Origin of the sequence: Streptomyces sp. cg36, from assembly GCF_041080675.1 — a bacterium.
GTDB lineage: Bacteria > Actinomycetota > Actinomycetes > Streptomycetales > Streptomycetaceae > Streptomyces.
The window spans coordinates 1470526-1526676 of record NZ_CP163520.1 but is presented as its reverse complement, the minus strand read 5'-3'; the positions used below and the strand labels follow the sequence as shown (position 1 = coordinate 1526676).

52 protein-coding genes and 1 tRNA gene (2 of these 53 cut by a window edge) are annotated in these 56151 nt (G+C 72.6%); 25 read left to right on the top strand and 28 right to left on the bottom strand.

The genetic code is table 11. The annotated features are described in order from the left end of the window. Positions 1 to 1854, top strand: partial view of a putative Ig domain-containing protein gene (locus tag AB5J87_RS06800; protein ID WP_369375052.1) — the 3' portion only. 144 nt of this gene lie to the left of the window's left edge; only the last 1854 of its 1998 coding nucleotides appear in the window; the start codon falls outside the window, past its left edge; the stop codon is at positions 1852 to 1854. 88 nt (positions 1855 to 1942) lie between these two features. Here the strand turns inward: AB5J87_RS06800 and AB5J87_RS06795 are convergent, their stop codons facing one another. From AB5J87_RS06795 to AB5J87_RS06785, 3 genes are read right to left on the bottom strand one after another with little or no spacing between them, the layout of a single operon-like run. Next, the gene (locus tag AB5J87_RS06795) at positions 1943 to 2602 is read right to left on the bottom strand and encodes a class I SAM-dependent methyltransferase (protein ID WP_369375050.1); all 660 of its coding nucleotides are present in this window, start codon (positions 2600 to 2602) and stop codon (positions 1943 to 1945) included. Next, the gene (locus AB5J87_RS06790) at positions 2599 to 3273 is read right to left on the bottom strand and encodes a DUF2064 domain-containing protein (protein ID WP_369375048.1); all 675 of its coding nucleotides are present in this window, start codon (positions 3271 to 3273) and stop codon (positions 2599 to 2601) included. The genes AB5J87_RS06795 and AB5J87_RS06790 overlap by 4 nt, the downstream gene beginning before the upstream one ends. Continuing rightward, positions 3270 to 3980 (bottom strand): glycosyltransferase family 2 protein, encoded by a 711-nt coding sequence (locus AB5J87_RS06785; protein ID WP_369375046.1) that lies wholly within the window; start codon positions 3978 to 3980, stop codon positions 3270 to 3272. Before AB5J87_RS06785 ends, AB5J87_RS06790 begins: the two co-directional genes overlap by 4 nt. A gap of 124 nt (positions 3981 to 4104) precedes the next feature. Between AB5J87_RS06785 and AB5J87_RS06780 the strand changes: the two genes are divergently transcribed. Both AB5J87_RS06780 and AB5J87_RS06775 read left to right on the top strand, forming a co-directional pair. Beyond that, complete coding sequence (locus AB5J87_RS06780) at positions 4105 to 4827, top strand: response regulator transcription factor (RefSeq protein WP_369375044.1); 723 nt, start codon at positions 4105 to 4107, stop codon at positions 4825 to 4827. A 1-nt stretch (position 4828) separates the two neighbouring features. Beyond that, entirely contained in the window at positions 4829 to 5941 is a 1113-nt protein-coding gene (locus AB5J87_RS06775; protein ID WP_369375042.1) for a sensor histidine kinase, read from the top strand. Between the two features lie 92 nt (positions 5942 to 6033). Here AB5J87_RS06775 and AB5J87_RS06770 read toward each other — a convergent pair whose 3' ends face one another. Then, positions 6034 to 7065, bottom strand: coding sequence for an NAD-dependent epimerase/dehydratase family protein (locus tag AB5J87_RS06770; RefSeq protein WP_369375040.1), 1032 nt, complete (start codon positions 7063 to 7065; stop codon positions 6034 to 6036). 78 nt (positions 7066 to 7143) lie between these two features. Between AB5J87_RS06770 and AB5J87_RS06765 the strand changes: the two genes are divergently transcribed. Further along, positions 7144 to 7455, top strand: coding sequence for a 4a-hydroxytetrahydrobiopterin dehydratase (locus AB5J87_RS06765; protein ID WP_369375038.1), 312 nt, complete (start codon positions 7144 to 7146; stop codon positions 7453 to 7455). A gap of 36 nt (positions 7456 to 7491) precedes the next feature. On the opposite strand, the gene AB5J87_RS06760 is transcribed toward AB5J87_RS06765, so the two are convergent. Together AB5J87_RS06760 and AB5J87_RS06755 are read right to left on the bottom strand one after the other, a co-directional pair. Then, the gene (locus AB5J87_RS06760; protein ID WP_369375036.1) at positions 7492 to 8370 is read right to left on the bottom strand and encodes a sigma-70 family RNA polymerase sigma factor; all 879 of its coding nucleotides are present in this window, start codon (positions 8368 to 8370) and stop codon (positions 7492 to 7494) included. A gap of 189 nt (positions 8371 to 8559) precedes the next feature. After that, entirely contained in the window at positions 8560 to 9429 is an 870-nt protein-coding gene (locus AB5J87_RS06755) for an NmrA family NAD(P)-binding protein (protein ID WP_369375034.1), read from the bottom strand. A gap of 95 nt (positions 9430 to 9524) precedes the next feature. Between AB5J87_RS06755 and AB5J87_RS06750 the strand changes: the two genes are divergently transcribed. Next, entirely contained in the window at positions 9525 to 10511 is a 987-nt protein-coding gene (locus AB5J87_RS06750; protein ID WP_369375032.1) for an AraC family transcriptional regulator, read from the top strand. After that, positions 10508 to 11443, top strand: coding sequence for a trans-aconitate 2-methyltransferase (locus AB5J87_RS06745; RefSeq protein WP_369375030.1), 936 nt, complete (start codon positions 10508 to 10510; stop codon positions 11441 to 11443). The genes AB5J87_RS06750 and AB5J87_RS06745 overlap by 4 nt, the downstream gene beginning before the upstream one ends. A gap of 133 nt (positions 11444 to 11576) precedes the next feature. Here the strand turns inward: AB5J87_RS06745 and AB5J87_RS06740 are convergent, their stop codons facing one another. Together AB5J87_RS06740 and AB5J87_RS06735 are read right to left on the bottom strand one after the other, a co-directional pair. Then, entirely contained in the window at positions 11577 to 12038 is a 462-nt protein-coding gene (locus AB5J87_RS06740) for an RICIN domain-containing protein (RefSeq protein WP_369375028.1), read from the bottom strand. Between the two features lie 125 nt (positions 12039 to 12163). Then, complete coding sequence (locus AB5J87_RS06735; RefSeq protein WP_369375026.1) at positions 12164 to 13006, bottom strand: aldo/keto reductase; 843 nt, start codon at positions 13004 to 13006, stop codon at positions 12164 to 12166. Between the two features lie 416 nt (positions 13007 to 13422). On the opposite strand from AB5J87_RS06735, the gene AB5J87_RS06730 reads away from it, so the two are divergent. After that, positions 13423 to 14436, top strand: coding sequence for a chitinase (locus AB5J87_RS06730; protein WP_369375024.1), 1014 nt, complete (start codon positions 13423 to 13425; stop codon positions 14434 to 14436). A 14-nt stretch (positions 14437 to 14450) separates the two neighbouring features. Then, the gene (locus AB5J87_RS06725; RefSeq protein ID WP_369375022.1) at positions 14451 to 15725 is read left to right on the top strand and encodes a glycosyl hydrolase family 8; all 1275 of its coding nucleotides are present in this window, start codon (positions 14451 to 14453) and stop codon (positions 15723 to 15725) included. Positions 15726 to 15788: 63 nt separating this feature from the next. Here AB5J87_RS06725 and AB5J87_RS06720 read toward each other — a convergent pair whose 3' ends face one another. After that, positions 15789 to 17588 carry a long-chain fatty acid--CoA ligase gene (locus AB5J87_RS06720; RefSeq protein ID WP_369375020.1) on the bottom strand — a complete coding sequence of 600 codons (1800 nt, stop codon included), beginning with the start codon at positions 17586 to 17588 and terminating at the stop codon, positions 15789 to 15791. A gap of 240 nt (positions 17589 to 17828) precedes the next feature. Beyond that, entirely contained in the window at positions 17829 to 19313 is a 1485-nt protein-coding gene (locus AB5J87_RS06715; RefSeq protein WP_369375018.1) for an MFS transporter, read from the bottom strand. A gap of 116 nt (positions 19314 to 19429) precedes the next feature. On the opposite strand from AB5J87_RS06715, the gene AB5J87_RS06710 reads away from it, so the two are divergent. Next, complete coding sequence (locus AB5J87_RS06710) at positions 19430 to 20425, top strand: Lrp/AsnC family transcriptional regulator (RefSeq protein WP_369375016.1); 996 nt, start codon at positions 19430 to 19432, stop codon at positions 20423 to 20425. A 103-nt stretch (positions 20426 to 20528) separates the two neighbouring features. Here AB5J87_RS06710 and AB5J87_RS06705 read toward each other — a convergent pair whose 3' ends face one another. Next, a complete protein-coding gene (locus AB5J87_RS06705) occupies positions 20529 to 21413 on the bottom strand; it encodes a LysR substrate-binding domain-containing protein (protein ID WP_369375013.1) in 885 nt (294 codons plus the stop codon). A gap of 360 nt (positions 21414 to 21773) precedes the next feature. Here AB5J87_RS06705 and AB5J87_RS06700 point away from each other — a divergent pair, with 360 nt between their 5' ends. Continuing rightward, positions 21774 to 22832 carry a bile acid:sodium symporter family protein gene (locus tag AB5J87_RS06700; RefSeq protein ID WP_369383379.1) on the top strand — a complete coding sequence of 353 codons (1059 nt, stop codon included), beginning with the start codon at positions 21774 to 21776 and terminating at the stop codon, positions 22830 to 22832. Here AB5J87_RS06700 and AB5J87_RS06695 read toward each other — a convergent pair. Further along, positions 22816 to 23748, bottom strand: a complete 933-nt coding sequence (locus tag AB5J87_RS06695) for a zinc-binding alcohol dehydrogenase family protein (protein WP_369375011.1) — start codon at positions 23746 to 23748, stop codon at positions 22816 to 22818. The genes AB5J87_RS06700 and AB5J87_RS06695 overlap by 17 nt on opposite strands. Before the next feature lie 169 nt (positions 23749 to 23917). Between AB5J87_RS06695 and AB5J87_RS06690 the strand changes: the two genes are divergently transcribed. Both AB5J87_RS06690 and AB5J87_RS06685 read left to right on the top strand, forming a co-directional pair. After that, a complete protein-coding gene (locus AB5J87_RS06690; RefSeq protein ID WP_369375009.1) occupies positions 23918 to 24385 on the top strand; it encodes a MarR family winged helix-turn-helix transcriptional regulator in 468 nt (155 codons plus the stop codon). 116 nt (positions 24386 to 24501) lie between these two features. Then, a complete protein-coding gene (locus tag AB5J87_RS06685) occupies positions 24502 to 25038 on the top strand; it encodes an isochorismatase family protein (RefSeq protein ID WP_369375007.1) in 537 nt (178 codons plus the stop codon). A 3-nt stretch (positions 25039 to 25041) separates the two neighbouring features. On the opposite strand, the gene fdhD is transcribed toward AB5J87_RS06685, so the two are convergent. After that, positions 25042 to 25890 (bottom strand): formate dehydrogenase accessory sulfurtransferase FdhD, encoded by an 849-nt coding sequence (gene fdhD / locus AB5J87_RS06680; RefSeq protein ID WP_369375005.1) that lies wholly within the window; start codon positions 25888 to 25890, stop codon positions 25042 to 25044. A gap of 334 nt (positions 25891 to 26224) precedes the next feature. Here fdhD and AB5J87_RS06675 point away from each other — a divergent pair, with 334 nt between their 5' ends. Further along, complete coding sequence (locus tag AB5J87_RS06675) at positions 26225 to 27163, top strand: beta-ketoacyl-ACP synthase III (RefSeq protein WP_369383375.1); 939 nt, start codon at positions 26225 to 26227, stop codon at positions 27161 to 27163. A 32-nt stretch (positions 27164 to 27195) separates the two neighbouring features. Here the strand turns inward: AB5J87_RS06675 and AB5J87_RS06670 are convergent, their stop codons facing one another. Beyond that, a complete protein-coding gene (locus tag AB5J87_RS06670) occupies positions 27196 to 28653 on the bottom strand; it encodes a low temperature requirement protein A (protein ID WP_369375003.1) in 1458 nt (485 codons plus the stop codon). 475 nt (positions 28654 to 29128) lie between these two features. Here AB5J87_RS06670 and AB5J87_RS06665 point away from each other — a divergent pair, with 475 nt between their 5' ends. Then, positions 29129 to 30664 (top strand): aldehyde dehydrogenase family protein, encoded by a 1536-nt coding sequence (locus AB5J87_RS06665; RefSeq protein ID WP_369375001.1) that lies wholly within the window; start codon positions 29129 to 29131, stop codon positions 30662 to 30664. Between the two features lie 88 nt (positions 30665 to 30752). On the opposite strand, the gene AB5J87_RS06660 is transcribed toward AB5J87_RS06665, so the two are convergent. Together AB5J87_RS06660 and AB5J87_RS06655 are read right to left on the bottom strand one after the other, a co-directional pair. Next, complete coding sequence (locus AB5J87_RS06660) at positions 30753 to 31211, bottom strand: peroxiredoxin (protein WP_369374999.1); 459 nt, start codon at positions 31209 to 31211, stop codon at positions 30753 to 30755. Positions 31212 to 31298: 87 nt separating this feature from the next. After that, the gene (locus tag AB5J87_RS06655) at positions 31299 to 32573 is read right to left on the bottom strand and encodes a DUF2254 domain-containing protein (RefSeq protein WP_369383373.1); all 1275 of its coding nucleotides are present in this window, start codon (positions 32571 to 32573) and stop codon (positions 31299 to 31301) included. Between the two features lie 313 nt (positions 32574 to 32886). Here AB5J87_RS06655 and AB5J87_RS06650 point away from each other — a divergent pair. Continuing rightward, positions 32887 to 32974: transfer RNA gene (locus AB5J87_RS06650), tRNA-Leu, on the top strand. 539 nt (positions 32975 to 33513) lie between these two features. Here the strand turns inward: AB5J87_RS06650 and AB5J87_RS06645 are convergent. From AB5J87_RS06645 to AB5J87_RS06590, 12 genes are all read right to left on the bottom strand, one after another. Then, a complete protein-coding gene (locus AB5J87_RS06645) occupies positions 33514 to 33996 on the bottom strand; it encodes an RICIN domain-containing protein (RefSeq protein WP_369374997.1) in 483 nt (160 codons plus the stop codon). A gap of 528 nt (positions 33997 to 34524) precedes the next feature. Further along, a complete protein-coding gene (locus AB5J87_RS06640; RefSeq protein ID WP_369374995.1) occupies positions 34525 to 35019 on the bottom strand; it encodes a hypothetical protein in 495 nt (164 codons plus the stop codon). A gap of 183 nt (positions 35020 to 35202) precedes the next feature. Next, on the bottom strand, positions 35203 to 35436 hold the full coding sequence (locus AB5J87_RS06635) for a DUF397 domain-containing protein (protein WP_369374993.1): 234 nt from the start codon (positions 35434 to 35436) through the stop codon (positions 35203 to 35205). 92 nt (positions 35437 to 35528) lie between these two features. Further along, on the bottom strand, positions 35529 to 35837 hold the full coding sequence (locus tag AB5J87_RS06630) for a hypothetical protein (protein ID WP_369374991.1): 309 nt from the start codon (positions 35835 to 35837) through the stop codon (positions 35529 to 35531). A gap of 62 nt (positions 35838 to 35899) precedes the next feature. Next, positions 35900 to 36733 carry a helix-turn-helix domain-containing protein gene (locus AB5J87_RS06625; protein ID WP_369374989.1) on the bottom strand — a complete coding sequence of 278 codons (834 nt, stop codon included), beginning with the start codon at positions 36731 to 36733 and terminating at the stop codon, positions 35900 to 35902. Next, positions 36723 to 37247, bottom strand: a complete 525-nt coding sequence (locus tag AB5J87_RS06620; RefSeq protein ID WP_369374987.1) for a DUF6879 family protein — start codon at positions 37245 to 37247, stop codon at positions 36723 to 36725. The genes AB5J87_RS06625 and AB5J87_RS06620 overlap by 11 nt, the downstream gene beginning before the upstream one ends. Continuing rightward, positions 37231 to 37440 (bottom strand): hypothetical protein, encoded by a 210-nt coding sequence (locus AB5J87_RS06615; protein ID WP_344375784.1) that lies wholly within the window; start codon positions 37438 to 37440, stop codon positions 37231 to 37233. Before AB5J87_RS06615 ends, AB5J87_RS06620 begins: the two co-directional genes overlap by 17 nt. Positions 37441 to 37843: 403 nt before the next feature. Beyond that, the gene (locus AB5J87_RS06610; protein ID WP_369374984.1) at positions 37844 to 38530 is read right to left on the bottom strand and encodes a 4'-phosphopantetheinyl transferase superfamily protein; all 687 of its coding nucleotides are present in this window, start codon (positions 38528 to 38530) and stop codon (positions 37844 to 37846) included. 5 nt (positions 38531 to 38535) lie between these two features. Beyond that, positions 38536 to 39795 carry a 2-oxo acid dehydrogenase subunit E2 gene (locus tag AB5J87_RS06605; protein ID WP_369374982.1) on the bottom strand — a complete coding sequence of 420 codons (1260 nt, stop codon included), beginning with the start codon at positions 39793 to 39795 and terminating at the stop codon, positions 38536 to 38538. Continuing rightward, entirely contained in the window at positions 39792 to 40886 is a 1095-nt protein-coding gene (locus tag AB5J87_RS06600) for an alpha-ketoacid dehydrogenase subunit beta (RefSeq protein ID WP_369374980.1), read from the bottom strand. The genes AB5J87_RS06605 and AB5J87_RS06600 overlap by 4 nt, the downstream gene beginning before the upstream one ends. Continuing rightward, on the bottom strand, positions 40883 to 41815 hold the full coding sequence (locus tag AB5J87_RS06595) for a thiamine pyrophosphate-dependent dehydrogenase E1 component subunit alpha (RefSeq protein WP_369374978.1): 933 nt from the start codon (positions 41813 to 41815) through the stop codon (positions 40883 to 40885). Before AB5J87_RS06595 ends, AB5J87_RS06600 begins: the two co-directional genes overlap by 4 nt. Further along, positions 41815 to 42042, bottom strand: coding sequence for an acyl carrier protein (locus AB5J87_RS06590; protein WP_369374976.1), 228 nt, complete (start codon positions 42040 to 42042; stop codon positions 41815 to 41817). The genes AB5J87_RS06595 and AB5J87_RS06590 overlap by 1 nt, the downstream gene beginning before the upstream one ends. A 255-nt stretch (positions 42043 to 42297) precedes the next feature. Here AB5J87_RS06590 and AB5J87_RS06585 point away from each other — a divergent pair, with 255 nt between their 5' ends. The 10 genes from AB5J87_RS06585 to AB5J87_RS06540 all read left to right on the top strand — a co-directional run. Further along, positions 42298 to 42627 carry a LysR family transcriptional regulator gene (locus AB5J87_RS06585; protein WP_369374974.1) on the top strand — a complete coding sequence of 110 codons (330 nt, stop codon included), beginning with the start codon at positions 42298 to 42300 and terminating at the stop codon, positions 42625 to 42627. 227 nt (positions 42628 to 42854) lie between these two features. Then, positions 42855 to 46094: an amino acid adenylation domain-containing protein gene (locus AB5J87_RS06580; RefSeq protein ID WP_369374972.1), complete on the top strand. Its 3240-nt coding sequence runs from the start codon at positions 42855 to 42857 to the stop codon at positions 46092 to 46094. After that, on the top strand, positions 46091 to 46840 hold the full coding sequence (locus AB5J87_RS06575; protein ID WP_369374970.1) for an alpha/beta fold hydrolase: 750 nt from the start codon (positions 46091 to 46093) through the stop codon (positions 46838 to 46840). Before AB5J87_RS06580 ends, AB5J87_RS06575 begins: the two co-directional genes overlap by 4 nt. A gap of 12 nt (positions 46841 to 46852) precedes the next feature. Continuing rightward, on the top strand, positions 46853 to 48841 hold the full coding sequence (locus tag AB5J87_RS06570) for an anthranilate synthase family protein (RefSeq protein WP_369374968.1): 1989 nt from the start codon (positions 46853 to 46855) through the stop codon (positions 48839 to 48841). A 44-nt stretch (positions 48842 to 48885) separates the two neighbouring features. Further along, positions 48886 to 50058: a 3-deoxy-7-phosphoheptulonate synthase gene (locus AB5J87_RS06565; protein WP_369383372.1), complete on the top strand. Its 1173-nt coding sequence runs from the start codon at positions 48886 to 48888 to the stop codon at positions 50056 to 50058. 16 nt (positions 50059 to 50074) lie between these two features. Beyond that, on the top strand, positions 50075 to 50755 hold the full coding sequence (locus AB5J87_RS06560; RefSeq protein WP_369374966.1) for an isochorismatase family protein: 681 nt from the start codon (positions 50075 to 50077) through the stop codon (positions 50753 to 50755). After that, positions 50752 to 52071, top strand: a complete 1320-nt coding sequence (locus tag AB5J87_RS06555; RefSeq protein ID WP_369374964.1) for a peptide ligase PGM1-related protein — start codon at positions 50752 to 50754, stop codon at positions 52069 to 52071. The genes AB5J87_RS06560 and AB5J87_RS06555 overlap by 4 nt, the downstream gene beginning before the upstream one ends. Positions 52072 to 52121: 50 nt before the next feature. Next, entirely contained in the window at positions 52122 to 53312 is a 1191-nt protein-coding gene (locus AB5J87_RS06550) for an MFS transporter (RefSeq protein WP_369374962.1), read from the top strand. A gap of 171 nt (positions 53313 to 53483) precedes the next feature. Next, positions 53484 to 55196, top strand: coding sequence for a cytochrome bc complex cytochrome b subunit (locus tag AB5J87_RS06545; protein ID WP_369374959.1), 1713 nt, complete (start codon positions 53484 to 53486; stop codon positions 55194 to 55196). Between the two features lie 180 nt (positions 55197 to 55376). Beyond that, positions 55377 to 56151 carry the 5' end (the start) of a phosphocholine-specific phospholipase C gene (locus AB5J87_RS06540; RefSeq protein WP_369374957.1) on the top strand. 1283 nt of this gene lie beyond the right edge of the window, so the window shows 775 of its 2058 coding nt (coding positions 1-775); its start codon is at positions 55377 to 55379; its stop codon lies off the right edge, out of view.

Sequence of the window (56151 nt, the reverse complement as noted above, 5' to 3'; positions counted from 1 at the left end):
ACCGCCGCCGCCCCCACCGAGCGGCTGTGCGCCCAGGCCACCCAGCCGGGCCGGATGTCCTGCCTGGCGCTGGCCCGCACCGACGTGAAGCACCACCTCGGCCTGCTGCCGGACGCCGCACCCTCCGGCTACGGCCCCTCCGACCTGCAGAGCGCCTACGCCCTCCCGTCCGGCGGCTCCGGCGCCACCGTGGCGATCGTCGACGCCTACGACGACCCCAACGCCGAGTCCGACCTGGCCACCTACCGCTCGCAGTACGGCCTCCCGGCGTGCACCACCGCCAACGGCTGCTTCAAGAAGGTCGACCAGAACGGCGGCACCAGCTACCCGACGCCCGACTCCGGCTGGGCCGGTGAGATCTCCCTCGACGTCGACATGGTCAGCGCCGTCTGCCCGTCCTGCCACATCCTGCTCGTCGAGGCCGCCCAGCCCTCCATGGACGACCTGGGCGCGGCCGTGAACCGCGCGGTCACCATGGGCGCCAAGTACGTCTCCAACAGCTACGGCGGCGGCGAGGACGCCACCGACCCGACCTCCGACTCCTCGTACTTCAACCACCCCGGCGTCGCCATCACCGTCTCCTCCGGCGACAGCGGCTACGGCGTCGAGTACCCGGCCGCCTCCCAGTACGTGACCTCGGTCGGCGGCACCTCGCTCAGCCGCGCCGGCAACGCGCGCGGCTGGTCCGAGTCGGTCTGGGGCTCCAGCTCCGGCGGCGAGGGCGCGGGCTCCGGCTGCTCCGCCTACGACCCGAAGCCGTCCTGGCAGCACGACACCGGCTGCGCCAAGCGCACGGTCGCGGACGTCTCCGCCGTCGCCGACCCGGCCACCGGCCTCGCGGTCTACGACAGCTACCAGGCCAGCGGCTGGAACGTGTACGGCGGCACCAGCGCCTCCTCGCCGATCATCGCGGGCGTCTACGCGCTGGCGGGCACCCCGGCGGCCGGCAGCTACCCGGGCTCCTACCCGTACGCCCACACCGCCTCGCTCAACGACGTGACCTCCGGCGCCAACGGCTCCTGCGGCACCTACCTCTGCAAGGCGGGCACCGGCTACGACGGCCCGACCGGCCTCGGCACCCCCAACGGCACCGCCGCGTTCACCGGCGGCACCAGCCAGGGCAACACCGTCACCGTGACCAACCCCGGCAACCAGAGCACCCAGATCAACACCGCGGTCTCGCTCCAGATCAGGGCCACCGACTCCGACTCCGGCCAGAGCCTGACCTACAGCGCCACCGGCCTTCCGGCGGGGCTGTCCATCAACTCCTCGACCGGTCTGATCTCCGGCACCCCGACGGCCGCCGGCACCTCCAACGTGACCGTCACCGCCCGGGACACCACCGCAGCCACCGGCAGCACCTCCTTCAGCTGGACCGTCACCCAGCCCGGCGGCGGCTGCCAGCCCGCGCAGCTGCTCGGCAACCCCGGCTTCGAGACCGGCTCGGCCGCGCCCTGGTCCGCCACGGCCGGCGTGATCGACAGCAGCTCCGGCGAGGCCGCGCACTCCGGCTCCTGGAAGGCATGGCTGGACGGCTACGGCACGACCCACACCGACTCGCTCTCGCAGACGGTGGCCATCCCGCAGGGCTGCCACGCCACGCTGACCTACTACCTGCACATTGACACCAGTGAGTCGACCACCTCCACCGCCTACGACAAGCTGACGGTGACGGCCGGTTCGACCACCCTGGCCAGCTACTCCAACCTCAACAAGAACACCGGTTACGCGCTGAAGACGTTCGACCTGTCGTCGCTCGCCGGCTCCACGGTGACCCTCAAGTTCAACGGCACCGAGGACTCCAGCCTGCAGACGTCGTTCGTCGTCGACGACACGGCGCTGAACATCAGCTGACACACCGGGCCGACACCCCCACGGGGAAAGAAGGCCGGGCCCGGACTCCCACCCAGAGTCCGGGCCCGGCCCACGCCCGGCCGCGCGCTCACCCCCGGCGCAGGGCGACGAAGGGCCGCCCGGCGGCCGTCCACCGCCCGGCCGCCCGCCAGCCCGTGGCGCGCGCGTACCGCAGCAGCGCCGCCGCGCCCAGCCGCGACCAGGGGAAGACCGACCCGAAGGCGCCCCGCCCGTCCGCCACCCGCACCTCGACCCGCTCGTCCACGTCGAGCGCCGACACCTCCACGAACAACTGGCCGTCGGGCGCGAGCAGTTGGGCGGCCCGCGCGAGCAGCGCGGCCGGGTCGCCGCCGATGCCGATGTTGCCGTCGAGCAGGAGCGCGGTGTTCCAGCGGCCCTCGCCGGGCAGCGGGTCGAAGACCGAACGGCACAGGGCGCTGCCCCCCGAACGCCGGGTGCGGCGGACGGCCTCGGGGCTGACGTCGACGCCGAGCGCGGCCGTGCCGAACGCGGCCAGCGCCACAACCAGCCGCCCCGGCCCGCACCCGATGTCCAGCACCGCGCCCCGGCAGCGCCGCAGCACGGTGAGGTCGGCCGGGTCCGGCGCCGCGCACCACCGCTCCACCTCCAGCGGCAGCAGCCACCCGTCCACGCGGTGCAGGAACAGCGGCCCGCACCCGCTGCGCAGGGCGTCGGTGTACGGGTCGGCCTCCCAGGCGGGCGCGCCCGGCACGGCGGTCACGGTCATCGGCCGACGCCCCGGTGCCCGGCCCCGGCGGCGCTCGCCGCGGCGGCGCCCCGGCAGGCCGCCACCGCCCGCGCGAACCGGCCGCCGGGCGCGAGCGCCGCCACCTCGGCCACGTCGGCGGCCGTGTCGACATCGCGCAGCTGGGGCAGTTCGCGCACGGTCAGTCCCGCCTCCAGCAGCCGCCGCCGCTGGACCGCGCCCGTCTCGGGGACGGACATCGGCACCCCGCGCAGCAGCGCGGGATCGGGCGCGGCCAGTCCGAGCGCCCAGAAGCCGCCGTCCGCCGCCGGGCCGAACCACGCCTCGCCGGGCCCCCAGCCGCCCAGCGCCGGGGCCAGCAGGGCCGGGCCGAGCTGCGGGGTGTCCATGCCGACGAGCAGGGCCGGTCCCGGATCCAGCGCGAACGCCGCCGCCAGCCGTTCGTCGAGCCCGCCCCCGCCCTGCGGGGCGACCTCGATGCCGGGCGGCAGCCAGGGGCCCGGCGCCCCTTCGAGGACCAGGACGCGGCGCCGGGCCGGTGCCGCGAGCACCGCGTCCAGGGTGTCGGCGAGCGCGGCCTCGGCGATCAGGGCGGCCTCGTGCGGCGAGTAGGGCGGTGTCAGCCGCGTCTTGACCCGGCCGGGCACCGGCGCCTTGGCGATCACCAGCAGGGCGACCGGTGAGCCCGTCACCGGGCACCCGCCACCGGCGCGGGCCGCGGCTGCGCGGGCGGCAGGGCGAGCACCGCGCGCATGTCCCGCACGGCCTGCCAGGTGCCCCGCCAGGTGCCGGTCACCTTCGAGCGGCCGGTGCGCGGCAGATACGGCACGTCGTGCTCGCGCACCCGCCACCCCGCGTCCGCCGCGCGCACCACCGTCTCCAGCGGATAGCCGCTGCGCCGGTCCGCGACACCGAGGGCGAGCAGGGGCGCGCGGCGGGCCGCCCGCAGCGGGCCCAGGTCGTGCAGCCGCAGCCCGGTGCGCCGGCGCAGCATCCGCGACAGCGCCAGGTTCCCGGCGCGCGCGTGCGGCGGGAAGGCCCCGCGCGCGGTGGGGCGGCGCCGCCCGAGGACGAGTTCGGCGTCCCCGGCGGCCACCTCCCGTACGAAGGGGACCAGCAGGGCGGGGTCCAGCGAGCCGTCGCAGTCGCAGAAGCAGACGTACTCCGCGTCGGCCGCCAGCAGGCCCGCGTGGCAGGCCGCGCCGAAGCCGCGCCGGGCCTCGTGCACCACGGTCGCGCCGAGCGCGCGGGCGATCTCGGCCGAGCCGTCCGTGGAGCCGTTGTCGACGACGACGGCCCGCCAGCCGTCGGGGATCCTGGCCAGCACCCAGGGCAGCGCCCCGGCCTCGTCCAGGCAGGGGAGTACGACGTCCACCGTCGTGGGGATCGAGTCGGTCACGCCCTCACCGTACGAAGGCGGAGCGGACAAATCGGGACTTCGGGTTCTTACGAAACGCGGACGCCGGTCCCCTTCGGCCGTTCGGGTGGCGACGGCGGCGCCCGGCGGATGCGACGCTGGGGCCATGCACAGCGACCCGTCCCGCATCCTCGTCGTCGACGACGACCCGACCGTGGCCGAGGTGGTCACCGGCTATCTGGAACGTGCCGGCTACGAGGTGGAGCACGTCGGCGACGGCCCCTCGGCGCTGGGCGCGGCCGGGGCGCGCAGGCCCGATCTGGTCGTCCTGGACCTGATGCTGCCGGGCATGGACGGCCTGGAGGTCTGCCGCAGACTGCGCGGCGCCGGTCCCGTACCGGTCATCATGCTCACCGCGCGCGGCGACGAGGACGACCGCATCCAGGGCCTGGAGACGGGCGCCGACGACTACGTCACCAAACCCTTCAGCCCGCGCGAGCTGGTGCTGCGCGTCGACTCGGTGCTGCGCCGCAGCCGGGCCGCCGACACGAGGCCCGGCCCGCCGGTGCGGCGCGCCGGCATCGTCCTCGACCCGGCCGCCCGCCGCGCCGTCAAGCAGGGCGCCGAACTCTCCCTGACGCTGCGGGAGTTCGACCTGCTCGCCTATCTGATGGACCACCCCGGCGAGGCCGTCACCCGGGAACGGCTGATGCACGACGTGTGGGGCTGGGAGTTCGGCGACCTGTCCACCGTCACCGTCCATGTGCGGCGGCTGCGCGGCAAGATCGAGGACGACCCGGCGCGGCCCCGGCTGATCCAGACGGTGTGGGGCGTCGGCTACCGCTTCGAGGAAGCGGCGGACACCGCCCCGGCGGGGGAGGCGGGCTGACGTGAAGGACGTCCTGCTCATCGCGGTCTACGCGTTCCTGGGCGCCGCCGCGGCGGGGCTGCTCGGGGCGTGCGCGCTGCGGCTGCTGCGCCACCGCTCGGTGACCGCCTCGCTCGCCGTGGTGGCCGCCGTCGCGGTCAGCGCGATGCTCGCCGGAACGCTCGCCGTGGCCTGGGAGATGTTCCTGTCCTCGCACGACCTGAAGGTCGTCACCCTGGTCATCGCGATGGCCGCGGCCGTCTCGCTCGCCACCGCGCTCGTCCTGGGCCGCCGGGTGGTCAGCAGCAGCCGACAGCTCGCCCTCGCCACGCGCACGTTCGGCGAGGACGGCAGCTTCGCCGCGCCCGAGGGCCCGGCCACCGCCGAGCTCGCCGCGCTCAGCCGCGAACTCGCCGCCACCAGCGCCCGGCTCTCCGCCTCCCGCGAGCGCGAACGCGCCCTGGAGACCTCCCGCCGCGAGCTCGTCGCGTGGATCTCCCACGACCTGCGCACCCCGCTCGCCGGGCTGCGGGCCATGGCCGAGGCCCTGGAGGACGGCATGGCCAAGGACCCCGACCGCTACTTCCGCCAGATCCGCACCGAGGTCGAACGCCTCAACGGCATGGTCGGGGACCTCTTCGAGCTCTCCCGCATCCACGCCGGGGCGCTCGCCCTCAACCCGGCCCGGATGTCGGTGCACGACCTGGTCGGCGACGCGCTGGCGGGCGCCGACCCGCTCGCCCGCGAACACGGCGTACGGCTGGTGGGCGAGCGCGTCGAGGCGGTCCCGGTGGAGGTCGACGGCAAGGAGATGACCCGGGTCCTGGCCAACCTGCTGGTCAACGCGATCCGGCACACCCCGGCCGACGGCACGGTCGCGGTCGCGGCCGAGGCGCGGGCCGAGTCGGTGGTGCTCTCGGTGACGGACGGCTGCGGCGGCATCCCCGACGACGACCTGGACCGCGTCTTCGACACCGGCTGGCGCGGCACCGAGGCCCGCACCCCGCCGGGCGGCGCGGGTCTGGGCCTGGCCATCGTGCGCGGCATCGTCGAGGCCCACGCGGGCAGCGCCGCCGTCCACAACGTGAGCGGCGGCTGCCGCTTCGAGCTGATCCTCCCGGCCGCCCCCTCCTGACCACCCGTCAGGGTCTGAGTGCCTGACCATTCGTCAGACCCCGGGGGCCCGGCCACCGGCCGGGCCCGGGGCGGCCCGCCGGGACGGGCCGCTCAGGACGGGCCGCCCGACGGCGCCCCCGCCGCGCCGAGCCCGGCCCGCGCGAACTCCGCCATCCCCTCCGCGAAGCCCACCTCGGGCCGCCACCCCAGCTCCGCGCGCAGCCGCGCCGAGTCCGCCGTGATGTGCCGCACGTCGCCCAGCCGGTACTCCCCGGTGACCACCGGCGCCGGTCCGCCGCAGGCGTCGGCCAGCGCGCCCGCCATCTCGCCCACCGTGTGCGGCGTGCCGCTGCCGGTGTTGTACGGGGTGAGGGCGCCCGGCGGGCGCTCGCGCAGGGCCTCCAGGGCCACCGCGTTCGCCGCGGCCACATCGCGCACGTGCACGAAGTCCCGGCGTTGGCGGCCGTCCTCGAAGACCCGGGGCGCCTCGCCGCGCGCCAGGGCCGAACGGAAGAAGGAGGCGACTCCCGCGTACGGCGTGTCGCGCGGCATCCCCGGCCCGTACACGTTGTGGTAGCGCAGCGACACCGCCCGCCCGCCCGTGGCCCGCGCCCAGGCGGCGCTCAGGTGCTCCTGGGCCAGCTTGGTCGTGGCGTAGACGTTGCGCGGGTCGGCGGGCGCGTCCTCGCGCACCAGACCCGGCGCCAGCGGTGCGCCGCAGAGCGGGCACGGCGGCTCGAAGCGGCCCGCCGCCAGCTCCTCGTACGGCCGGGGCCCGGGGCGTACGGAGCCGTGGCGCGGGCACTCGTAGCGCCCCTCGCCGTAGACCACCATGGACCCGGCGAGCACCAGGCCGGACACGCCCGCCGAGGCCATCGCGGCCAGCAGCACCGCCGTGCCCAGGCCGTTGTGGGAGGTGTAGGCGGGCGCGTCGGAGAAGTCGGTGCCGAGGCCGACCATCGCGGCCTGGTGGCAGACGGCGTCCACGCCGCGCAGGGCGCGGGCGACGGCGTCCGGGTCGCGCACGTCGTCGCCGGGGCGCAGCGCGCGGTCCAGGACGACGGGCTCGTGGCCCCGGGCGGTGAGGGCCGGGACGATGTGCGAGCCGATGAAGCCCGCGCCTCCCGTGACAAGTACACGCATACGGGCGACGCTACGGATACGGAGCGCGGGACACGGCGCTCCACTCCGTACCGTCACCACCTCGTAAGGAGTCCGGCCATGCCCGTTGAACCGCTGTCGCAGAAGGACATCGAGGACCGCCTGCGCGAACTGCCGGGCTGGTCGCTCTCGGACGGTGCGGACCGCATCGGCCGCACCTACCGGCTGGCCTCGCACTTCGCGGCCACCGCCCTGGTCGTCCACATCGCGCGGATCCAGGACGAGCTCGACCACCACTCCGATCTGACCCTCGGCTACAACACCGTGGCCCTGACCGTGAACAGCCACGACGCGGGAGGCGCCGTGACGGAGAAGGACTTCGCGCTCGCCCACCGCGTCCAGGCGATCGCCGCCGGCCACGGCGCCGACTGACCTCCCCGGGACCCGAAGGTCCCGGGGAGGCGCGGTTCAGGCGTCGAGCGCGGCGACGTCGACGGCGCGCAGCCGCTCCAGGTCGGCCAGGATGTTGATCTCCACGATCCTGTCGTCCCGGACGGTGAAGCCGAGCACCGCCATCGTCCGGCCCTCGGGCGCGTTGACCACGCCCATCGCGCCGTTGACCAGGGCCGGGCGGGCGTACTGGGCGTACTGGGCGAAGGACAGGGCGTTCTGCACCACGGCGTGGGCGCCGAGCACCGTCTTGGACGGTGTGAGCGAGCCCGGGCCGTAGTCCGCCCGCAGCACGATGTCCGGGTCGAGCGTGGCGAGCAGGCCCTCGAAGTCACCGCCGCGCGCCGCCGCGAGGAAGGCGTCGACGACCTTGCGCTGACGGTTCAGGTCCGGGTCGGGCACGGCCCGGCCCTGCACCCGGCGGCGCGCCCGGCTGGCCAGCTGCCGGGTGGCCGCCGGGGCGCGGTCCACGATCGGCGCGATCTCCTCGAAGGGCACCCCGAACATGTCGTGCAGCACGAACGCCAGCCGCTCGGCCGGGGCCAGGGTGTCCAGCACGACCAGCAGCGCGAGCCCCACGGAGTCGGTGAGCAGCGCCTCGTGCTCGGGGTCCACCCGGTCCGGGCGGTCCACGATCGGGTCCGGCACGTGGACGTCCAGCGGGTCCTCGCGCCGGGCCTGGCGCGAGCGCAGCATGTCCAGGCAGACCCGGGAGACGACCGTGGTCAGCCAGCCGTTCAGGTTCTCCACGCCCTCGCTGGAGCTGTCCGCCCGCAGCCAGGCTTCCTGTACGGCGTCCTCCGCCTCGCTCAGTGAGCCGAGCATCCGGTAGGCGACCGCCCGTAGGCGCGGGCGGTTCTCCTCGAAGCGCTCTGCCAGGGATTCGTTATCGTCCATCGGTTCAGCTTCCTTCGTCGCGGCGTGCGTCAATGCGGTGACAGACGAAACCTAGTCCGAAGGAATGGCGGGGAACCGTCGGCGGGCCCCTAATCGTGTAATCGGGTGCTCACGGAGGGCGTGGTGTTGGTCACGGCGAGTTTCGGTCACCTGGCCAAAGATCACCGGTGGGGCCGCCGGAAGCGCTGTTCAGCGGCTCTGCCTCCCGGCCGCCGCCGTGTCCCGCGCGAACTGCGCGAACGGCTTCGGCTCGCGCCCCAGGACCCGCTTGACGCCGTCCGTGGTACGGGAGTTGTGGCCGTCGAGCAGTGTGGCGAACAGCTCCGCGAGCCAGTGCGCCTCCCCCTCCGCGAGCCCGTACTCCATCAGCAGGCGCGCGTACTGCTCGCCGGAGACCGGCAGGTACCGCACCTCCCGCCCGGTCGCCGCCGTCAGCGCCGCCGCGACCTCGGCGAACGTCAGCGCGTCCGGCCCGGTCAGCTCGTGCACCAGCCCCGCGTGGCCCTCCTCGGTGAGGGCGGCCACCACCACGTCCGCGATGTCGTCGGCGTCCACCCACGGCTCGGCCGTGCCGCCCGCCGGGAACGCGATCTCGCCGTGCTCCACACCGTCCGCCAGCAGGCCCTCGCTGAAGTTCTGCGCGAAGAACGCGGCCCGCACCACCGTGAGCTCCGCGCCCGAGGCCCGCAGGGCCTCCTCGGCCCGCGCCGCCTCCGGCTCGCCGCGCCCGGAGAGCAGCACCAGCCGCCGCACCCCGTGCCGGACCGCGAGAGCGCCGAAGGCCGCCATCGCCTCGACCGCGCCGGGCGCCGCCAAGTCCGGGTAGTACGCCACGTACGCGGCGTCGGCACCGGCCAGCGCCGGGGCCCAGGTCGACTCGTCGGCCCAGTCGAAGCGCACCGCGCCGGGGCCCTCGGCGCCGCGCGAACCGGCCCGGACCGGCGCACCCAGCGCGGTCAGCCGCCCGGCGACGCGGCGCCCGGTCTTGCCGGTGGCGGCGGTCACCAGAACGGTGGGGAGCGCGGCCGTCGTGCGGGAGTTGCTCGTCGTGTTCGTCATGCGTCCAGCCTCGCGGGCACCGGCCCTCCGCTCCATGCGCCAGGGACTCAGGCGCATGCGCGTGCGTCCAGGCCCGCCCGGCTACCCTGACCCGCATGGACGCACTGGCCGGGCTGCTCGACGGACCGCGCGCCCGGGGGGCCTGCCTGCTGCGCATGGTGATGGAGCCGCCCTGGGCGGTACGGATCGAGGACCGCGCGCCGATCTGCCTGATGTCCCTCACCCGGGGCGAGGCGTGGATCGTCCCCGACACCGGGGAGGCGGTCCTGGCCCGCCCCGGCGACGTGGTCGTGGCGCGCGGCCCCGGCCCGTACACCGTCGCCCACGCCCCCGACGCCGCGCCGAACGCCCTGATCGGACCCGGCGGCGTCTGCACCACCCTGTACGGCGAGCCGCTCGCCCAGACGATGGAGCTGGGCGTGCGCACCTGGGGCAACGCCCCCGACGGCTCGGCCACCATGCTCGTCGGCACCTATCTGATGGAGGGCGAGGTCAGCGGGCGGCTGCTCGGCGCGCTCCCGCCGCTGCTCGTCCTCGGCGCCCACGAGTGGAACCGCTCGCTGCTGCCGCTGCTCGACGAGGAGATCTCCAAGGACGAGCCCGGCCAGAGCGTCGTCCTGGACCGGCTCCTCGACCTGCTCCTGATCGCGGTGCTGCGCGCCTGGTTCAACCGCCCCGGCGCGGGCGCGCCCGCCTGGTACCGGGCCATGGGCGACCCGGTGGTGGGGCCCGCGCTGCGGCTGCTGCAGAACGAACCCGCGCACCCGTGGACGGTCGCCGCCCTCGCCGCCCGCTGCGGGGTTTCCCGGGCCGGTCTCGCCCGGCGCTTCGCGGAGCTGGTGGGGGAGCCCCCGATGGCGTACCTGACCGGCTGGCGCCTGGCGCTCGCGGCGGACCTGCTGCGCGAGGGCGAGGCCACGGTCGAGGCGATCGCGCGCCGGGTGGGGTACGGGGGCGCGTTCGCGCTGAGCGCGGCCTTCAAGCGGGTGCGCGGCATCAGCCCCCAGGAACACCGCGCGAATTGCCGGAACGGCAAAGAAGTTCCCGGATCCGTGCCCGCCGGGGGCAGGGTGGGACCATGAGCGAACTTCACGGCCACCAGAGCCGGGACGACCACCACGGCCACGGCGGGGGACACCGGCACGGCCACGGACACGACCACGGCGGACTGGAACCCGACTGGGCCGCGCTGGCCCCCTTCCTCGTCCGCAAGGCGGAGCTGTACGCGGACTTCTACCGGGACGCGGCGGCCTGGATCGCCGCCCGGCGCCCCGACACCCCGGTGCGCCGCGTCCTCGACATCGGCAGCGGCCCCGGCGTGGTGACGTGCCTGCTCGCCGAGGCGTTCCCGGACGCGGAAGTGGTCGCCGTCGACGGCAACCGGCCCCTGCTCGACCACGCCCTGGCCCGCGCCGAGAGCCTCGGCCTGGGCGGCCGGGTCCGGGCCGTGGAGGGCGAACTCCCGGACGCCATCGCCGATTTGGGGCAGGCCGATCTGGTGTGGGCGGGCGACGCGCTGCACCACGTCGGCGACCAGCGGGCCGCCCTCGCCGCCTTCGCGGGGCTGCTGCGGCCCGGCGGCACGGTGGCGCTGGTCGAGGGCGGTCTGCCCGCCCGCCATCTGCCCCGCGACATCGGTCTGGGCCGGCCCGGCATCCAGAGCCGGATCGACGTGGTCATGGACGGGTGGTTCAACCGGATGCGGGCGGAGCTGCCCGGCACCAAGGACGAGGTGGAGGACTGGGCGGCGCTGCTCGGGGCCGTCGGACTGGCCTCGACCGCCAGCCGCTCCTTCCTGCTCGACTTCCCGGCGCCGCTGGCGCCCGAGGTGCGCGAGCAGGTCGTCGCCGGGTTCACCTGGCAGGTCCAGGAGGTGGGGGAGGAGCTGGAGCCGGACGACCGCGAGGTGCTGCGCCGCCTCCTCGACCCCGAGGACGAGGCCGGTCTCGCCCGCCGCCCGGACGTGTTCCTGCTGGCCGCCAAGTCGATCCACACCGGCCGCCGGGCCGGTTAGCGCCGGTCTCCGGCCCTCCCGTCGCCCGCCCGGAGGGTGCGTCGGTGCGCGGGCGGGGCCGCCTCCGGGACGGCCCCGCCCGCGACTACGGCCGTACCGGCTCCAGCGACTACGGCCGTACCGGCTCCAGCGACTACGGCCGTACCGGCTCCAGCTCCCACCACTGGCCCGGCGAGTCGGTGTCCTCCCACTGGCGCACATTGGCCCCGTCCTCGGCCGAGCCGTCCTCGACCTCCAGGAGCAGTCCGCTGACGTAGCTGACCAGGGTGACCCGGCCGGGCGCGTCCAGATGGCGCTCGACGACCCACTCCTGGGCGCCGAAGTTGTTGGCCTTCCACTGCTGGACGTTGGCGCCGTTCTCGGTCGAGGCGTTGGCCACGTCCAGCCGCTTGCCGCTGTTGGCGTTCACCAGGTGGTAGAGCCCGCCGCCGCTGTGGACGGGGGTGATGTGCCAGTGCTGTGCGGCGCCGCCGTTCTCCTTGCCCTGCTGCACGTTGGCCCCGCTGCCGCGCGCCGCGCCGTACACCTCGAGAACCAGCCCGCTCGCGACGTTCCGCAGCAGGTAGAGGCCCTCGGCGACCGTTCCGTTCTCCATGTCCGCCAGCCTAGCCAGCACCTCTGACAAGGCCCCGAGACGCCGGTGCCGCCGCCCGTACGAGACGGGCGGCGGCACCTTGGGCGCGGTCGGGCGGCGGTACCCGATTGGGTCCGCCCGGTCGCTCAGTTCCAGTCGAAGTCGTCCGGGTCGGGACCCAGGCGCTGGCCCTCGTCGAGCGCGGCGATCGCCGTGATGTCCTCGGCGTCGAGCGCGAAGCCGAACACGTCGAAGTTCTCGGCGATGCGCGACGGCGTCACCGACTTCGGGATGGCGACGTTGCCGGTCTGCAGGTGCCAGCGCAGCACGACCTGGGCGGGCGTCCTGCCGTACTTCTGCGCGATCGCGACGATCGTCGGGACTTCGAGCAGCCCCTTGCCCTGGCCCAGCGGCGACCACGCCTCGGTGGCGATGCCGTGCTCGGCGTGGAAGGCGCGCAGCTCGGCCTGGGCGAGCTGGGGGTGGAGCTCCACCTGGTTGACGGCGGGCGTGAGGCCCGAGGCGTCGATGATCCGGCGCAGCTGCGGCTCCTTGAAGTTGGAGACGCCCACGGCCTTGGCGCGCCCGCTCTCGGCGATCTCCGCGAACGCGCTCCACACCGTCACGTAGTCGTCGCGCATCGCGCGCGGCCAGTGGATCAGGTACAGGTCGATGTAGTCGAGGCCGAGCTTGTCGAGCGAGGCGTCGAACTCGCGCAGCACGCTGTCACGGGTCCACGTCTCCTTCGCGCTGTTCCAGAGCTTGGTGGTGACGAACAGCTCCTCGCGGGCGACCCCCGACGCCGCGATCGCCTTGCCGGTACCCACTTCGTTCTCGTAGATCGCGGCGGTGTCGACGGACCGGTAGCCGGCCTCGATCGCGGTGACCACCGCCTTGGCGGCCTCGTCGTCCGGCACCTGCCAGACGCCGAAGCCGAGCTGCGGCATCTCGACGCCGTTGTTGAGGGTGATGGAGGGGACCTTGCTCACGAGCGGTCGATCCTTACGTCGTCGGTTGGTACTCGGTGGATCAACGATCATCGGGCTCCCACCATTCCCGATCGTGGCGCCCGCCACACCCGCCGGTCCGCCCGCGCGCCCGCGTCGGCGCGATGGCGGATCCGGCCGTCTCGGTCCAGAGCATTGACCGCGTCCGGACAAGACGCAAGGCTATGACACGTGGCTGAATGCGGTTCAGCCACGTGAACTCACTCGCGAACGGCCACACCCCGGCCGGACCGCCGGGCCGACGTGCCCCGAATTGCTCAACTTGCCCGTGCCCCAAGCCGGTTGGATCTGCGCGAACCATTGACAACAGGCGTCGCAGGCACTGCTATGCAGTCTCGGTTAGGAACCTTTCCTAACCGACTCCGTGTCCCCTCCGTCCCCCTCCGGAAGGAACCTCCATGCACGCTGCCGCTCACCGCCACCGCGCCCTCGCGGTCGCGGCCGGACTCGGCCTCCTCCTCCCGCCGCTGCTCGCCGCCGGGCCCGAGGCCGCCGCCTCCGCCGCCCCGGCGCCGCTCGCGGCCGGGTCGATGGCCGCCGCCCCCTACGAGTACCTCGGCTGGGGCGACCCGCAGAAGCCCGCCGACGTCATGGCCGCCACCGGCGTCAAGTGGTTCACCCTCGCCTTCGTCCTCTCCGACGGCGGCTGCAACCCGAAGTGGGACGGGTCCCGGGCGCTCACCGGCGGCTCGGACCAGGCCGCGATCAACGCCATCCGGGCCAAGGGCGGCGACGTCGTCGTGTCGGTCGGCGGCTGGAGCGGCAACAAGCTCGGCGAGAAGTGCTCCAGCGCCTCCGCGCTGGCCGGCGCCTACCAGAAGGTGATCGACGCGTACCGCCTGAAGGCGCTCGACATCGACATCGAGGACACCGAGTTCTCCAACGCGACCGTGCGCAAGCGGGTGGTCGACGCGCTGAAGATCGTGAAGTCGGCCAACCCCGGCATCGTCACCTACGTGACCATGGGCACCACCCCGAGCGGCCCCGACGCCAACGGCAAGGACCTGATCAAGAAGGGCGCGGCGGCCGGGCTCGCCAACGACGGCTGGGTGATCATGCCGTTCGACTTCGGCGGCCACAGCGGCACCATGGGCGCGGCGACCGTGAGCGCCCTCGACGGGCTGAAGGCGGCCGTCAAGAGCGCCTACGGCTACAGCGACGACACCGCGTACCGGCACATCGGCGTCTCGTCGATGAACGGCAGGACCGACGACGCGGGCGAGACCGTCACCACCGGCGACTTCCAGACCATCCTCGACTACGCGCGCCGGCACCACATCGCGCGCTTCGCCTTCTGGGCGGTCAACCGCGACCGTTCGTGCGGCTCCGGCGGCAGCGCCGGGGACTCGTGCAGCGGCGTCCCCCAGGCGCCGTACGCGTTCACCAAGATCGTCGTCCAGTACGCGGGCTGAGAGGAGCGGTGACCATGGAAACCCAGCGCAGCCGGCGCCCCGCGCGCCGCAGAGCCGTCGCCGCACTCGCCGCCGCCACGGGCCTGGTGGCCACCGCGCTCGGCGCGGTCCCCACCGCCTCGGCGGCCGGCGCGGCGGCACCGGCGGTGCCGTTCGGCAGCCACCGATTCCCTTACGCCGACGGCACGTTGCGGCCCACCGGCGGCCAGTCGGCGGTCGACCAGCAGGTCGTCGCCACCTACCAGGCGTGGAAGTCCGCGTTCGTGAAGCAGAACTGCGGCAACGGCTGGTACCAGGTCCTCTCGCCCGACGCCGACCACCCCTACGTGGCCGAGGGCCAGGGGTACGGGATGGTGGTGACGGCCCTGATGGCGGGCGCGGACGCCGACGCGAAGAAGATATTCGACGGCCTCGTCAAGTACACCCTGGCCCACCCCTCCGCCAACAACTCCGCCCTGCTCGCCGCCGAGCAGGACTCCTCGTGCAAAAGCGTCGACGGCTCGGACTCGGCCACCGACGGCGACCTCGACGTGGCCTACGGGCTGCTCCTCGCCGACCGGCAGTGGGGAAGCTCCGGCACGTACGACTACAAGGCGCTGGCGGTCAAGCACATCAACGCCATCAAGAAGAGCGAGGTCAACTCCTCCACCCAGCTGATGCTGCTGGGCGACTGGTCCGGGTCCGGCGAGTCGCACCACTGGATCACCCGCTCCTCGGACTGGATGATCGACCACTTCCGGGCCTTCCGCTCCGCCACCGGCGACGCCGCCTGGGACGCGGTCCGCACCGCGCACCAGTCGCTGATCACCTCCCAGCAGTCCAAGTACGCCTCCTCCACCGGCCTGTTGGCGGACTTCGTGGTCAACACCAACAGCACCCCCAAGCCCGCCCCGGGCAAGGTGCTGGAGAGCGCCAACGACGGCGACTACGGCTGGAACGCCTGCCGTGACCCCTGGCGCATCGCCACCGACGCCGTCACCAGCGGCGACCCCGCCTCGCTCGCCGCCGCGCGCAAGCTCAACGGCTGGATCAAGGCGAAGACCGGCGGCGACCCGAACAAGATCGGCACCGGCTACCACCTCAACGGCTCGGCCTTCGACAGCGGCAAGGACATGGCCTTCACCGCGCCCTTCGCCGTCACCGCGCTCACCGACCCCGGCTCCCAGGGCTGGCTCGACGCGCTGTGGCGGAAGCTGGCCACCACCCCGGTCGACCCCAAGCTCTACTACGGGGCCAGCGTGCAGCTCCAGTCCATGATCGTCGCATCCGGCAACTACTGGGTGCCCTAGGAGGAACCGGCACGCGCCCCCGGGCCGTGCGCCCGGGGGCAGGACGCCCTGAACCGCGACGGCTCAGCGGTACAGGGCGTCCACCTCCACCGTGTAGGCCCCCTCGATCGCCCGCCGCTTCAGCTTCAGCGACGGGGTGAGCAGACCGTGTTCCTCGGTGAACTGATGGGCGAGGATCCGGAAGGTCCGGATCTGCTCGGCTTGCGAGACCAGGGTGTTGGCGGCCACCACGGCCCGCCGCACCTCGGTCTCCAGGTCCGGGTCCCGGACCAGCTCGGACGGGGTCAGCGGCGGCTTGTCCCGCAGCGACAGCCAGTGGTCGACGGCCTCCTGGTCGAGGGTGACCAGGGCCGCGATGTACGGCCGGTCGTTGCCGACGACGATGCACTGGGCCACCAGCGGATGCGCCCGCACGCGTTCCTCCAGCGCCACCGGCGAGACGCTCTTGCCGCCGGACGTCACCAGGATCTCCTTCTTGCGGCCGGTGATGGTGAGATAGCCGTCCTCGTCCAGGACGCCCAGGTCACCGGTGGCGAGCCAGCCGTCCTTGAGGACCTTCTCGGTGGCCTTGGGCTCGTTGAGGTACCCGGAGAAGACCTGCCCCCCGTGCAGCCACACCTCCCCGTCCTCCGCGATGTGCACGGTGGTGCCGGGCACCGGCTGGCCGACCGAACCGTAACGGGTGCGCTCCGGCGGATTGGCGGTGGCGGCGGCGGTGGACTCCGTCAGGCCGTACCCCTCGTAGATGGTGACGCCCGCACCCGCGAAGAACAGCCCCAGCCGCCGGCCCATGCTGGACCCGCCGGACATCGCGTGCCGCACCCGGCCGCCCATCGCCTCGCGGACCTTGGCGTACACCACCTTCTCGAAGAACTGGTGCTGCATCCGCAGCGCGGCCGACGGCCCCGGCCCCAGGCCGAAGGCCCGCTGCTCCAGCGCCTCCGCGTACTTGACCGCGACCTCCACCGCCTTGTCGAAGGGACCGGTCCGCCCTTCCGACTCGGCGCGTCTGCGGGCCGCGTTGAAGACCTTCTCGAAGATGTACGGGACCGCCAGGATGAAGGTGGGCCGCAGCGACTGGAGGTCGGGCAGCAGTGCGGACGCGGAGAGCGCGGGCTGATGGCCCAGCTTCACCCGGCCGCGCACGGCCGCCACCTCCACCATCCGCCCGAAGACGTGCGCCAGCGGCAGGAACAGCAGGGTGGCCGCCTCGTCGCCCGGCCGGGAGTGGAAGACCGGCTCCCAGCGGGCGACCATCGTGTCCGCCTCGAACATGAAGTTGGCGTGCGTGATCACACAGCCCTTGGGGCGGCCGGTGGTCCCCGAGGTGTAGATGACGGTGGCCGTCGACTCGGGCGTCACCGCACGGCGGTGCCGGTGCACCACCTCGTCCTCGATCGGCCGGCCCAGCTCCACCAGCTCGCCGTGCGCCCCCGCGTCCAGCTGCCACAGCCGCTTCAGGTGCGGCAGCCGGTCCACCACCGAACCGATCGTCATGGCGTGGTCCTCGTGCTCGACCACGCACGCGGTGACCTCGGAGTCGTGCAGCATCCAGAAGACCTGCTCGGCCGAGGAGGTCGGATAGACCGGGACCGGCTGCGCCCCGATGGTCCACAGCGCGAAGTCGAAGAGGGTCCACTCGTACCGCGTACGGGACATCACCGCGACCCGGTCGCCGAACCGGACGCCGTCCGCGATCAGCCCCTTGGCCAGCGCGAACACCTCGTCCCGGAACTCCGCCGAGGTCACGTCCCGCCACTGGCCCGACGCGTCCTTGCGGGCCAGCGCCACCCGGTCCGGGTCGTCCCGGGCATGGTCGAAGACGACGTCCGCCAAGCCGCCGACGTGCGGCGCCGTCGCCATGGGTGGGACAGTGAACTCGCGCAATACCCTGCTCCTCGTGGCCTCCGCACAGCGCGGTGACCGTACCCCACCGAGCGTCAAGGCGGGAGGGGCTTCGAGGAACGCGCGCAAGTGCGGCGGCGCCGGGCATCGGCACAGGTCAGCCCCGTGAAGCCGGGCCCGTCCGGCGTTCACGGGGCGTTTTCTGACTCCGGAGTCAGGTCGGTGCGGGCTTTTCTCCACCGAATCTGTACGACCTGGTCACGCCCGCTCTACCGGCACCGGCGCATTGGTCCGTACTTGGGCCGGCGCGCTCTTCGGCGTCCGCACCAGCGCGAACACCGCGAGCGCCGCCACCAGCGCCAGCCCGCCGGCCGCCACCGCCGCCCCGTTCAGACCCGACGCGAACGCCGAGTGCAGGGACTCGTCGGAGACCCGGCCGCGCAGCGCACCCGCCGCCCCGCCCGCCAGCGCCCGCGCCTCGGGCGTGCTGTGCAGCGAGTCGGCCATCCGGGAGGTGGCCAGGGTGCCGAAGACCGCGATGCTCACCGCGTAGCCGAGCTGGCGCACGGTGTTCATCGCGCCCGTCGCCATACCGCTGCTGCGCTGCGGCACCGCCGCCAGCGCCGCCGAGGCGAGCGCCGGACTCACCAGACCCACCCCGATGCCCGTCACCACGAGCCCGGCCACCAGCGTCTTCCAGTCGGAGTCGACGTCCAGCAGCGCCTGGCCGAACAGCCCCGCCCCGATCAGCACCAGACCCACGCAGATGAGCACCCGGGGCGCGACCCCGTGCAGCAGACGGCCGCCCAGCGCCGACGTCACGAACGACGCCAGAGCCAGCGGCACCAGCGCGAGACCACCGGTCACCGGACTCATCCCGAGCAGCGTCTGCAGCCATATCGAGGTGTACGGGAGCACACCGAAGGCCGCCGAGTTCAGGGCCAGCGCGGCCACCAGCACCCCCACGAACGCCGGGCGGCGCAGCAGCGACAGATCCATCAGCGGCTGCGGCGCCCGGCTCTCCACCAGCACGAAGCACAGCAGCGCGGCGGCCGAGGCCGCGAACGAGACCAGGGTCCGCGCGTCGCCCCAGCCGTCCGTACCGGCGTTCACCGCGCCATAGGTCAGCGTCCCCGCGAAGAGCGCGAACAGGGCCGTGCCCGCCCAGTCGGCGCGCCCGCCCGCCGGGCTCTTGGACTCCGGGACCACCCGGACCGTCAGCCACACCGCGACCGCGCTCACCGGCAGGTTGACGAAGAATATCCACCGCCAGCCGAAGCCCTCGGTGAGCAGCCCGCCCAGGATCGGGCCGAGCGCCGCGGCGGCGCCGTTGACCGCGCCCCACACACCGAGCGCCAGCGACCGGTCGCGCCCCTGGTAGGAGGCGCCCAGCAGCGGCAGCGTGGTCGCGAACATGGCCGCCGCGCCGACGCCCTGCAGGGCGCGCATCGCGATCAGCGTGCCCGAGTCGCCCGCGAGGCCGCAGGCGAGGGAGGCACCCGCGAACAGGACCGTGCCCGCCGCGTAGAACTTACGGCGCCCCGCCCGGTCCGCACCGGCGCCCGCGCCCAGCAGCAGCGCGGCCAGCGCCAGCGCGTACACGTCGATCACCCACTGCAACCCCGACAGCGACGCGTCCAGCGAACTGGCCATGTCGGGCAGCGCCACCGTCACGATGGTCACATCCAGCAGCAGCATGAAAGTGCCCAGGCACACCGCGACCAGCGGCCCCCACTTACGCATTGTCTTTCCTCCGGCTCGCCACGTTCGTACGTCCCGTACGATCGGGCCACGGCGCCCCGAACCTCCACCCAGCGCGCCTCCAGCGACGGAATCCGACATCGAAAGGGGCCGACCGCATGGAATCAGCCGAGTTCGACGAGCTCGACCAGAAACTGGTGAGCGCCCTGGTGCTCGACGGGCGCGCCCCCTTCAGCCGGATCGCCGCCGTGCTCGGCGTCTCCGACCAGACCGTCGCCCGCCGCTACCGCAGGCTCTACACCGAGGGCGAACTCCGCGTCGTCTGCGTCCGCGACACCGAACGGCTCGGCCTCACCCGCTGGATGCTCCGGCTGCGCTGCACCCCCGACGCCTCCGTCTCCATCGCCACCGCGCTCGCCCGGCGGCCCGACACCGCCTGGATCGGACTCACCTCCGGCGGCACCGAAGTGGTGTGCACCACCGAGTCCCGCCGCCCCGAGGACCACGAGGCGCTGCTGCTCGGCAAGCTGCCGCGCACCCCGAGCATCGTCGAGATCGGCGCCCACCAGCTGCTCCACCGCTTCTTCGGCGGCCCCCTCGGCTGGTTCGCCAAGGACTCCGCCCTCACCGCCGGGGAACGGGCGGCCCTGACCCCCGAGCCCTTCGAACCGGCCACCGGCCCGCTCCGGCTGGACGCCGCCGACGAGGCACTCATCGACGCACTCGCCGCCAACGGCCGCGCCGGCTACCCCGAACTCCAGAAGGCCACCGGACGCTCCGAGTCCGCCGTCAAACGGCGCCTGGACCAACTGCTGCGCTCCGGGGCGCTCTTCGTCGACGTCGAGTTCGACACCAACCGGTTCGGCTTCCGCACCCGGGCCGTGCTGTGGATCACGGTCGCGCCCTCGGCGCTGGCCTCGGTGGGCGCGGCGCTCGCCTCCCACACCGAGGTCGCCTTCGCCGCCGCGACCTCCGGCCCGGCCAACGTCGTCGCCGTCGTCATCTGCCGCGACCCGGCCGCGCTCTACGCCTACCTCAGCGAAAGACTCGGCACCCTGGACGGCGTCCAGCACGTCGAGAGCGCACCGGTGCTGCGCGAGGTCAAACGGCTCACGTACGGGGGCGAGCGCCCGGCGCGCGGCGCGTGGTCCTGAGCGGGGGAGCGGAGCCCGTCGTCCCGGCCACCCGGGCGGCGCCCCAGGGCGTGTCCTTCGGATCTTGTCGGCCGCGACCCAGGCAAGATCCGAAAGGCACGCGCTAGAGCCCGTCGTCCCGCCGGAGCGGCCCCTGCAACCGGTCGCCGCCCGCCAGGATCGCCGCCGCCAGAGCGTCCGCCGCCTCCTGCGCCGAGGCCCGCCGCCTGCCGTGCAGCAGGACGAAGTCCACCCCGCCGAGCTCCGGAAGCCCGGACCGGGGCGGCAGCGGCACCAGCCCCGGCGGCACCAGGCCGCGCGCGTGCGCCATCACGCCGAGCCCCGCCCGGGCAGCCGCGACCAGCCCGCTGAGGCTGCCGCTCGTACAGGCGATGCGCCAGGCGCGCCCGTGCTCCTCCAGGACCTCCAGCGCCCGGGCCCGGGTGATGCCCGGCGGCGGGAACAGGATCAGCGGCACCGGCCGGTCGGGGTCGATCCGCAGGCCGGGCGCGCCGATCCAGCACAGCGTGTCGTGCCGGACCGGCTCGCCGTGGGTGTCGCCCGGGCGCCGCTTGGCGAGCACCAGATCGAGCCGCCCCGCCTCAAGACGGCGGTGCAGGGTGCCCGAGAGCTCGACGGTCAGCTCCAGGTCGACCTCCGGATGATCGCGCCGGAAGGACTCCAGGATCTCCGGCAGCCGGGTGAGCACGAAGTCCTCCGAGGCCCCGAACCGCAGCCGGCCGCGCAGCCGCGTGCCGGTGAAGTAGGCCGCGGCCCGCTCGTGCGCGGCCAGGATCGTGCCCGCGAAGCCCAGCATGGCCTCGCCGTCCTCGGTCAGCCGCACGCTGTGCGTGTCCCGGCTGAACAGCTGCCGCCCGGCCGCCTCCTCCAGCCGCCGCACGTGCTGGCTCACCGTCGACTGCCGCACCCCCAGCCGCCGGGCGGCCCGGGTGAAGCTGAGCGTCTGCGCGACCGCGAGGAACGTCCGCAGCTGGTGGGGCTCGTACACGGGTCGAGGCTATCGCGAATACCGATGACAGTCAGCACGGTGTACGGGATTCCCGATCGGCCCGGCGGAGTGAATGATCGGGAGAGGCCGCCCCTCCCCGAGCGATGCGAAGTGGACCCGATGAACCGCCGTACCCCCGACAGGCCGGCCCCCGACAGGCCAGCCCCCGACAGGCCAGCCTCCGAGAGGCACACCCCTGGCACGCCGGCACCTGATGGGCGAGCCCCCGAGAGGCCGGCCCCCGGCAGGCGAGCCCCCGACCCCGGTGGGCGAACCCCCGACCGGAACGCCCCCGGCGGCCCCGCCAACGGCCGCCGAGGGTTGCGCATACCGGCCTGGCTGCCCGTCGACGCGTTCATCATGGCGCTCATCGGCACGGTCGCCCTCGCCGCCCTGCTGCCCGCCTCCGGGAGCGCCGCGCGGGTCGCGGGCGACGCCGCGACCGGCGCCGTCTCCCTGCTCTTCCTCCTCTACGGGGCCCGGCTCTCCACCCGCGAGGCCCTGGACGGACTGCGCCACTGGCGGCTCCACCTCACCGTCCTGGCCTGCACGTTCGTCCTCTTCCCGCTGCTCGGCCTGGCGGCCCGCGGGCTGGTGCCGTGGGCGCTCACCCCGGACCTGTACCGCGGCCTGCTCTTCCTGTGCCTGGTGCCGTCCACCATCCAGTCGTCGATCGCCTTCACCTCGATCGCGCGCGGCAACGTGCCCGCCGCGATCTGCGCGGGCTCCTTCTCCAGCCTGGCCGGGATCCTCGTGACCCCGCTGCTCGCCGCACTGCTGCTCGGGGGCGGCGCGGGCGGGGTCTCGGTGGACTCGGTGGGCCGCATCGCCCTCCAGCTCCTGGTGCCGTTCGTCGCCGGGCAGCTGCTGCGCCGCCTGGGCGACCGGCGGCGGCGCGCACGGGCCGACGGTCGGCCGGGCGCCGACGCGCCGCGGCCCGGCTTCCTCGACCGGCACCGCACCCTGCTGGGCCTGGTGGACCGGGGCTCGATCCTGCTGGTCGTCTACACCGCGTTCAGCGAAGGCATGGTCCGCGGCATCTGGCACACGGTGAGCCCGGCCCGGCTCGGCGTCCTGCTCGTGGTCGAGGCGGTGCTGCTCACCGCGATGCTGGCGCTCAGCTGGTACGGGGGCCGCAGGCTCGGCTTCGGGCGGGCCGACCGGGTGGCGATCCAGTTCGCCGGTTCGAAGAAGAGCCTGGCGGCCGGACTGCCCATGGCCAGCGTGCTGTTCGGCGCCCAGGCGTCGCTCGCGGTGCTGCCGCTGATGCTGTTCCACCAGATGCAGCTGATGGTGTGCGCGGTACTGGCGCGGCGCAGGGCCCGCGACCCGCTGGAGGAGCCGGTCGACTCCTTGGAAGAGCCGGTGGCGGAGCCGCGCGCCACCGCGAACCCGGCCGCCCTCACGCCGCGCCGGTGAGCAGCACGACCTTGCCCTGATTGCGGCGCGACTCGATCAGTTCATGGGCGCGGCCCGCCTCTTCCAGCGGCAGCGCGGCGTGCACGGCCGCGCGCAGAGCGCCCGCGCGGTGCAGCTCCCAGAGCTCGTCGCGCCAGGCCGCGTACCACTCGGGCCGGGTACGGGCGATCAGCGCCATCTGGAACGCCACCACCGACTTGCCGCCGACCAGCAGGTCGTACGCCTCGATGGTGCCGCCGCCCGAGCTGAAGGCCACCAGCCGCCCACCGGGGGCGAGCGCCTTCACGGCCGGGGTGAGCAGCTCGCCGCCGACACCGTCGAGGACGATGTCGACCGGCTCGCCCCAGGACGCGTCGCCGTACAGCACCACGTCGTCGGCGCCCATCTCCCGTACGAAGCCGACCTTCTCGGCGGAGCTCACGGCCGCCACCACCCGCGAGGCACCGCCCGCCCGCGCCAGTTGCAGAGCCAGCTGGCCGACGGCGCCGGCCGCCGCCGTCACCAGCACCGACTCGCCGCGCACCGGCCGCGCCGCCTCGTACGCACCGCGCGCCACCAGCCCGCTGCGGACCAGCGCGACCGCCTCGACGGGGGAGGCGTGGTCGGGGACGCGGGAGGCCATGGCCTCGTGGAGGACGGCCAGTTCGGCGTATCCGTGGCTGAAGCAGAGGCCGGTGACGCGGTCGCCCGGGGCGAAGGCGGTGACGCCCGCACCGACGGCGACCACCGTCCCCGCGACCTCACCGCCCAGCGCGAACGTCTCGCTGCCCTCACGCACCTTGCGTACGACGGGCAGGGTGACGCCGATGGCATCGGTACGCACGAGCAGCTCACCGGCCCCGGGCTCGGGAGCCGCGACTTCCTCGACGAACAGGACTTCGGGACCGCCGTTGGTTTCAAAGCGAACGCGACGCATGGAGCCTCCTCGGATGACGGATGACGGATGACGGATGACGGATGACGGATGACGGATGACGGATGACAGCCGGCAACAAACCAACGGAACTCGTTGGTGGTCCCAACGGTGACCAACGATAGACGTAGACCGTTGGGAGGTCCAACGGTTTCTGGATAAGATCGTCACCGTGACCGCGAACCCCACTCCTCACCCCGCCCCCCTCCCCGCCCTCCAGCGCATCCAGGCGCTGCCCAGCTGGATCCTCGGCCGGGTCGCCGCCCGTGGCCGAGGGCTCGTCGCCGCGGCCGTGGCCGAGGAGGGCGCCAAGATGTGGCCCCACGCCGTACTGGCGGCCGTCTCGGAGTTCGGGCCGATCGCCCAGGCGGAGCTCGGCCGCCGGATCTCGCTCGACGCCAAGGACCTGGTCGGCGTGCTCAACGGCCTGCAGGCCGACGGGTACGTCGTACGGGAGCCCGACCCCGTGGACCGCCGCAAGAACGCCGTCACGTTGACCCCGGCCGGGGAGCGGATGCTGGCCCGCTGCGCCGAGGCGGCGGAGCGGGCGAACGCCGAACTCCTCGCTCCGCTCGACCCGGCCGAGCAGCGGCAGTTGCTGGAACTGCTGCGGCGGATCGGCCTCGACGAGGAGGCGTGACGGGAGCGCGCGGCGCGGCGGACGGGCGGCCCCGCGCCGTGCGGCGAGGGCGTGCGCCGGGCTGCGGGGCGCGCCCCGGGCTCTCACCTTGATCATTTAACCGGTAGCGTGCCGCCATGACCGCACCTGACGCCCCGTTGGACCCCGCCCGCACCGCGCTGGTCCTCGTCGACCTGATGGACCGCATCGTCGCCCTGCCGCTCGCGCCCCGCACCGGGGACGAAGTGCTGCTCACCGCGCAGGAGTTGGCGGCCAGGGCCCGCACGGCGGGCGCGCCCGTCGTCCTCGTACGGGTCGAACGCCCCCACGTCGAGGCCCAGCCGCCCGGCAGCGGCCTCGTCGAGGGGCTGGCCCAGGAGGGCGACCTGGTCGTGGTGAAGCGGACCATCGGCGGCTTCCACGGCACCGGCCTGCACGAACTGCTGGCCGAGCGCGGTGTCACCACGCTGGTCTTCGGCGGCATCGCCACCAACCTCGGCGTCGAGTCGACCGCCCGCGCCGCCGCCGACCTCGGCTACGAACTCGTCTTCGCCGAGGACGCGATGGCGGCGCTCACCGCCGACGAGCACCGCGCGGCGACCGCGCTCAACTTCCCGCGCCTGGGCCAGGTCCGACCGGCCGCGGAGGTCGTCTTCGCGGACCAGGCGGGCTAGCCCCTAGCCCCGCGCCGCCGGGGCCTCCAGGGCGATGCGGTGTTCGCCCGCGTACACGTTCATGGAGGCCCCGCGCAGGAAGCCGACCAGGGTCAGGCCGGTCTCGGCGGCGAGGTCGACCGCGAGCGACGACGGCGCCGAGACGGCCGCCAGTACGGGAATTCCGGCCATGACGGCCTTCTGGGCCAGCTCGAACGAGGCCCGGCCCGACACCAGCAGCACCGACCGCGACAGCGGCAGCCGCCCGTCCTGGAGGGCCCGGCCCACCAGCTTGTCCACCGCGTTGTGGCGGCCCACGTCCTCGCGCACGTCCAGCAGCTCGCCCTCCTCGGAGAACAGTGCCGCCGCGTGCAGCCCGCCGGTGCGGTCGAAGACGCGCTGGGCCGACCGCAGCCGGTCCGGCAGGTCCGCGAGCAGCTCGGGCGCCAGCCGCACCGGGGGAGCGTCGCGGATCGGGAAACGGGCCTGCGTACGGACCGCGTCCAGGCTCGCCTTGCCGCACAGGCCGCACGAGGACGTCGTGTAGACGTTGCGTTCCAGCGTGATGTCGGGGACGGCGACGCCGGGCGCGAGCTTCACGTCCACCACGTTGTACGTGTTGACGCCGTCGGCGGTCGCCCCGGCGCAGTACACGATCGACTGCACCTCCTCCGCCGCCCCCAGCACGCCCTCGCTGACCAGGAACCCGGCCGCGAGCGCGAAGTCGTCGCCCGGGGTGCGCATGGTGATGGCGAGCGGCTTGCCGTTCAGCCGGATCTCCAGTGGCTCCTCGGCCACGAGCGTGTCCGGCCGCGCGGAGACGGCCCCGTCCCGGATGCGTATGACGCGGCGGCGCTCGGTGACCCGTCCCATTCGACTCATTCCCGGTGGTGGCGTGGAGGTGCGGTTGTGCGGGGTGCGCGGTTGCGCAGGGGTATGACGGTCCCATTGTCCCGCACGCGGTCGTGCGCCCGACCTCCCGCGCCGCTCCCCGTCTTCGCCTCCCCGTACGCCGTCCCGCGGTGGCCGTCCGGCCGTCCCGCGGCCGGCCGGTGTGCGGCGCACGGGCCCCTGACCCCCGGAGCTGACACAAGGCTCCAAAGGCGGGCCGGGAAGCCTGTTGGATCTCCTGCCCCCGTACCGACCGGTAGCCACGAAGACTGGATGGCTCCTGATGTCCTACGAGGGGAACCCAGGCATGACCGGCATGCGAGGCTCACGCGTCGTCGCGCTCGGGCACTACCAGCCCGCCAAGGTGCTCACCAACGACGAACTCGCCGCCATGGTCGAGACCAGCGACGAGTGGATCCGCAGTCGGGTCGGCATCCACACCCGCCATGTGGCCGGGCCCGACGAACCCGTGGACGAGCTGGCCGCGCACGCCGGCGCCAAGGCGCTCGCCGCGGCCGGGCTGAGCCCCGCCGACATCGACCTCGTGATCGTCGCCACCTCCACGGCGGTCGACCGCTCGCCCAACACCGCGGCCCGGGTCGCCGCCCGCCTCGGCATGGGCGCGCCCGCCGTGATGGACCTCAACGTGGTCTGCGCGGGCTTCACCCACGCCCTGGCCACCGCCGACCACGCGGTACGGGCGGGCTCCTCCACCCGCGCCCTGGTGATCGGCGCCGACAAGATGACCGGCGTGACCGACTGGTCCGACCGCACCACCTGCGTCCTGGTCGGCGACGGCGCGGGCGCGGCCGTGGTCGAGACGGCGGCGGAGGAGCTGATCGGGCCGGTCCTGTGGGGCTCGGTGCCGGAGATGGGCCACGCGGTGCGGATCGAGGGCACCCCGCCGGTCTTCGCGCAGGAGGGCCAGGCCGTCTACCGCTGGGCCACCACCCAGCTGCCGCCGATCGCCCGCCGGGTGTGCGAGCGGGCCGGGGTCACCCCCGAGGAGCTGGCCGCCGTCGTGCTGCACCAGGCCAACCTGCGCATCATCGAACCCGTCGCCCGCAAGATCGGCGCGGTCAACGCGGTGATCGCCCGCGATGTCGTCGAGTCCGGCAACACCTCGGCCGCCAGCATCCCGATGGCCCTGTCCAAGCTGGTGGAACGCGGCGAGATCGCCACCGGCGACCCGGTCCTGCTCTTCGGCTTCGGCGGCAACCTGTCGTACGCGGGCCAGGTCATCCGCTGCCCGTGACGCCGCGCGCCGCCCCGGGGGACGGGGCGGCGTCAGGCCGCACCGCAGTGCGCGCAGCCGGCCCCGGCGTGCTCCGGGGCGCGTGAGGCGTGCTCGGGGCGCGCGGCGGCCTCCGTGGCCTCGCAGATCCCCCAACGCGCCTCCGCGAGCAGCATCGTGACCAGGACCAGCACCAGGGCGAACAGTTCGGCCAGCGCGTCGACGCGGACGCCGAGGAACGCCGTGGCCAGCGCCGCCGCCGTGGCGCCCGCCCGATAGCCCACCGGCGCGATCCCCAGCGACGCGCGGAAGGCCACGTTGCCCGCGAGGAAGAGCGCGACCCCGCCCGCCAGGGCGACGGCGGGCGCGGTGGGCAGGGCGTCCGGCAGGTGCCCGATCGACTTCTTCACCCCGGCCGCGAGCACGGCGACGCCGAGCAGCATCGGGACGAAGCAGTAGAAGTACGCGCGCATCGTGGCGCGGAACCGGCCCTGGCCCGTCACCCGCCGCAGCGCGGCCTCGGCCGCCGCCTCGTCGCGGATGAAGTACGTCCACCACAGCGCGGTCGCCAGTGCCAGCGCGAGCACCACCCCGCCGAAGAGCCCGAGGTTCAGCGCCAGGTCGCCCGAGCCGACCCCGATCGCGATCACGGACTCGCCGAACGCGACGATCAGCAGCAGCCCGTGGCGCTCCACGAAGTGCGCCGGATCCAGCGCGCCCACCCGGCCGTTGACGCTCTCGCGGGTGCCCGTGTAGTCGCGGGTGAACCGGCCGGAGATGACCGGGGTGACCGTCTGGAGGACGATCGCCGCCAGCCACCACGCCTCGGCCGCGCGGCCGTCGACCGTACCGGCGGCCGTGACGCACAGCGCCGCCGCCACATTGGGCAGCGCGAAACTGAGTACGTGGCGGCCGTGCACCACCGCGTACAGCGCGCTGTGGACCACGGTGACCAGGACGAAGCCGAGCCCGAAGGCCACCCCGTCGTCCTTGAAGACGCCCGGGATGGCGAGCGCGCAGATCAGGAACCCGCTCATGCCGAGGACCAGCGGCAGCCGCCGCGCGTTGGTCTCGGGCGGCACCTGGTTGGTGAGGTACGCGTACGCCCCGTACATCCAGAACAGCACCACGAAGATCAGCAGCACCCGTCCGGCCTGCGCGAACGAGAGGTCGTGGGTGAGCAGGACGGTCAACTGGGTGAGGGTGAAGACGAAGACGAGGTCGAAGAAGAGCTCAAGATTGGAGACCCGCCGCTCCTCGGGCTCGGCTCCTGCTCCCGTCGCGGCCTCGGCTCCTGTCCCGACCTCACTTGCCGCTCCGGCCACGGCCTTGGGCGCCGTTCCCGTCGCGGCCTCGGCCGCCGCTCCGGCCGCTGTCCTGGCTGCGGCTCCTATCGCGACCTCGGCTGCGGCTCCGGGCTCGGCTGCTGCTCCCGTCGCGACCCCCCTTGCCGTTCCCGTCCCGGCCTCGGCCTGGGTTCTGGCCTTGGCCCCGGTTCCGGTCTCGGGCAAGGCTCCGGCCTCGGCCCGGGTTCCGGTTCCTGCCCCGTCACCGGTTACGTCCTCGGCCCGAGCCGCGGCCCCAACTCCGCCCCGGATTCCGCTTCCGGCCCCCGCGCGGGCATCGACGGTTCCGTCCGTCGGCCCCTTCGGCTCCGCCGCCCCCACCGGCCGTCTGCCGCCGTCGCCCGTTCCCGCCATGTCGCCCCCCAGTCCCGCGCGGAACGCGCGTGCACGATCGCGCCGCGAGTGCGGCGGCGCACACCATAACCGAGCCGCCGGGGACCAACTCCGGCCACCCGTAAGCCACTCCGGAGCCACTCCGCGCCCCGCTGCCCCGCCCCGGCCGCACGTGATGTCACTCATACCGACCCCGGGTTCGTATCGCGGCCGGTGCCGTTGTCACTACCTTTCGCCGTACGGCCGCCCCGTGCGAGGGCGGCCAGCGCCACCTCCGACCCCGCCCGACACGAGCGGAGAACCAAAGATGGCACCCACCCTCATCCTCAAGCCCGGCACCGCCTGGGCCGACGCCTGGCAGCGCTGCCGGGCGATCGCCCCCGAGGCGTTCCGGGACGACCGCGTCCTCAACTTCTGGGGCGCCCAGTGGCGGCCCGACGGGCGCGCCCTGCCCGCCACCAGCCCCGTCGACGGCAGCCCGATCGCGGGCCCGCCGCGCCTCGACGCGCCCACCGCCCAACAGGCGGTACGCGCCTCCCTCGACCAGCACCGCGCCTGGCGGCACACCCCGCTGCCCGAGCGCCGCGCCCGCGTCGGCGCCACCCTCGACGCGCTGACCGAGCACCGCGAACTCCTCGCCCTGCTCCTCGTCTGGGAGATAGGCAAGCCCTGGCGCCTGGCCAAGGCCGACGTCGACCGGGCGATCGACGGCGTCCGCTGGTACGTCGAGAACATCGATCCGATGCTGGCGGACCGCACACCCCTCGACGGTCCCGTCTCGAACATCGCGAGCTGGAACTATCCGATGAGCGTGCTCGTTCACGCGATGCTGGTACAGGCACTGGCGGGCAACGCGGTCATCGCCAAGACCCCGACCGACGGCGGCCTTTCCTGCCTCACCCTGGCCAGTGCGCTGGCCGTGCGCGAGGGCATTCCCGTCACCCTCGTCAGCGGCAGCGGCGGCGAGCTCTCCGAGGCCCTGGTGCGCTCGCCGGAGATCGGCTGCGTGTCGTTCGTGGGCGGTCGCGACACCGGCGCGCGCATCGCCACGGCCGTCACCGACATCGGCAAGCGGCACATCCTCGAACAGGAAGGACTCAACACCTGGGGAATCTGGAACTACACGGACTGGGACGCCCTGTCCGCCGTCGTCCCGAAGCTGTACGACTACGGGAAGCAGCGGTGCACCGCGTACCCGAGGTTCGTCGTGCAGCGCTCGCTCTTCGACCGGTTCCTGGCCGCCTACCTCCCGGCGGTCCACCGGATCCGCACCGGCCACCCGCTCGCGGTGGAGCACCCCGAAGACGATCTGCCCGAGCTGGACTTCGGGCCGCTGATCAACGCGGCGAAGGCGAAGGAGCTGAGCGACCAGGTCGCCGAGGCGATCGACCGGGGCGCGGTCCCGCTGCACCGGGGCAGCCTCGCCGACGGCCGCTTCCTGCCCGGCCAGGACACCGGCGCGTATCTGCCGCCGGTGACCCTGCTCAACCCGCCGCCGTCGTCCCCGCTGTTCCACGCGGAGCCGTTCGGCCCGGTCGACACCATCGTCCTGGTCGACACGGAGGCGGAGCTGCTGGCCGCGATGAACGCGTCGAACGGGGCGCTGGTCGCCAGCCTGTCGACGGACGACCCGGAGACGTACGCACGTCTCGCGCCGCAGATCCGGGCGTTCAAGGTGGGCCAGGGCAAGCCGCGTTCACGGGGTGACCGCGAGGAGCTGTTCGGCGGCTTCGGCGCGTCCTGGCGCGGCGCCTTCGTCGGCGGCGAGCTGCTGGTGCGCGCGGTGACCGAGGGACCGGCGGGCGAGCGCCTGCCGGGCAACTTCCCGGAGTCGTACGCCTAGCGGGCGCGGGCACCACGTCCACCCCCCGCCTGCCCGGGAGCACCGCACCGCTCCCGGGCAGGCGGGGGCGGCCCGGGAGCCTGGCCGGTCAGGCCGTGCGGCGGTGGCGCAGGGCGGCGAGGGCGCGGTCGGCGTGCACGCTCATCCGGATCTCGCTCTTGACGATCTCCAGGACGCGCAGATCGGAGTCGATGACGAACGTGACGCGCTTGGTCGGGGCCATGCTGAACCCGCGCTTCACACCGAATCGTTCCCGCACGGCGCCGTCGGGGTCGGAGAGCAGGGGATAGCCGAACGCGTGCTTCTCGGCGAACTCGGCCTGCCGCTCGACCGCGTCCGCGCTGATGCCGACCGGTTCGGCGCCCAGCGCGCGGAACTCACCGGCGATGTCCCGGAAGTGGCACGCCTCGGCGGTGCAGCCAGGAGTGAGGGCGGCCGGATAGAAGAAGAGCACCACCGGTCCCCGGGCGGCCAGGCCGGACAGGGTGCGCGGGGTGCCGGTCTCGTCGGGGAGCTCGAAGTCGTCGACCGTGTCGCCAATTCTCATGGGGCGCAGTCAACCACTCGGGGCGGGGGACTGTGCGGCCACCCTGCTCCGGAACGCGGGGCACGGAGGAGGGACCCGGCCGGAGAGTCAACCGATCCCCTGTCGATCCCCCTCCAGGGCGAAGTCCCGCTCCGCCGCCTCCGGGACCGCGCGCTCGACGGCGTGGACGAGGAGCGCGCGATGGCGCAGCAGCGGGGCGCGGCGCTCGTCCGGGGTGAGCCGGAGCAGCTCGTCGAGGGCGGCGACGAGCCGACGGGTGACCTGGGGGCTGCCCACCGCGTACGTACGGATCTCGGCGAACCCGAGGTCGACGAGGTTCTCCCAGGACGGCACGGGCTGGAGCAGCCGTACCTCGCCGTGGTGGTCGCGGTGCCCGACGGTGCCGAGCGGGCGGGCGGCCAGCGCGGCGAGCAGCTGCACGATCCGGTCCAGGCACTGGACGGCGGTCGTCGGATCGTTCACGGCGGGGGAGAGGGCGCGCAGCGCGATGTCCGACAGCTGGCGCAGCCCGAACCCCACGTCCTGGTGGAAGGTGCGCTCCACCCCCACCGACACGGTGTACCCGAGGGCTCCGCGCGAGGGCGCGCCCCCGCCGTGCACCGCGAGTACGGGCGTGCCGGGCACCACGAAGTCCCCGATGCGGGGGATCAGACGCAGGACGACGCCCTGTCGCCGGGCGGCGCGCACGAGCCGGGCGATGTTGACGTCCCGGAGCACCCCGGCCCGGCCGCTGTGCCCGATCTGACCGCTCTGCGCGCCGAGCGGGCGGTCGGCCGGCGCCCCGTGCGGCATCTTGTGCAGCACCCGGAACGCCTCCGCGGTGATCCGGTCCACGACGTGCCCGACGCGCATCAGCCGCAGCGTCGTGTTCACGTACGCGATGAACAGCAGCAGGCTCAGCGCGACCAGCACGATCGTGAGCACGCTCTGCACGAAGGGCACGCTGCTGACCAGCTTGGGATCGGGCTCCCCGCTGTACGAGGTGAGGACGAGCAGCGAGAGCGCGAAGGTCGCCAGGAAGACGGCGAAGGTCAGTTTGGTGATCCGGGACCGTACGAAGATCCGCACCACCCGGGGGGTGAACTGCCCGCTCGCCATCTGCACGGCGACGAGGGAGATGCTGAAGACCACGCCGATGAAGGTCATCATCGCGGAGCTGACGGTGGTGACCACGGTCTTCAGGTCGTCGACGACACCCATGAGGTCCTGGATGGCGCCGTACTCCTCCTGCCGCTGCAGCTCGTCGACGACCGCCGTGTCCACCCAGTTCGCCAGCAGCCACAGCACGCAGACCAGCGCCAGCGCGGCGCTGGGCGCGAACCAGAAGGTGTCCCGCAGATGCTCACGCAGCGGCGACAGCATCCGCGGTCGCCGGTACCGCTCACCGTTGCCCACGGCCCGAGGCTAGGCCCCCGACCGCCCCGGTCCCCGCCCGCCACCCGGCGGCGCCGGAGAGGGCACCCGCTTGGTCCCGTACGGAACGGCGTCACCATGCGTGTCTGCCCGACGACAACAGGTACCGCTTCGGCGAATGACCGGCCGTAGGGCCCCCGCGCCACCCAAGCCAAGGCCCGGCGATCGCCTGACCACGCAATATGCGGGTGAACACCACCTCAAACCCCTGGTAGAGTTATCTCTGTCGCCGCGGGGAACAAGCCCGCGAGACAGACACCTTGTCCGGGTGGCGGAATGGCAGACGCGCTAGCTTGAGGTGCTAGTGCCCTTTATCGGGCGTGGGGGTTCAAGTCCCCCCTCGGACACCAGCTGAGACCCCTGTTGATCAGGGGTTTTCTGCTTTTCTGGGGTGTGGCGTGACCAACCGCGTGACCAACGGCCCAGAAGCTTCCTGGTCGGACCAGGGCTGACAAGCCGATCCGGCTCGCGTTGGACGTGGCCAGCTCGCGGGCGTTGTCCGTGCGGCGCTGGCCGTACCCACGGGCCGTGCAGTCCGCTGAGTGGTGCCTGACCTTGGCGCTGACCTCCACCAGGTTCTCCCCGGCTTCCGGAGCGTTCGTGACGTAGCTGTGCCGCCAGTCATGAATGCGGAAGGCTTCCGGAAGGTGAAGCCTGCTGCGCAGCGTGCGCCAGCGGGCAGAGACCTTCTCCGGGTCCCGGTACCTGATCGAGCATCCGGCCGTTGCCAATACAGCGGCGCATGGCGAAGGCGGAGTCACGGCAAACGGTGTCGTTGCGAGGCTTGCTGGCTTCACGTGAACTGTTCATTCATCAGAGAAGCGACGCCCCGGGAGTCGTTTCAGGGCGTCGCTGGCTCAGGAATTTAAGTGCGAGGTCGAGTGGCCATCTACACCATTCTGAGCTCCCACTTGAAGTTCGTGTTCACCGGATGACCACCAGACTTGGTCAACACCGGTGCACCGAGGCCGTTGTTCGGCATGAACAACACGCTGCCACTCAGCTTGCTGGCCAGATACGGATTGCTGTAGCCCCACCTTTGATTGTCTTTGAAATTACAATCCCACAGTTCGACCATCGCGTAGTCGTAGGGGTTTGATCCGGCGAGATCGAGGCACTTGTCGTTGAGGTCGCTACGGAGCTGGTCCCCTACCCAATGCCAATGCTGGTTGGCTCCACCGTTGCATGTCCACATGTGGACTGCTGCACCTGATCCGCGGTTACCATCAGCAACGTCAATGCAGTTGTCATTGTACTGGTTGCGGATTTCGAAACTTGCCTGAATCGCTCTTTCTGAAGATTGACTTGAGGTTGCGGACACGAGTACGAAGCTCGTCGTCAGACCCAGTGTGGCGGCGAGAAATTTTCTCACGACCGGCTCCCTACATGGTGCGGTGGGCGGCCACGGAAGCCTCGTGGCTCCGTGCCCAGAAGACTCCCTGGATTCAAGCGGGAACAAACCATATTCGAGCAGGAACGAACCGTCTGGCTCACTGATCCATCGATCCGGTGATCGCTCGCCAGCCCGTGCGTCTGCCATGGCCGAGGTGATCCCTGTAGGGGCGCCGGATCTCCATGGAGGGGTTCGGGGCGCATTTTCGGTGATGATGAAAATTTCATACCCGTAAACGGTTTGAGGAAGGCGCCACCGGTGGGTTCTATTTGATTCATCTAAAGCATTACCCCCCACCCTTGCATTCATGAGAGTAATGATTTGGTTACCTTTGTATTGTCGTTCTGTGATTGGGGTTGTGCAGGGTTGATCTTGCATCGCAACAACGAGTTCAGATGACCGTCAGGGCAGTGCTCCGGTCGTGCGATGACTTCACCCTGACCAACCAGAATCAAAGGATCGCCGCGCGGCCTGAAATGGGCCGGGGCTTCTTTGTTGCTGAGTGACCTACTGAAGCGGGCAGCCCAGGTCCCGGGCAGCCCGGTTCGGCGAACAGGTCACCAGGGCCAGCGACAGGTAGGCGGGACGTTCGAGGTAGAAGCCCAACGCCACATCTCCGCCGCCCACCAGCCGCTCGGCAGCGGATGCGACCAAGGCCGTAAGGCGAGTGGTGTCACGGTCCCGCTCCGCCAGGAAGCGCGGCGCGTACTCGATGAGTTGGAGGCCCAGCCACTTTGCTGCCTCCTTCGGTTCCTGCCAGGTTCCCCGGATGACAGCGGGCGACTTGGCCAGCCATTGCGCCGTCTCCATCGGCGGCAGGTCCGTGACGGGGAACTCGGCAGCCACCTGCCGGTAGCGGTCGACCAGTCTCTGAGCGTCCATGTCGTTGGGCGCGGCCGGGGGTGGCGGATTGGGGTGTGGGGGCCGTCGAAGACCTTCCTCGTCGAACCGTTGCTTCGGACCGGTCCACCGGTAGCCGTGATGGTGCGGCACGTGCGTCACTGCCCTTTCCCACGGGGTGTGGAGAAAGACGGAGCCGGTCGGCCCCGGCCTCCTGAAAAGGGCAGGAGCGGGAACCGACCGGCCGTATACGGGGGCGAGCCGTCAGGCGGAAAGACCGAAGCGCGCCGGCCTCCTGAAAAGGGCAGGAGCGGGAACCGACCGGCCGTATACGGGGGCGAGCCGTCAGGCGGAAAGACCGAAGCGCGCCGGGTCGATCCCGGCCGCCTCCAGTTCGGAGGTCGTGAACCGTAACGGCTCCGCCCTCGGCCGCTTGCTGTCACCCAGCGCCCACCCGTCCGGGGCGATACGCGCGAGCGTCACGCAAGACTCGCCGTCCGGATGCGTGTTGCCTCCACATGCCGGGGAGAACTCCGCCTCCGCGATGTTGATCGTGTACAGGCCGGTTGCGTCCAGCATGCTGGTGCCTTCCTGATCGTCGGACGGCCGCACAGGCGGCCGTCCCCCGCCCCCTGATAGGCGGAAGTCATGGCAGACCCTGAACGGGCCTCTCAGGCGGAATGAGGGAGCTTGGACACCACCGTCACGCCCGGCCCCTGGACGACGGCCTGACCGTGGAACAGCTCCTGCAAGATGGAGCGCGAACCCCCGATCGCATGAGTCAGCTGCTCACTCAACAACTCGGCTTCCGAGGGCAGCAGGACCATCTCCGTGTCCGCCATGTGCCGACCGTCCTTGGTCAGCCACACAGGAACGCGAATCCTCCCGTCGCCGTCCCGGTACGCCGGACGGCTCGGGATCGGGTCCATCCGCCAACCCTGCGGCGCCTGCTGTCTGTGGTTCTTCGGTTCCGTCGGCATGGGTACATCCTCGGACCGTCAGTACCGAGCCTCCAGCAATATTCGCGTTGCGGGGTAGAGGATCATGAACGGTAGGAGGTGGCCCAATCTCCGAGCAGCTCTCTGGCATCTTCGTCGAACAATGCATGACGCTCGTACAAGCCGAATACTTCAAGGTGTTCCGCGATGTCCCGAGCGTCCCGGAAAACTATGCGCCCAGTAAATGTCTCGACAGTCGCCAGGCGTTGGTCGTAAACCGTGAAGGTATTCATCGGGCCGCGTCTGATGGCCGATCCCAACGGGATCACGCCAATGCGCACGTTGGGCAGGTGGGACAGAGAGATAAGACGGTCAATCTGTACGGCCATCGCGGCACGGGGGACCACTGCCCACCTGGCGGCCTGCTCCGTTAACAGGAATGTGAACAGTTTCCTGTTGTCGTAGAGGACCGCTTGCCGGTCCAGTTTTTTCGCGACTGTCTTGGAGATGTCCACTGGTGAGTGGCCCAGGCTCGCCCTGATGTACTCAGGTGTGGCGAGGAGTCCTGTCACCATCGCAGGCAAGAAGTACCGGAGCGTCACGGCTTCCGCTTCGAGGCCCGCCAATTCCGACTGTCGCTTTTCCAGTCCCCTACGCCAAGATGCCCGCTTGCCCTGCCACTCCGTATTGGCAAGCCGTGCGATGGCGGCCACTTCTGCCACCATCTCCGGCGGTGCGTCGAGGGCCCTGAGAATCAACTCAACGTCAACAAGGCCCGGTGTGATTCGACCGGTCTCAATGCTGCTGAGCTTGGTTTGGGACATGTTGCAGCGCTGAGCGAGCCAAACCTGTGTACGGCTGGCTCGCCTACGCATCGCGCGGAGTGTTTCCGCCAGGTCAGCCTTCGACTGTCCTAGCTGCCCAGGGTCAAACGTCAAGGCCCTTCACGTACTCCTCGAAAGGCACTGCGTATTCCAGGGCGATTCGCTTCCACTCCCGATAGGGGGCGGGGTCCCCCTCGTACGCCTCGCGATTGATCTGGGTACCGTCCGGTCGGAAGTTCAGGTGTGCGATACGGACTTCATCGAACATCCACCAGTCACGCCCGGAGAGCGGCAAGCCGTAGTACTCCTGCGTTACGTCCAAGATGCGGATGTCCTCCCCGGCCGCGATGTTGCCGGGAATGCCCCACGCGAATTGGTACCGCTGGTAGTCAGTGAGCGGCCGGCTCACGATGCGCACGCGACCGATGCGCTTGCCGGACTCGACGTATCCGCGTACCCGTTCATGCCAGCGAGCATTGTGGTCGTCGGGCTTGCTCTCGTCCCGCAGGAAGCGGGCGACGTTCTCCTGCTCCTTGGGCATGGTGTAGGTGGGCTGCGCCTCGAACCGCCATGCTTCGCGCTCGAAGGCGTCGAAGAACCTACGCCACTCCTCACCATCCAAGAGCACGGACAGCCTCCCTAAGAACGTGCTCCGGGATCTCCACCAGGGCCTCACCTGCGGGCGCGGTGAACGCGTCAGACACGTCCCCCTGGATAACGAATGAACCGCTCTTGGTCCGGTAGACGTTGGGGCAATCGTCGTCGTCGCACTCAGGTCCTCCGGCCTGGCCGGTGAGACGGGTCAGCTCCTCGCGTGCCATCGTGCCCTCCTACGATGCAGGGGCGGTCCCTGGCGCCAAGAGGACGGTAGGTCGGATGAGTCCGCCAGGTCCATGGCACATCGCGGATATTCGCGTTGTCGGGTAGATGATCATGGGTGAACGAGTGAAGGTGGCCCGCCCCGCCCTGGTTGGCCACGTGACCAACGCATGACCAATAGGGGTCCAAAACGGCCCGAAACAGGGGGGAAGGCATGGCCAACGGTGCTGGTCAAGACTGCGCCGTGTCGGGGACGTTTTCGCGGGTCGGCCAAGCAGTGTGCTGGTGCCCGAGTGGAGAGTTCAAGCCCCCTTCGGACACCCGCGAAAACCCCAGTTGATCTGGGGTTTTTCTGTTTTTCCGGGACGGTTCGCCCGTCCCCTCCGCAGCGACGCCCCGTCCACCTCAGCCCCGCCCCACCCGCACCACGCACGCCCCCGCGAACCCCTTCGGCATCCGTACGTCCATCGTTCGCCAGCCCGTCGGGTGGGCCGGGTGGTGGTGGGTGCTCACGTAGGTGTGGGAGGGGGGTTCGCTGAGGCCCGTGCCGGTGGCCTTGAGGTAGGCCTCCTTGCGGGTCCAGCAGCGGGTGAAAGCCGTGGGGCGGGAGTGCCGTGGGAGGGCGGCGAGCTCCTGGTGTTCGCGCGGGTGCAGGGTCGTTCCCACCGTCTCCGCCGTCGTCGCCGGCGCCCGCTCCTCCACGTCCGCGCCCACCTCCGTCGACGCGAACGCCAGCAGGGTCAGGCCCGCGCTGCGCGACAGGGAGTAGTGGAGCGGCGCGCCGGTCACCGTCGGCCTGCCGTGCGGGCCGCCGCACGTCGGGCAGGGGGCCCGGGTCAGGGACACCGCCGCCGCCGGGACGCCCAGGTAGGCGCCCAGCAGGCGGCGCAGCGCCGCGTGGGAGGCGACGTACGCCTCCCGGTCCTCGGCGCGGGCGTACTCGGCGGCCCTGACCCGTTCGGCGTCGTCCAGCAGGTGCCGGTCCGCCGGGTCGTGGGGCGCGGGGCCCGCCAGCCAGGTCTGGGGCGGGCCCCCGGTCCAGCGGTCCGGCAGGCGCGTCGGCGCGTACCCGCGGGGGATCAGCCGGTGCACCGGCGTCAGACGGCCGGCTCGCGGTCGTGGCCCGCCTCCAGGGCCGACTTCAGCGCCCGCAGGAACAGCACCGCCTCCCGGCCGTTCACCACCCGGTGGTCGAACGCCAGGCCCAGATGGACCTGACGGATCGTCATCGCGGCGCCGTCGGCCGTCAGGCGCACCACGTCCTGGGTGCCGCCCAGCGACAGCATGCACGTCTGGCCCGGGAAGACGATCGGCTGCGTGAGCAGGACGTCCTCGTCGTTGTTGAGGGAGAGCGTGATCGCCGCTCCGGCGAGGTCGCTGCCCCGGAAGCTGCCGCGCAGCGCCGAGAAGCGGAAGTCCTCCAGCAGATCGGCGACCTCGGCCACGGACAGGCCCTCGGCGTCCCGTACGACCGGGATGTACAGCCCGTTGCCCACGTCCACGGTGACGCCGATGTGTGAGGCGTCGGCGAGGGAAATGGTGCCGTCTTCGTGGTAAGTCGAGAAGAAGGCGGGGAACTTTTCGCGCAGTCCCGCGAGTTCACTGATCAGCAGCTCGGGCAGGCCGATGGCCGCCTCGGTCTCCCGGGTCAGCTCGGCCGCCCGCGCCTCGGCGGCGTCGACCCGTATCCGCAGGACCGTGAAGGAGGTGGGGATCGTTCGCAGTGACTCGCTGACCACCGTGGCGATCGCGCGCTGGTGCGTGCTCAACTCGACCCGGTTCGGGTCTCCTTCGGTGCTGTCCATATCGGGCCCCTGAACGCGGGTTGCCGGGGTGGGGGTTGCCTGGACGGCTGGGGTTCCGTGACCGGTCGCCGTCGCCGTCGCCGTCGTCCCTCCGGCCGCCGTCCCACCGGCCGACCCGCGCCGCGCCAGCAGCGCCTCGACATCGGTCCCCTTGACCACGCGCCTGCCCAGCGCGTGCAGCTCCTCGTCCGTGACCGCGTGCTCGGACGCGAGTCGGCGTGCCGCGTCCGTGAGGATCACGGCGCCGCCCTCGTCGGGGGAGCGGGGCCCGGCCGTGGCCGCCGACGAGGCCGCCGCCAGGAACGCCTCGCGCCGCGCCGCGTCCGCGAACAGCCGGCCCACCACCGTGCCGGGTGCGACCTGCTTGCCCGCGGGGACGACCTGGAGGAGCACCCCGTCGTGCTCGCTCACCAGGTCCTCGGCGGCCTTGGACGTCTCCACGGTGGCGAGGTCGTCGTCCTTGGCCACGGTGGCGCCGTCCTCGGCGAGCCACTCCACCAGGTCGTAGTGCGCGTCGTTGTTGTTCAGCTTGGGAACGGTGATCTCGATCATCGTGCCGTCTCTCTCAGGGCCAGTCCCAGGGACTCGCTGCTCACCAGGACGTCCTGCTCCAGATGGAGCGCCGTGGGGATCACGGCGTCCGCGGAGTGGACCAACCGGACGGGGGCCTTCAGGCTGCCCCAGCACCGGGAGTGCAGTTGCTGGGCGACCTCGGCGCCCCAACTGCCGCCCGGCGGCGCGTCCTCCACCACACACACCCGGCCGGCCCGTGCCACCGGTCCGGCCAGCAGTTCCGCGTCGAAGGGGTAGAGCCGGGTCGGCACATAGATCTCGCAGGCGATCTCCTCGGTCAGGAAGAGGTCGCGGGCGGCCTCGACCGCGCGGTGGGCGAGGCCGCCCGGCGCGATCAGCACCACATCGGGCTCGTCGACGCCGTCGACCCGCAGACGGGCCACGGGGAACGGGTCGTCGCCGACCATGTCGAGGGCGAACAGACCGGCGACCGGACCGGTGCCGGGCAGCTGGGTCCGCTCGGTGTAGAGGACCTTGTCCTCGAAGAAGATGCAGGGCGCGCCCAGCTCGACCATGCCTTCGAGCACCGGGCCGCTGTCGTGGAAGGGAGACAGCTCGAACAGATGCAGATCGGGTACGCCGAGGAAGTGCTTCTGGGGGCTCTGGCTGTGGGTCGGCCCGTAGCCGCGACGGCCGCCGACGGGGCAGCGCACCACCAGGTGCATCGGATGCCGGGTGCCGTACATGGTGACGGACTTGGCCGAGAAGTTCACGATCTGGTCGAAGGCCAGGGTGATGAAGTCGCCGAACATCATCTCGGCGATCGGCCGGTTGCCGGTGAGGGCCAGGCCGTTGGCGATGCCGAGGATGGCGTTCTCGCTGATGGGAGTGGTGAGCACCCGGTCGCCGAACCGGTCGGAGAGACCCTTGGCGATGTTGAAGGCGCCGCCGTACGGATCGAGGACGTCCTCGCCGATCAGGAAGGCGTCGTCGTGGGCCTCCAGCACCTGGTGCAGGGCGCGGTTGAGGTTCTCGCCCACCCGTTCCCGGCGCGCGGGCGCCTCGCGGAGAAGGCCGGCGGGCGCCTCGGCCGGTGTTCCGGCCGGCGCCGCCGTCATCGTGTCGGTCATCGGAGGGTCCTTCCCGTGGCGAGCGGGCGCGCCAGGACGTCGGCGGCGACGCTGTCGATCAGTTCCCGCTGCTTGCGGTCGTGCCGGTCGAACCGCTCCGGATCGACGGCCCGGTAGGCGGTGTACCAGTCGCGGGCGCGCGCCGACTCGACGGTCTCGGCGGGGCGGGTGTCGTCGCCCTTGCTGTGCGGACCCAGCCGTACGGTGTCGAACTCGACCACCAGCGGCAGCCGTTCTTCGCGGACCCGGCGGATCAGGGGGGCCAGCTCCGCGCGGATCCCGTGGAGGTCGGTGCCGGTCACCCGGTGGTGGTCGACGTCGAACGCCCGGGCCCGGCCCGCCACCGTGCCGGCCATGTTGAGGTCGCTGGGGGTGGTCTGGGAGATGCCGTTGTTCTCGACGACCACCAGCAGCGGCAGCTCCCACAGCCGGGCGATGTTCAGGGCCTCGTAGACCGAGCCCTCGCCCCAGGTGCCGTCGCCGATGTAGGCGGCGGCCAGCAGGGGCAGGTCCCGGCGCTTGAAGTGCAGGGCGGTGCCGACGGCGACGGGGAGGCTCTCGCCCTGGATGCCGGTGGAGAGGTAGCCGTCGCGGAAGATGTGCTGGCTGCCCCCGATGCCGCCGCACACCGCGCCCTGGCGGCCGGTGATCTCGGCGAGGAGTCCGGCCGGGTCGGCGAAGCGGGCCAGGTAGTGGCCGTGGCCCCGGTGGTTGCTGAAGAGGAAGTCCTCCTCGGCGAACAGGGCCTCCAGGGCGACCGGAACGTACTCCTGGCCGAGACAGGTGTGGGTGGTCCCGTTGAGCTGCCCGGCGGCGAACAGGTCGAGCAGCTTGCGCTCGAAGTGCCGGATCAGCAGCAGGGAGTCGAGGTCGTGGCCGTCGAGCGGCTGCGGGAGGAGGCGGGCCGGTGGTGCGTACGTGGTGGTCATCAGACGGCGATCCCCTTGCCCAGGAGCACTTCGCGCATCGCGCCCACGGATTTCATGGCGCGCACCTCCTGACGGGAGAAGGAGGTCGCGTAGGTCCCCTCCAGCGTGATGATCAGCTGCATCTGCTTCAGGCTCGTCCAGCGGCCGTCGCGCACGGGTCCCAGGCTGTCGTCCACTTCCCCCCGGGGGATCTGGAGCACATCCGAGACGACGTCTTCAAGCTTCATGCGCCCAGTGAAAGCAAACCGGAGTGCCTGTTTCAACTGTCATCGGGGATCTTGATGGAAGTGACCAGAAGGGCGCCCAGGGGGGCGGAACCTTCGTTTCGTTTGTGAAATAGCTGGTCATGACCTCCCTTGTGGGATCATGGCGGCGGGGAGTGGCCACGATCACTGTTGCTGAAAACCGTCCGGTAGGATTATTTTTGGCACGTCGGCGGACACACCTCTCCGCGTACCAAGAACGACCAGGGGGCCATTCCCGTGGAGATCCAGCATCTGCGCGTCTTCCGCGAAGTAGCGCGCGAACTGAGCTTCACCCAGGCCGCCCGGAACCTGCACTGCGCCCAGTCCACCGTGACCGGCCAGATCAAGAGTCTGGAGCACTCCCTGGGCGCGGTCCTCTTCCACCGGCGCGGCCGACTGCCCATCGAACTCACCCCGGCGGGCGCCCTGTTGCGGCCCCGGGCCGAAGAGATCCTGCACGCGGTCGACTCGGCCGTCCACGAGGTCCGTACCGGGGCCTCCGGGGCGTTCCGCGTGCCCGCGGCGCCCCGGGAGTACGCCACGCTCTTCCATCGGGGTCTCCGATGACATTTGAAACCGTCCCGCCCGAGTGATTTCGTGAGGGCGGGCCGTCTCCCGCCCCGGCCCGCCTCCCCGGGCGGCACGGCGGAGCCGAGGCCCCGGGCCCGCCGCACGTGCCGCTTCCCGGCCCACCGCTCGCGCCGCCGCCCCTTGCCCGCGGCCCGGCCCCCGCGCTGCCGCGACCGGCGTACCGCCGCCATCGGCGCCACCCGCACACCCGTGAGGTAATCCCTGTGCAGAACTCGTACTCCGTACCGCCGCCCCCGGCGTCCGACCCGCAGCGGCGGCCGGTCGAGGGCTCCGAGTGGACCGTCCCGCAGCCGCTTCCCCTCACCGACGCCCAGCTCGGCCTGCTCGTCATCGACCGGACCGTGCCCGCGCGCAACCTCTACAACATCGTCCTTGAGCTGACGCTCGACCCGCGGTTCCGGCCCAAGGACGTCCGCGCCGCGCTCGCCGCGGTGACCGAGGCGCAGCCCGCGCTGCGGCTCGGCCTGCACGAGGCGCCGGAGCCGCACGCCGAGCTGATGCCCCCACCGGGCCAGGACGAACTGCCGCTGGAGCTGCACATCGCTGCCGGGGACGCGTTCGCCGCCCGGCGGGCCGCGCTCCTCGACGACCTCGCCGCCCACGCCTTCCGGCTCGACGCGCCCCCGCTCTTCCGCGCCGCCCATCTGTGGCAGGAGGGCGCGCCGGCCGACGGCGGCTCCTCCACCCTGGTCCTCGTCGTCCACCACACCGTGTTCGACGGCTTCTCGGCGGGCCCCTTCGTACGGGACCTCGAAGCCGCGCTCCGCGGCGAGCTCGACGCACCGGCGCTGCGCGCGGCCCGCGAGGCGGACCTGCGCGCCGAGCTGCGGGCGCAGACGGCCGCGGCCACCGGCCCGGAGGTCATGGAGGAGGCGCGCGAGCTGGCGGCCCGGCTGCGCGCGGCCCCGGCGACCGAGCTGTACCCCCGGCCGGGCCGACCCACCCGTACCGCCTTCCAGGGCGAGCGGATCGAACTCCCGCTGTCGGCGGCCGAGTCCGCGGCCGTGGACGCGGCCTGCCGGGACCTCGGCGTCGGCTCGTTCACCTTCTTCTCCGCCGTGTACGCGGCGGTGCTCGCCCGGCACGGCGGACAGCACTCGGCGACGCTCGGCGCCACCCTGATGTCCCGGCGCACCCTCGGCTCGTTCGACCTGTGCGGCTTCTTCGTCAACACGCTGCCGATGGTCGTCCCCGTCGACTGGTCCGCACCCTTCCAGGAGTTCGTGACCAAGGTGGTCGACGAGGAGGCGGAGGACACCAAGTACCGGGCGCACCTCCCGTTCGGCCGCGTGGTGGAGCAGTACGCGCCGGACCGCTCCAGCGACCGCAACCCGGTCTTCTCCGCGCTCCTCGCCATGCAGGACAGCACCGTGACCGAGCCGGGCGCGCCGGTGCGCGGGGTGCGCCAGCACGGCAACGGCACCGCCAAGTTCGACCTGTTGCTGTTCGCCACGCCCACCGCCGACGGCTGGCTCCTGGAGCTGGAGCACGACCGCGAGCTGCTGCCCGCCGCCGTGGCCCGGGGCGTGGCCGACTCGCTGCGCCAGGCACTGGGCCGGGCGTCGGCCGACCCGGCGCGCGGCACGGTGGCCGAGCTGTTCGAGGACGCCCCGGCCCCGGCGGGCCCGCCCGGCCGCGAGCTGCCGCACGCCACGGTGTACGAGTGGGTGGCGGCGACGGCGGCCGGGCACCCGGAGCGCCCGGCGATCGCCGAGGACGCGGGCACCCTGTCCTACGGGGAGCTGCTGCGGCGCGTGGACGCGGTCGCCGACGGGCTGGCGGCGCGGGGCGTGGGCCGGGGCGACGTCGTGGGCGTGGCGACCTCCGGGCTCACCGACACCGTGGTCACCGTTCTCGCCGTGCTGGCGCGGCGGGCCGCGTATCTGCCGCTCGACCCCGAACTCCCGGCCGAGCGACTCGATATGATGATCCGTCAGGCCGCCTGCCGACTGGCCGTCGGGGTGCCCGGCGGGGCCCTGACCGGGCTCGTCGAGGTGGCCCCGCCCGGTGAACTGGCGGCCCTGGCGGCCGGGGGAGCGCGGACGCCGTCCGGTGAGCGCCGGGCCGACGACCCCGTCTACACGATGTTCACCTCCGGCTCCACCGGCCGCCCCAAGGGCGTCCTGATGGCCAACGGCGCCCTGGTGAACCTCGCCGACTGGCAGATCGGCGTCCTCGGCATGGACACCGGGACCCGCTTCCTCCAGTACGCGCCGATCGGCTTCGACGTCTCCTTCCAGGAGATCTTCCCGACCCTCGCGGCGGGCGGCACCCTGGTCTCCCGCGACCCGGTGGACCGGCGCGACCTGCCCGCGCTCGTCGAGCGGGTGGTGCGGACCGGGGTCACCCACCTCTATCTGCCGGTCGCCGCGCTCCGCCCGTTCGCGCTGGCCGCCGAGGACCTCGGCCCCGACCTGTCGGCGCTGCGGCACCTCTGCGTCGCGGGCGAGCAGCTCCGGGCGGACCCGGCCGTGCAGCGGTTCTTCGCCCGCCACCCGCACATCCGGCTGTTCAACATGTACGGGCCCACCGAGACCCATGTCGCCACGGCGCGGCAGTTCACCGCGGACGAGCTGCCCTGGCCCTCGCACGCACCGATCGGCACGCCCCTGCCGGGGGTGTCGGCGCAGGTCGTGGACGTCACCGGGCACCTGGCCCCGGCCGGAGTCCCCGGTGAGCTGCTGCTCGGGGGCCGCTGCCCGGCCCAGGGGTACGTCAACGACCCCGAGCGCACGGCGGAGCGCTTCGTGCCCGACCCGTACGGGCCGGGGCCGTGGGCCCGCCGCTACCGCACCGGCGACCAGGTGTTCCGCGACGAGCACGGCGCACTGGTCTACGCGGGCCGCGAGGACCACCAGGTGAAGATCCGCGGCCACCGCGTGGAGCTCGGTGAACTGGAGGCGGCGGCGCTGACCCGGCCCGGGGTGCGCGCGGCGGTCGCCGCGGCCCACGGGGAGGGCGCGGAGCGGCAGTTGGCGCTGTTCCTGGTGCCGTACGCCGCCGCACCCGTGGACCCGGACGAGGTGCGCACCGCGCTCGCGGCCACCCTGCCCGGCTATATGGTGCCGACCCGGGTGCTGACCGTGGACGCCGTTCCCACCAGCCACAACGGCAAGGTGGACCGGGCCGCGCTGCTGCGCGGGCTGCCCCCGCTCCCGGACCGGGGGGAGTGGGCCGGGGTGCGGGCCGCCGACCCGGCCGCCGAAGGGCTCGACCCGGAGACCGTCGGGCAGTTGCACGCCCTCTGGGCCGAACTGCTGGGCCGGGACGTCCCGTTGGAGGCGTCCCTGGTGGACCTCGGCGCCCACTCCCTCAACGTACTGACCGCGCTGTCACGGATCGAGCACCGCTTCGGCGTGCAGATCCCGGTCCTGGACTTCTTCCGGGCACCCACGGTGCGGGCCCTCGCCGAGACGATCGCCGCCGAACGGAAGAGCGCATGACGACCACCCCACCTCCGCACACCGTCTCCCCCCTCCTCGTCCCGCTGGGCCGGGGCGCGGGCGGCGACGGGCAGAGCGTGCTGCTTCCGGCGGCGGGCGGCGGCATCGGCCCGTACTACGCGCTGGCGGGCGCCCTCACCCGCTGGGGCCCGGTGCACGCGGTGCGCGCCCAGGGCCTGATGCCCGGCGAACGGCCCGACCACGACGTGCCCGCCATGGTCGAGCGCTGCCTCGACGCGATCGCCTCCCTGCCGCGCCCGCCCCGCCACCTCATCGGCTGGTCGCTCGGCGGGGTGCTGGCCTGGGAAGTGGCGGCGCGGCTCGCCCGGCGGGGGACCGCCCCGGCGGCCGTCGTGCTGATCGACAGCTACGCCGAGCTGGCCGAGCGCGAGGGACTCGGGCGCGCCGAGTCGCTGGAGCGGATCGGCCGGTCCATGGGGTTCGAGCCGACCGGTGACGAGGGGGCGCGGCTGCGCGACGTCGCCGCCGCCCACCTCGACGCGGCCCACGGCCACACGGCCTCGGACGGCTTCGACGGACCGGTCCTGCTGGTCTCCTGCACCCAGGGGCGCGGCCCCGACCAGGTGGCGCAGTGGACCCGGCGCGCCCCGCGCCTGCGCGTGCGCGAGCTGGGCTGCGACCACTTCGAGGCGCTCGACGCGGACCGGCTGCCCGCGCTGCGCCACCACATCGACGGCTTCCTCGCGGACCTCCCCGGGGATCCGTCCGCGACCCCCCAGAGCTGACAAGGACTCGACATGGCTGAACCGGAAGCGGGCGCGAGCCCGTTCACCCTCCGTCCCGAGCTCCTCGACGGCTCGCCCTTCGCGCTGCTGCACCGCCCGCACGCCACCGGCCGCGACCGGGTCGAGCTGCTGCTGGGCGAGGCGGAGGCGGTCGAGCGGATCGCGGACCTGCCGCTCGACGAGGCGCCGCGCACGGACGCGCCCCCGGCCACCGGGCCCCGCCACGAGCTGCTGGCGCTGCTGCCCTACCGCCAGATCACCGAGCGCGGCTACGCCTGCAACGACGACGGGGCGCCGCTCACCGTGCTGCGGGTGCGCGAACAGCACCTGCTGCCCACCGCCGACCTGTGCTCCGCGCTGCCCGACGTCCCGCTGGAGCTCACCGACGCCGGTTTCGACCTCGACGACGAGGAGTACGCGGGGATCGTCCGCAAGGTGCTCGCCGAGGAGATCGGCCAGGGCGCGGGCGCCAACTTCGTCATCAAGCGGTCGTTCACCGCCACCGTCGAGGGCTGGTCCCCGGCGGCGGCGCTGAGCTTCTTCGGCCGGCTGCTGGCCCGGGAGCAGGGCGCGTACTGGACCTTCCTCGTCCACACCGGCGAGCGCACCTTCGTCGGCGCCTCGCCCGAGCGGCACGTCGGCCTCGCGGCCGGCACCGTCACCATGAACCCGATCAGCGGCACCTACCGCTACCCGCCCTCCGGCCCCACCGTCGAGGGCGCCCTCGCCCTGCTCGCCGACCGCAAGGAACGCGAGGAGCTGCACATGGTGGTGGACGAGGAGCTGAAGATGATGACCCGGATCTGCGGTCCGGGCGTACGGGTCGAGGGACCGTATCTGAAGGAGATGGCGAGGCTCGCGCACACCGAGTACTTCCTCTCCGGCCAGAGCCCGTTCGACGTGCGGGACATCCTGCGCGAGACGATGTTCGCGCCCACCATCACCGGCAGCCCGGTGGAGAGCGCCTGCCGGGTGCTGCGCCAGTACGAGCCGCGCGGACGCTCGTACTACAGCGGCGCGCTGGCGCTCGTCGGCCGGGACGGGCAGGGGCGGCGGGCCATGGACTCCGCCATCCTCATCCGCACCGCCGAGATCGGTGCGGACGGCCGCTGCGAGATCGGCGTCGGGGCCACCCTGGTGCGCCACTCCGACCCGGCGGGCGAGGTGGCGGAGACCCACGCCAAGGTGGCGGGGCTGCTGTCCGCGCTGCGCGAACCGGCCGGCCCGGACCGCCCGGCCCCGGCCGCCGCGCCCGCCCTCGCGGACGACCCCCGGGTACGGGAGGGACTGGCCCGCCACAACGACGGGCTGGCCCGCTTCTGGCTGGGCCCCCGCCCGGAGCGGGACCGCCCGGCCGAGCCGCTCGCGGCGCGGGTGCTGGTGGTGGACAACGAGGACACCTTCACCGCGATGCTCGCCCACCAACTGCGCTCACTGGGACTGTCGGTGGCCGTCCGGCCCTGGCACGACCTGCCCGGCCGGGCCGTCGACGCGGCCGACCTGGTGCTGGTGGGCCCCGGACCGGGAGACCCCCGGCAGACCGACGACCCGAAGATCGCCACCGTACGCGCCCTGGTCGGAGAGCTGCTGGCCCGGGGCACCCCCACGGTCGCCGTCTGTCTGGGACACCAGGTGCTCGCCGCCGGGCTCGGCCTCCCGCTCGTCCGCAAGGCCGTGCCCAACCAGGGGCTCCAAGAAGAGATCGACTTCTTCGGCCGCCGGATACGGGCCGGGTTCTACAACACCTTCACCGCGACCTCGGCGCACGACCGGGCCGAGCCCGCGTCCGAGCTGTGCGCGGGGCCCGTGGAGATCGCCCGGGACGCACGGACCGGAGAGGTGCACGGACTGCGCGGCCCCGGCTTCGCCACCGCCCAGTTCCACCCCGAGTCCCTGCTCACCGAGGACGGCCCGGCCCTGCTGCGCGACCTCGTCACCACGGCCCTCGCCGGGCGCGACCCCCTTTCCCTGCCCCCTGTCTCGCGGAAGAGCCACTCGTGAACACCACCCAAGCCGTCCGGCGGCCGGACGCCACCCTGCTGCCCCTGCCCGCCGGGGAGACCGACCGGCTGCGGCTGCTCCCCGCCGAGCAGCAGCCGCCCTGGCCCGACCCGGAGATCCTGGCGAAGGCGCGCGGCGAACTCGCCGACCGGCCGCCGCTGGTGCCCGCCCGTGAGATCGTCGCCCTGCGCGCGCTGCTGGCCGACGTGGCCCAGGGGCAGGCGCTGGTGGTGCAGGCCGGCGACTGCGCCGAGAAGCCGTCCGAGCCCACCTGGGACGTCGTCGCGCGCAAGGCCGGTCTCATCGACTGCCTGGCGGGCGTCCTCCAGGCCAACTCGGGCCGCCCGGTGGTCCGGGTGGGCCGGATCGCCGGGCAGTACGCCAAGCCGCGCTCCCAGCCGGTGGAGCGGCGCGACGGACACGAACTCCCGGCCTACCGCGGCCCGCTGGTGAACGGTCCGGCCTTCGACCCGGTGGCCCGCCTGCCGGACCCGCTGCGGATGCTCGACTGCCACGACGCCGCCGCGACCGTGCTCGACCACCTGGGCGAACGGCGGGACGAGTGGCCCGGCGGCGGCCGGATCTGGACCAGCCACGAGGCCCTGGCGCTCGACTACGAGCTGCCGCAGCTGCGCCGGGACGCGTACAACCGCACGTTCCTCACCTCCACCCACTGGCCGTGGATCGGCGAGCGCACCCGGCAGCCGGACGGCGCCCACGTGGCGCTGCTGGCCTCCGTCGCCAACCCCGTGGCCTGCAAGGTGGGGCCCGCGGCCACCCCGGCCGAGCTGGTGGAGCTGTGCGCCCGGCTCGACCCGCACCGCCAGCCCGGACGGCTCACCCTGATCGCCCGGCTCGGCGCGGACGCGGTGGCCGAGCGGCTGCCGCCGCTGGTCGCCGCCGTACGGGCGGCCGGACACCCGGTGATCTGGCTCTGCGACCCCATGCACGGCAACACCTACACCGACGGCGACGGCCGCAAGACCCGGGCGGTGACCGCCTTGGTCCGCGAGGTCCGCGGGTTCCGGGCGGCCGTGGACGCCGAGGGCGGCACGGCGGGCGGACTCCATCTGGAGGCGACCCCCGACCCGGTCGAGGAGTGCGTGCTCGACGAGAGCCGCCCCCTGGCGCCGGACGCCGTCAGCACCACGCTCTGCGACCCCCGGCTCAACCTCCAGCAAGCCATCGCCGTGGCCGACTCCTGGCCCGGCCAGTAAAGAGAGCACTCCAGCCATGTCCCTTCCCGGCATCCAGCCCTACCTGCCGCCGACCGAGGCGGAGCTGCCCGCCAACCGGGCCGGCTGGCGGATCGACCCGCGCCGCGCGGTCCTGCTCGTCCACGACATGCAGCGGTACTTCGTGGACGCCTTCCCGGCGGGGCAGGAGCCCGTGCTCTCGCTGACCGCCAACGTCCGCGCCCTGCGCGAGCGGGCCGCCGCGCACGGCGTGCCCGTCGCCTACACGGCCCAGCCCGGCGGCATGTCCGTACGGGACCGGGGGCTGCTCAACGACTTCTGGGGTCCGGGGATGACGGTCGGCCCCGAACAGCGCGCCGTCGTCGAGGGCATCGAACCCCGGCCGGGCGACACGGTGTTCACCAAGTGGCGCTACAGCGCCTTCCACCGCACCGGACTGCTCGACCTCCTGCGCGACCAGGGCCGCGACCAGCTCGTCGTCTGCGGGATCTACGCCCACATCGGGGTGCTCGCCACGGCCGTGGAGTCCTACACCAACGACATCGAGACCTTCCTCGTCTCCGACGCGGTCGCCGACTTCACGGCCGACTACCACCGCATGGCCCTCGGCTACGCGGCGGAGCGCTGCGCGGTGGTCCTGCCCACCCGGGCGGCCGTCGAACAGCTCGCCGCAGCACGCCCCCTCACCGCAACGACAGTGGAGAACCAGCCCCGATGAGCACTCTGTTCATAGCCAACAACCGCACCGCGCAGATGGTCGGCGACCTCGACGAGCTGACCGCCGAGCACCGCCGCACGGCGGGCGTGACCGCCCAGCGCATGATCTGGTACGCCGCCGAGGGCGACGTCCTGGTGGTGCCGCACGTGCCCAGCGAGGAGTTCCTGGCCTACGTCACCGCGCTGACCGGCCACGACCGGGCCCAGATCGCGGTGATCGCGCCGCCGCCCGGCCGCCTCGGCGCCGACGTCCTCACCCCGGACCGCTGGCGGGACGCCGCGTTCCTGGAGCAGCTGCGGCGGCACGCGGACGAGGGCGGGCTCGACGGGGTCTTCCCGATCTACTACGACCCCTCGGTCATCGAGCTGACCCGGTCGCTGGGGCTCGGCGCGACCACGCCCGGCTTCCCCTACATCCACCAGGGCGGCGGCCAACTGCTCAACAGCAAGGCCACGTTCCGGGCGATCGCCGCCGGGATCGGCTGCCCGGTGCCCGAGGGCCGGGTCGCGTTCGGCCGGGCCGAGGCCGAGGAGTTCCTGGCGGAGCTGCTGGCCGACGGCCGCCACGCCATCGTCAAGAAGGACTTCCACGTCGCCGGTTACGGCAACGCCATCCTCAGCCGCAGCGCCGACGTCACCCCGATCGGCGCCCCCGAGGTGACGGTCCTGGCCGGGCGGGAGGAGCTCGCCGACCACCTCGACGAGCGGTGGGAGTGGTACTCCAACGACGACACCCGCCCGGTGGTGATCGAGGACTACACCCCGGACAGCGTGCCGGTGTACGCGGAGTTCCGGATCGGGGCCGGGGCCACCGAGCTGTTCGGCCACGGCGAGATGCTGATGGGGCCGATCTTCAACGGCCTGGTGGTGCCCGCGCAGTCGGCGGACCACCCCGGGTTCCCGCACTTCCTCGCCGAGGCGCACCGGCTGTGCGAGACGGTACGGGCGATGGGCTACCAGGGCCCGATCAGCGTCGACGGCATCGTCACGCCCGACGGCCGGATCCTGATCAACGAGTTCAACGGCCGGGTCGGCGGCTCCACCCACATCAACTACGTGGCCGAGCAGCTGGTGGGCGCGGACTTCCTGCGCGAGCGCGTGCTGATCCAGCGCCACCAGTGGCAGGTGCCCTCGTTCGCGGGCGCGGTGGCGGCCCTCGAAGAGCGCGGCCTGGCGTTCGACGCGGACACCCGTACCGGAGTGGTGATCACCTCCGACGACAGCAGGGCCGGGGGCACCGTCGAGTACTGCCTGATCGCCGAGGACCTGGCCGCCGCCGAGAAGGCCGAGCGGATCCTGGGCGAGCTGTTCGGCTGAGGCCCGGGCCGCGCGCCCGGGGACGAGAAGACGACGAGAAGAACAGGAACATGAGCTACCGCAAGATCCTCACCCGAAACGTCCTGCTGTGGATGCTGGCGGCCTTCACGGGCCGACTGCCCATCGCCATCGCCCCGTTGGGCCTGGTGTTCCTCGTCCGGGACACCTCCGGCGGCTACTCGCTGGGCGCCACCCTCGCGGGTGCCTACGTCCTCGGTGAGGTGCTGGGGTCGGTGGCGCTCGGCGCCTGGCTGCACCCCACGCGCCGGCACCTGGCGGCCGGGATGGCGGTCGGCGGGCTGGCCTTCGGCGGGCTCGCCCTGTTCCCCGACGCCCCGGTGGCCGCCACCGTCGCGCTGGCCTTCCTCGGCGGCGCCGCCCCGGCGGCCGGTCCCGGCGGCATGCGCAGCATGCTCATCGCCATGGTGGACAAGGCCGACGAGCCCAGGGCGCTCAGCGCCGAGACCGTCCTCACCCAGATCACCTGGGGCGGCGCGCCCGCGCTGGTCGTCCTGCTCGCGGTGAACGTCTCGGCGGGCGCGCCGCTGGCGCTGGGCGCGGCCGGGTTCCTCGCCGCCGCCCTGATCCTGTCGGCACTGCCCGTTCCGGAGCGGGAACCGGCCGGGACCGAGGCGGCCCCGGCCGCCGGTCGCGGGCGGGGGCGGCTGCTCGCCTCGGTCTGGCCGATCTACCTCACCAGCGCGGCGGCCATGGCCATGCTGGCCACCGCGGAACTCGCCCTCACCCCGCTGCTCGAATACCGCGGCCTCACCGTCAACTGGTCGGGCGCGCTGCTCGCGCTCTTCTCGCTGACCAGTGCGGCCGGTGCGTTCCTGTACGGGCTGCGCACCTGGCCGGGGACCGTGCGGAGCCAGAGCCTGGTCTTCCTGCTGCTGACCGCCGTCTGCGTCTCGACGTCGGCGGTCCTGCCGGGCCTGGCCGGGATCGCGGTCGCGTTCCTGGCGGCGGGCGTGTTCCAGGCCGGGGTGATGGTGACCCGCAGCCTGAGCCTGCGCGAGCGGCTGCCCGAGCACGCGCACACGGCGGGCTACTCCATCCAGTACGCGGTGCAGGGCGTCGGCTACACCCTCACCGCGTCGGTGGCGGCGATCGTCCTTGACCGCTCGACACCGGTGGTGGCCATCCTGGGCGGGGTGGTCATCACCGTGCTGCTGACGCTGGTGAGCGCGGCGGCCGAGGTCCGGGTGCGGGCGGCGCGGGCCGGGGAGGCGGTCGGCTGAGCCCGGCATCCGCCGAGGTGGCGGGCCCGGTGCACCCCGTACGGGAGACGGGGGCGCCGGGCCGTGCGCCGTCCGGGGTGTTCCGCCTCACTCAACTCACGGCCGGGCAGGGGCTGTTGGCGCGGCTACTCGGGTGTTTACCCTGTTACCGGCCTTCTGAGGGGGAGATGCATGAGCAGCACCACGCAGAGCGGCACGGAGAGCACCTCACGACCGGCGGAGCCCAAGAAGGGCGAGAAGCTGGCCGACTGGGCGGACGGGCGGCTGGGCATCTACTCGCTCGCCAGGACCCAGATGCGCAAGATCTTCCCGGACCACTGGTCCTTCATGTTCGGCGAGATCTGCCTCTACAGCTTTATCGTCCTCATTCTGACCGGTATCTATCTGACCCTCTTCTTCGAGCCGAGCGGTGTGGAGGTCGTCTACCACGGCGCGTACACCCCGCTCAACGGCGTACGGATGACCCGGGCCTATGAATCCACCCTCGACCTGAGCTTCGAGGTGCGCGGCGGACTGCTGATCCGGCAGATCCACCACTGGTCCGCGCTGGTCTTCTGCGCGGGCCTCCTCGTCCACATGATGCGGGTGTTCTTCACCGGGGCCTACCGCAAGCCGCGCGAGCTGAACTGGCTGTTCGGCTGGACGATCCTGTTCACCGCGCTGATCACGGGCCTGACCGGCTACTCGCTCCCCGACGACCTGCTGTCCGGCACGGGCATCCGGTTCGCCGACGGGGCGATCCTGTCGATCCCGGTGATCGGCACGTACATCTCGTTCTTCCTCTTCGGCGGCGAGTTCCCGGGGCACGACATCATCCCCAGGCTCTACTCGGCGCACGTCCTGCTGCTGCCGGGGCTCATCCTGGGCCTGGTGGTGACCCATCTGATCCTGGTCTTCTACCACAAGCACACCCAGTTCGCCGGGCCCGGCCGCGGCGAGAAGAACGTGGTGGGCGCGCCCCTGATGCCGATCTACACGGCCAAGGCGGGCGGCTTCTTCTTCCTGGTCTTCGGGCTGCTGACGGTGATGGGCGCGGTGGCCAGCATCAACCCCGTGTGGGAGATGGGCCCCTACCGCCCCGACCTGGTGTCCACCGGCGCCCAGCCCGACTGGTACCTGGGCTTCTCCGAGGGCCTGATCCGGGTGATGCCGGGATGGGAGATCAACGCCTGGGGCCATACGCTCGCCCTCGGCGTCCTCATCCCGTTCACCCTGTTCCCGCTGCTGCTGGCGGCGATCGGCGCCTATCCGTTCATCGAGGCGTGGGTCACCGGGGACAAGCGCGAGCACCACATCGCCGACCGGCCGCGCAACCACCCGGTCCGCACCGGCCTCGGCACCGCCTGGCTGGCCATGTACTTCGTGTGCCTGGTGGGCGGCGGCAACGACCTGTGGGCCACCCACTTCCATCTGTCGATCAACTCGATCACCTGGTTCGTCCGGATCGGCTTCTTCGCGGTGCCGGCCCTCACGTTCGTCGTCACCAAGCGGATCTGCCACGGACTGCAGCTCAGCGACAAGGAGAAGGTGCTGCACGGCCGGGAGACCGGTGTCATCAAGATGCTGCCGCACGGCGAGTACGTGGAGGTCCACGAGCCGCTCGACCAGGGCCAGTTGTACAAGCTGACCCACCACGAGCAGCCCGCGCTCTTCGAGCTGGGCCCGGAGGTCGACGACAACGGCGTCCGGCGCCGGGTCACGCGCTCCGAGCGGCTGCGGGCCAAGCTGTCGGCGGCGATGTACGGGGAGGGCTCGCACGTACCGAAGGCGACGCCCGAGGAGTACCGCCAGATCCAGGCGGCGCATTCCGGCCATGCGGAGCACGGCCCCGAGCCCGAGCAGGAGCACGGGCGGGAAGCGGAGCAGGAGCACCAGCGGCGCTGAACGAACCCGGCGCGAGCGCCGCAGAAGCGACGAACGGGCCCCGCCGATCATGGCGGGGCCTGTTCGCCTTCCGTACGGGTGCGCGACACGGATACGACACGGGGTCTTCCGTATCGCTCGCTGTTCTTGGACACTCCAGTCGCTCTGTCCCCCACACCCTTCGCAGAGGTCATCTCACTCATGGCTGAACTCAACAGGCGCCGGTTCATGCAGCTCGCCGGCGGCACCGCGGCCCTCACCATGCTGTCCGACAGCATCGCCCGCGCCGCCGCCATCCCGGCCCAGGGCGGCACCGGCAGCATCCAGGACGTCGAGCACATCGTCGTCCTGATGCAGGAGAACCGCTCCTTCGACCACTACTTCGGCTCGCTCAAGGGCGTACGCGGCTTCGGCGACCCCCGGCCCGTCACCCTGCCCAGCGGCAAGTCGGTCTGGCACCAGGCCAGTGGCGGCAAGGAAGTCCTGCCCTTCCGGCCCAAGGCGGACAACCTCGGACTGCAGTTCATCCAGGACCTCAACCACGACTGGGCGGGCGGCCACAAGGCGTTCAACAACGGCAAGTACGACCAGTGGGTGCCCGCGAAGACGTCCACCACGATGGCCTACCTCACCCGTGAGGACATCCCGTTCCACTACGCGCTCGCCGACGCCTTCACCATCTGCGACGCCTACCACTGCTCGTTCCTCGGCTCCACCGACCCCAACCGCTACTACATGTGGACCGGGTACACCGGCAACGACGGCACCGGCGGCGGGCCCGTCCTCGGCAACGACGAGAAGGGGTACGGCTGGACCACCTACCCCGAGCGGCTGGAGAAGGCCGGGGTCTCCTGGAAGATCTACCAGGACGTCGGCGACGGCCTGGACGCGGCGGGCGGCTGGGGCTGGATCAACGACGCCTACCGGGGCAACTACGGCGACAACTCGCTGCTGTACTTCAACAGCTACCGCAACG

Bases quoted from the DNA above. Each gene is read 5' to 3' on its own strand.
- AB5J87_RS06760 (WP_369375036.1), bottom strand. From the start codon at position 8,370: ATGGACGATAACGAATCCCTGGCAGAGCGCTTCGAGGAGAACCGCCCG.
- AB5J87_RS06575 (WP_369374970.1), top strand. From the start codon at position 46,091: ATGACGACCACCCCACCTCCGCACACCGTCTCCCCCCTCCTCGTCCCG.
- AB5J87_RS06635 (WP_369374993.1), bottom strand. From the start codon at position 35,436: ATGCTGGACGCAACCGGCCTGTACACGATCAACATCGCGGAGGCGGAG.
- AB5J87_RS06780 (WP_369375044.1), top strand. From the start codon at position 4,105: ATGCACAGCGACCCGTCCCGCATCCTCGTCGTCGACGACGACCCGACC.
- AB5J87_RS06720 (WP_369375020.1), bottom strand. From the start codon at position 17,588: ATGGCGACGGCGCCGCACGTCGGCGGCTTGGCGGACGTCGTCTTCGAC.
- AB5J87_RS06695 (WP_369375011.1), bottom strand. From the start codon at position 23,748: ATGCGTCGCGTTCGCTTTGAAACCAACGGCGGTCCCGAAGTCCTGTTC.
- AB5J87_RS06715 (WP_369375018.1), bottom strand. From the start codon at position 19,313: ATGCGTAAGTGGGGGCCGCTGGTCGCGGTGTGCCTGGGCACTTTCATG.
- AB5J87_RS06615 (WP_344375784.1), bottom strand. From the start codon at position 37,440: ATGGCACGCGAGGAGCTGACCCGTCTCACCGGCCAGGCCGGAGGACCT.
- AB5J87_RS06710 (WP_369375016.1), top strand. From the start codon at position 19,430: ATGGAATCAGCCGAGTTCGACGAGCTCGACCAGAAACTGGTGAGCGCC.
- AB5J87_RS06600 (WP_369374980.1), bottom strand. From the start codon at position 40,886: ATGACCGACACGATGACGGCGGCGCCGGCCGGAACACCGGCCGAGGCG.
- AB5J87_RS06745 (WP_369375030.1), top strand. From the start codon at position 10,508: ATGAGCGAACTTCACGGCCACCAGAGCCGGGACGACCACCACGGCCAC.
- fdhD (WP_369375005.1), bottom strand. From the start codon at position 25,890: ATGGGACGGGTCACCGAGCGCCGCCGCGTCATACGCATCCGGGACGGG.
- AB5J87_RS06605 (WP_369374982.1), bottom strand. From the start codon at position 39,795: ATGATCGAGATCACCGTTCCCAAGCTGAACAACAACGACGCGCACTAC.
- AB5J87_RS06685 (WP_369375007.1), top strand. From the start codon at position 24,502: ATGACCGCACCTGACGCCCCGTTGGACCCCGCCCGCACCGCGCTGGTC.
- AB5J87_RS06730 (WP_369375024.1), top strand. From the start codon at position 13,423: ATGCACGCTGCCGCTCACCGCCACCGCGCCCTCGCGGTCGCGGCCGGA.
- AB5J87_RS06555 (WP_369374964.1), top strand. From the start codon at position 50,752: ATGAGCACTCTGTTCATAGCCAACAACCGCACCGCGCAGATGGTCGGC.
- AB5J87_RS06725 (WP_369375022.1), top strand. From the start codon at position 14,451: ATGGAAACCCAGCGCAGCCGGCGCCCCGCGCGCCGCAGAGCCGTCGCC.
- AB5J87_RS06660 (WP_369374999.1), bottom strand. From the start codon at position 31,211: ATGAGAATTGGCGACACGGTCGACGACTTCGAGCTCCCCGACGAGACC.
- AB5J87_RS06560 (WP_369374966.1), top strand. From the start codon at position 50,075: ATGTCCCTTCCCGGCATCCAGCCCTACCTGCCGCCGACCGAGGCGGAG.
- AB5J87_RS06665 (WP_369375001.1), top strand. From the start codon at position 29,129: ATGGCACCCACCCTCATCCTCAAGCCCGGCACCGCCTGGGCCGACGCC.
- AB5J87_RS06700 (WP_369383379.1), top strand. From the start codon at position 21,774: ATGGCGCTCATCGGCACGGTCGCCCTCGCCGCCCTGCTGCCCGCCTCC.
- AB5J87_RS06740 (WP_369375028.1), bottom strand. From the start codon at position 12,038: ATGGAGAACGGAACGGTCGCCGAGGGCCTCTACCTGCTGCGGAACGTC.
- AB5J87_RS06655 (WP_369383373.1), bottom strand. From the start codon at position 32,573: ATGCTGTCGCCGCTGCGTGAGCATCTGCGGGACACCTTCTGGTTCGCG.
- AB5J87_RS06590 (WP_369374976.1), bottom strand. From the start codon at position 42,042: ATGAAGCTTGAAGACGTCGTCTCGGATGTGCTCCAGATCCCCCGGGGG.
- AB5J87_RS06550 (WP_369374962.1), top strand. From the start codon at position 52,122: ATGAGCTACCGCAAGATCCTCACCCGAAACGTCCTGCTGTGGATGCTG.
- AB5J87_RS06630 (WP_369374991.1), bottom strand. From the start codon at position 35,837: ATGCCGACGGAACCGAAGAACCACAGACAGCAGGCGCCGCAGGGTTGG.
- AB5J87_RS06570 (WP_369374968.1), top strand. From the start codon at position 46,853: ATGGCTGAACCGGAAGCGGGCGCGAGCCCGTTCACCCTCCGTCCCGAG.
- AB5J87_RS06750 (WP_369375032.1), top strand. From the start codon at position 9,525: ATGGACGCACTGGCCGGGCTGCTCGACGGACCGCGCGCCCGGGGGGCC.
- AB5J87_RS06675 (WP_369383375.1), top strand. From the start codon at position 26,225: ATGCGAGGCTCACGCGTCGTCGCGCTCGGGCACTACCAGCCCGCCAAG.
- AB5J87_RS06545 (WP_369374959.1), top strand. From the start codon at position 53,484: ATGAGCAGCACCACGCAGAGCGGCACGGAGAGCACCTCACGACCGGCG.
- AB5J87_RS06755 (WP_369375034.1), bottom strand. From the start codon at position 9,429: ATGACGAACACGACGAGCAACTCCCGCACGACGGCCGCGCTCCCCACC.
- AB5J87_RS06795 (WP_369375050.1), bottom strand. From the start codon at position 2,602: ATGACCGTGACCGCCGTGCCGGGCGCGCCCGCCTGGGAGGCCGACCCG.
- AB5J87_RS06770 (WP_369375040.1), bottom strand. From the start codon at position 7,065: ATGCGTGTACTTGTCACGGGAGGCGCGGGCTTCATCGGCTCGCACATC.
- AB5J87_RS06595 (WP_369374978.1), bottom strand. From the start codon at position 41,815: ATGACCACCACGTACGCACCACCGGCCCGCCTCCTCCCGCAGCCGCTC.
- AB5J87_RS06765 (WP_369375038.1), top strand. From the start codon at position 7,144: ATGCCCGTTGAACCGCTGTCGCAGAAGGACATCGAGGACCGCCTGCGC.